We start from the raw sequence: 57,671 nt of genomic DNA on the forward strand, positions 1-57,671 counted from the left end.
CAAGTACAACGAACTGGTGTTCGACGACGCCACCGACCAGGAGCGTATCCGGCTCAACTCCGAAAATGAGAAGAGCCAGCTCAACCTCGGCTACCTGATCCACCAGACCGGCAACACCCGCGGCGCCTTCCGCGGTACCGGGTTCGAACTGCGCACCGACGCCTATGGCGCCATCNNNNCAGCCTCAGCCAGAGTGCCCAGGATCACAACGCCGACGCCCTCGACAGCCGCCAGAACCTCAAGCAGGCGGGTGAAGACGCCGACGACCGCTACGGCAACAGCGAACAGCGCGTCGATTCACAAGGTCAGGCCAAGCAGGACAGCGCCCGTGGCGCCACCGACAGCGGCGGCCGGGGCGAAGCGGCGCGGATGAAAGCCCCCTGGCTGCACATGGCCTCGCCCGCCGGTATCACCCTGAGTACCCCGGAGTCGACCCACCTGGCCCAGGGCAGATCGCTCAGTATCTCCAGCGGCGAAGACGTCAACATCGCCACCGGCAAGAGCCTGGTGGCGTCGATCTCCGAGAAGCTCTCGCTGTTCGTCTACCGCGCCGGCATGAAGCTGTTTGCCGCCCGCGGCAAGGTCGAAGTTCAGGCCCAGAGCGATGCGATGGAGTTGACCGCGCAGAAGGACGTCAAGATCACCTCCACCGAAGGGAGGGTCGAGATCAACGCCGCCAACGGCATCCTGCTGAACAGCGGTGGCGGCTATATCCGCATCGAGGGCGGCAATATCGACGTCCACGGCCCCGGCAAGATCGACATCAAGGGTGCCCAGCACAGCTTCGGCGGGCCGGCGAGCATGGATGCCGCCATGCCCGAGTTGCCGGAGGGGGCCTGTGAGACCCAGTTCGCCGGGGATGACTCGGCGTCTGCCGGTGCCAGTGCGCTATAGCGGGAGAAACCGACATCATGGAGCGTCAGACAACGTCCCCAACGCAGTGTCATCCAGCCGCCCGGGTGGGTGCGCCCAAGCCGTTCGATCTCGACTGGCTACAGCCGGGCAGGCATCGCTATGCACTATTGAACCCGCTACATGTCGCGTCCAGCGATCGCGACGATCTGGATAGCCGGACGTTGCGAACGCCGAGCGTCAAGGTTCGCGATCCGCTGCTGCCCCAGTTGATCTGCCTGGAGGCGCTCTCGCCGACGCAGCGTGAGCATCTGGCCAAGCGGATCGAGCAGTATGCCAAGCGCGGTCGCGCTTTCCTGTCTGCCTTGCTGCAAAGTGAAGCGGACACCGAAGAGGTGATCAGGCACTTCCGTTTCACGCTCGAACAGGCCCGCCCCGGCAGCCGGAGACGCTGGTGGCTGCGTTGCTACGATCCGCGAGTTTTTCGTCACTTGTGCTGGCTGCTCGAGACCACGAGCATGGATCGCCTGCTGGGCCCCATCACCTGCTGGCGTTGGCCGGATCAATACGGCCAGTGGCATGCGCTCGAGCGCCATGAGGCGTCCGATCTTTCGACTCGGGCGCCTTTGCTGTCTGCCTCGCAGTGGTCGTGTATCGACCGCATGGCCTCTCTCAACGCCGTCATCGACCGGCTGGCCATGCTGAAGCCGGAAGCCGTGGCCTCATTCGATGCTTATCGGGCGTTGGACGTCCTGCTCGTCCAGGCGCGGCAAATCGGCCTTGCCGCTGCCGAGGATTGCCAGCTCTACGCCGAGCAAGCTGCACGTTTTCACCCCCATATTCACGATCACCCCGAGATGCGACGGCGACTCGATCAGTCGGTCGAGACGCAGGGTAGCTACATGCGCCGCTGTGAAGACCTTTCAGCTCAGTCGTTACTCGCCATGGCACGGGAACTGGAGACCATTACATGAGTGAAGCATCCGAGGACGTACAGTCGATCGCCAACTGTCGCGTGTGCAAGCGCAGCGGGTTGCCGATTCTGCCGCTGCGATATGCCGTCACGCGAACGGATGGGGGAGATCAGGCCGGGCATCCTCCTGGCCCTGAAATCCATGGCCCATTAATCGATGAAACAGTGAGCGAAATAAACTTGCCGGATGGGCAGCACTATACGATGAGGCTTTTGAGGGAGGGTTACCTTTACGTCTTTAACGAACTTCGAGGGCGATGGACTGGATACTCTGTAACAGAGAAGGGCTATTTGATTGAATATGTTGATCTGTCACACGATGTGGTTTCTTCTCTAGATCCAGATAGCCCTCAGTCAATTGACGGTAGGCTTGAACCGCCTGTCGAGAAACAAGAGTTTACTTGTAATGTTTCTCCCGATCATGCTCATCCCGGAAGATGTGTTATGATTCCGGATGCTGACAAAGCGGGAGATGTTTATTTTGTGTTTTCTGAGGTCGCATGGACCAAACGCGTCTGGAAAAAATATGCTGCTAACGAAGATTCTAGTCGCGACTATATGCGTAAAATATCGCTGGCAGATTGGCGCGAAAAACAAGCTGAGTATGTTGACTCTTTAGATAAGGTCGAAGAATACCTGGCTGAAGCTAAATACCGCTGGGTGCCGCCTAGCCATAGTAATGGTTCCGCGCCATCAGAAGACAATGTGATGAGAAGTACAGCCTTTAATTTTAGTCCTTTTCCTATGGATGGAATGCGCGAACAAATTGAACCGCTCTCCTCCTGGGCAAGACTACAGGCTAAGCCATTAAATATGGATGCAGCAGTCATTGGGTTGGTTGATCCAGTGGCAGTAGCCATGGAAATAAAAGAATTAAGCCGAGAAAGGGTTCTGGAGTGGGCGAACGAGCCGGATAGAAAAAGAAAGCATGAATCGGCTGCAATGATTCAAACTGTGAGGTCTGCAGTTGAAAATGGAGCTGAAGTAGCAACTGCTGAAAGCAGAAGTGCGCTGATGGGAGTCCTTGGAGCCATCATGCCAGCCCATGTTGGAGCTGCATATGGAGGGCAGCCGGGGCTATCTGGCGTTGCGCGAGCCATGGAAGAAGCGAAGAGATTGAGCGAAGATGATATTAATCTCGTTCATAAAAGAGCATGGGAGAAATATAAAGAGAGATATAATTTCTCCGCTCATGAAACTTTTTTGAAGGTCGAGTACCCCACTCAACTTAATGACTTTGAGGAGAAGTTTTCAAGGCCATTAGATCGGGCTTATGTTGGCTGGCTTGAGTCATCCCTCTTAAAAAATGGCTTTAAGTATAATTATGACAAAAAAAGCATTTCCAGTGGCGTTCATTACGTGATGGCGCTATACCTTCTTATTAAGGATGCATCATACAGCAAGATTGTGTTTGGCCACCTTGAGAGATGTTTGGAGGATGATCCCGAGAATGATGATGCTATCCTGAGTCGTGGGTTTTGTTTCAATAATGACTCCTTGGTGGCTAGCTGGAACAGTATTGGTCAATCTACTTATGAGCCACAGGGAGGGTGGGACGGAGTAGCCTCCAATCTTTGGGGTGTGATCAATTCAGCTTTAGGTGATCTTACTGACAGGCAAAGGAAGGACGCCATGAAAACTTTGTCTCACTATACTTATGAGTATAGTGGGGCTTTGATTAAAAAGTTACAGCAAGTGTACGACATGGCATCCGGTGAAATGGTCGGAAGCTCTTCGGAAATTAGGGTGGTGGCAATGATGGGGGGAGTGGCCAAAGCTCATAATGCTAACTACCGTCTAGTAGAGGTTGAAGCCAGAGCCACTGGGCAACAAATAAAGAAAATTACTCAGAACTTGGTTAGAGGAATATCTAGAGAGGCATACTATAGCGGGCCAAGTGAAGTTAGGGCCGTTTTTGATCCCCTTGATGAAAGGTATAAATATAAAGGTCTGCTGCTTGTCGAGTCACAGACTGAAGTCAGCGTGTCGGTAAAGCTGACTGCTGAAGAGTTTGATAGCTATGCCCAGTCAACAATACGCCGCATGACGAGTTTAGAAGCGGGTGGGCATTTTGTGTCTGCTATGTTTGCTATATATTCCTTTGGTAGTGTTTGGGATGAATTTAGCAAAAAAGCAAGTGTGAAAAGTATCACTGGTCTTTCCTCGGGGATAGCCACAATTACTGGCTCATTGATGGAAAGCGCCGGTGCAGCTTTGAGAAATACTGCTTTTGGTTCCGCTGAACTTACAAGAACATTTCAAATATCACAGATTACTGCCTCAACTCGGGCCGCCGGGATCGGTGCAGCCGGAAAGCTGGTCGGTACAATTGGAGCAGTAATATCTGGTGTTCTCATGTTTTGGGATGGGCTGGAAAATAGGAATGTCAGCCCTCTGTACGGATACAGCACAATGGCGCTGGGTGTGTCGATGTTTCTTGTGGGGATTATAACCTTTTTTGCGGGAACTGGGGTTGGTATTATCTTAAGTCTTATTATTTCAGCTATAATGGTTGCTGTTGGCTTCTTGCGTCCTGATGAGGTGGATAAGTGGCTTGATAAGACTATCTTCTTTGGAAGTAATAGGGATGGCAATTTTCCTAGCATTAAAGCCCAAAGGGAATCAATGCTGGCTATGTCGGACGGCAACGAAGAGAATTAACCATGATGCTTGGTTGGACTCGACCTTTTCAAATTAATCGGCGCCTATCTCAAGAAGAGATGCGCTCTCATTTTCTACTGCAGAAGGCTTCTTCTTATCTGCCAGACCCTTATGGTGCGCTTGTTCGCTTTAATTCTGAGTTTTGCGAGATGATAGATTGTAGCGAACGTCAAAGGGGGATGTCAAAAACACTAGTCTGTCTATTGGGGGCCTTCGTGCTTTTTTCTTGCGGTGTCTCTGTCTTTTTTATGCTTCTGTCTGATTATCTGTCACAAGCAATCGACGCCGTGTTTTTACTCGTTTTTACTTTTATCTTCGTCGTTGTCGCGGGTGGAGGAAGTTGGCTTCTCTGGAAAATGTATCTTAGATATGATTTTTTTTCTTGGAGGTATTTTCCTGTCCGATTCAACAGGGTGTCGGGTAAGGTTTTTGTGTTCAGGAGCGAAGAGTTTGGCGGGGTCTTGGCTTTGGATTGGAGAGATGTGTATTGGCATATAGGGACGGATGAAACAGGCAAAATATGCACGCTGAGAGGGCATGTGTTAAATGGCTCTACAGTCGTGGAAACTTTTTCAGTAGGCAATTTTTTTCATCGGGACGAGGTTTATCGCATACTCTCCCTTTGGTGTTTTCTGGAAAAATATATGGAGCATGGTCCTCAAGACGCGGCTCCTGCTGCTGGAGATGAATTTATTTATTACTCGACGAAAGTGAGTTTTAGGAATTGCTTCGTTAGGGTTGTTTCAAACCTCTCTCCTCTCCTGGTGTCACTACGTCACAAGCTTTTTTTTGTTTACTATCCACTTATGTCTTCTTTGGTGCTCACTCAATGGTTGGTGCTAAAATCATGTCGTGAGCCCAAGTGGCCAGAATTTGTTGAGAAGTCATGCGCTCCTCGTGCTAAAAAATCTTTTGCTTGGGTAGAGCCTGAAAGAATTGGCCAGTTCCTAAGTAATGATCTGTTCTATAAACGGCTGCTCGAAAAAGAACAGTTCAACAAGAATTTGTTTGAGAATGGTTCGGGTTTCGTTGGGTTTTAGTTTTTTAGGAGATGTTGTTTTGAAAGGCGATAAAATATTTGTCTTGTGCGGGCTTTTGTTTTTTTTGTCGGGCTGCGAAGGGGATCAGCCTGAGAAAGTGGAAGCCGTCGTAAGTATTCTTGAGTGTGAGCCTGGCAATATCTTCTACAAGTCAGATGATGCAAAGGCTGTTGTTGTTGCAACTGCCCCGGTCATGGGTCCTCCCCCAGAAGGGCATGTGAGCATTGCTTTCAAAAGCAAAGGGAAAGTTTTGAGTACAGGATCAGCCAAATTGCACCAACAGCTGGGATCGATTGGGTCTAGCGATCCTGATTATACTTCTGTGTATGAAGCGGAAGTCGGCTCGGGGGAACGGTTGGAATCCCTAGATGAGTGTGAGGTTGTCAAGTATACGAGTGACTCAGGTAAAGAGGTCAACTTTACTGTCAAACCGTTTTCACAATAAGGAGGTTGTCTGGCAAAGTTCGCAGATGGAGGTATGCTGTCAAGGAGCCCGAGGATGTTGGGTGGTTATAACTTACGGTGGCTTCGATTAAGGCGTGCGAGGTACCTTATCGCTTTGCCTTTAATGATGCTTGCGGCCGCTGGATCGGCCATGTCGTCACCGACAAGGGCTACCTGATCGAATACGTCGACGTCTCCCACGACGAAGTGGTGGCGATCGATCCCGATAGTCCGCAGCCCATCGATGGCCGCTTGCAGCCGCCTGCCGACGAGCAGGAGTTCGCCTGCGCCGCCAACCCCTCGCACGCCTATCCCGGGCGCTACGTGATGATTCCCGGTGCCGACAAGGCCGATAACGTCTATCTCTCCTTTTCCGATGTGGCCTGGACCAAGCGGGTGTGGAAAGAGCACGCAACGAACGCGAACCAGCGGCGTGACAACATGCGTCGTGTCTCGCTCGGGGCATGGCGTGGTGGTAGCGCGGCCTACGCAGAGTCGCTGGAAAAATTGGGGGACATCGTCGCTGAGGCTGGGCGTGTCTGGACACCACCAGATCGGCATGGTGCTTCAAGTACATGGCGTCCTGGTGCCTCGGGAACCTGGGGGCGTCAGGACGGACACGCTTTCGAGTTCAGCCCATTTCCGTTCCATGGCATGAAAGAGCAGGTCGAGGGACTCAAGCGGTGGGCAGACGAGCAGGCCGAACCGATGGATATGACACCCATGCTGGTCGCGCTGGAAGACCCGGTGGGGATTTCGGCAGATCTCGCCAGCCTGACGGGCGTAAGGTTGAAGGAGAAGATGGCCGACCCTGAACAGGCCCGCCCTCTGGCGGTCTCCTCGGCCATCAATAACATCCGCCAAGGCATTCGCGAGGATGCTGAAAATCGCCAGATCTACCGTACCGAGCGTGACGCTTATCAGACGGTCTACGGTGGCCCCGGCGCTGGTGGCCGGGCGTTGGCTGGCCTGCTGATCGATGGCTTTCAGGAGCGCCAGGAGGAGATGCTGGAGCGTTGGCGCAACCCCACACCAGCACAACTGGTCGCCGCCAAGGAGGATGCCTGGAGCGATTATACCGACAAGCTGGATATGTCTCGGCTTCAGTCCTGGGAAGCGGCGTGGCAGAGTGAGATGCGCGACTTCGACAAGAATCGCATTGCGCCCCTGGCGCGTGCTCATGTCAGTTGGATGCAGAGCGATCCACTCCATCGGCAACTGGACGCTGGGCATGATGACCAAGATATCGAATCCGGCGTCGCGTTCGTCAATGCCATGCTTATATGCATTCAGGATACCCAGCAGTATGCGCCCTGCGCGAATCTGTATTATCGCTGGCTCTCCGCATCGAACCTTGACCACCGTAACCTGGCGCTGCGGGCGCTGGGCTACAACCAGAAAATCATATTGGAGCGGTGGGAAGGGCACGTCAGCGGCGGCTTACAGCCTGACTCCCTGCGCGGTCTACCATGGGATGGCTTGATCGGTGGCTATGAAAACGCACTTAAGGCTCTTCAGGACGGTAGCCAGAACGCCGTAGTCCGGCTGACGGCCGCTTTGGGCGGGCCTTTCGCTAAGGTAGCGGCCAAGGCGGTCGATGGTGTCGTCGGCCCTGCGCTAGTCGGTATGGGCGTCATTGCACGTTCGCCTGTCATCCTGGCTGACGTGACGATGAGCAAGAAAGCCGCGATTGCGGAACTGGTCTCTAGAATGGCGGCCATCAACCCTGAGATCGGCAATCTGGAAGACCTGAATCGTGCCATCGACATCCAGATGCGCAAGGCACGCATCTATGGTGTGCCGGTCGAAGGGACCGGAAGATTTCGCTACTTGATCCTGGCCAATCCCAAAGTCATCGAGGATTTTCCCGGCCTGAACGCTCAAGGTGGTGCAAGGCAACTGGCGGAATCGGCAGTCCTGACCCAGGCAGATCGGCGCGCGATGACGCAGCTCAGGTGGCGGCAACTGCTGCCTACCGAGGCTGGGCTTGGCGTGGTCACAGGTATTCTACAGGTTATGGCGCTGTTCAAACTGTCCGATGATCTGGACAGCAGCATGGCCTACGAGCGAGGCGAGAACCGGCGGCGCTTCTGGACGGGGACGGCTGGGTTGGTAGGTACAGTCGCGGAAACGGTCGGTAAATGGTCTGAGAGTGCCACGAAAGCCGGTAGTCGATTGGGACAAGCCATCGAGCGTTATGTCGGACGCTTTATAAGATTCGCTGGCCGGGGGCTAGGTGTCGGGGCTGCTATCGTTATGGCCGCTTGGGATGTCATTCGTGGATGGCAAGAGATCCAAGAGGGTAATGCGTTAGTGGGAGGATTGCTGTTCGTCTCAGCAGGGTTCAGTGTCGCAGCCATGGGTATGTTTGCTGGTTGGTTTGGGGCAACTGTGTTTGGTCTGTCTGCTACGGGTGTTGGAATTGTCCTGGTGGCTTTGATACTTACCATCGCAATAGTGATCGAGTACTTCAAGGACAATAAAATACAAGATTGGCTTGAACGGTGTTACTTTGGGAAGTTTGCTCCATCTGAGCGGTACGCTGAACCACAGCAAGAGGTCGATGAGCTAAAGCTTGCACTGAATAGCATGGGAGGATGATTTTGGACTATACAGGCTTTGGTAAAAGGGGTAGATATCCCAAAGGTTATCGCATAACTGAGAGCGACGTCGGTGTGCGATATAGGCAGCGTGACTCGGTTGATGCACCGGCAATGGATTTCTTGTCGGTTATAAAGATAAATAGCAACTATATTGAACTGGTGGATCGGTGGTATCCCATCAGGGGCTTTTGGGCCTGGCTGTCGGTTGTTCTTGGATTAGGGTCTGTGTTAGCGGGGGGGGCGTTGGTTTATGCTAGCTTTTTTCCGCTGGATGATCCTTTAGTTTCAGGGGCGGGAGAAAAATTTTTCCTAGTTGTTGTGTCTCTAATGTTTTTTTTGCTTGCTTGGTTCGGTGCTTGGTATGCTTTCAAGGAGGAGTGTCTGGGATATACCCATTATCCCATGCGCCTGAATCGTAAGAATCGTCAAGTCTATTTTTTTCGCCAGGATGGCACAGTCTTGACCGTGCCGTGGGAATCATTGTTTCTGACATTGGGTGAATCGAAAAGCCCCTTGGCTGGAACAACTTATGACTTGCGTGCTCATGTGCTCGACGATGATGGCGAAACGGTTCGCGAGTCTTTTTCGCTTGGTTACCCTTCCCCACTAGGTAATGCGCAGTCGATTGATAAATTTTGGGCCTTTCTGCAACCCTATATGGAAGCGGAAGATGGCGTGGAGAGAACCTGGCACCACCTCAAGGAAAATACGGGATATTTGGTGCCAGTCGATAATCGCAGAGAAGGCTGGCGCTGGAGCATTGCCCGTAGTTTTATGCTGGGAGCCCATTGGCCTTACCTTCAGCTTCTGTTTTCGCCCTTCCTTGGACTGAATGCACTAGGCCGTATGTTGGCAATGAGCACCAGCAAAATACCGCAATGGCCGGAAGAGGTGGAACGAGCCAACCCAGAGGAGCCGGACGACCCTTACCGACTGACCTGGCGCGATAATGGCCCGCTGGGCTGGTGGGAGCTTTACTGGCCCCTTCTATGTACCGTTATTGGCGTGGGTGCTTTTATCGGGATTTTAGGCTGGGTGATTTCCGGCCTATGGCGATAATGATTGAACATTATTCGTCAACAGCCGTCGACCAGTGACGAGCTGGCAGTGTGGAAGCTCATAGCAACCTGCTATGGGCTTTGCTGTTGCATTCTAACTGCTGTCCAGTGTCACGAAAATTCGTCTTGCATTTACTAAATGCGGCTTAGCTGAGTGGCAGGTTGCTTCACTGTCAGTGCCCCCACTTTCTGCGTGTTCAGATTTGCCCAATACTGATCGCATAAGGGTGTATGATCATTATTATCCGAAGTCCGAGATGTGAGAGCGTGACTTGGGATGGACAGGTGAACTAGGTGAATTAAGATGGATTATGCTGGGCTGGATTATCGGAATGTTCGCTTCCCTGTTGACCGAGCCTTGACAGAGACTGAACGCGCTTCGCGTTACAATCAAGGGCAGCGAGGAAGGGCTACACCGATGGATTTTCTATCGGTTGCGAAGGTTAATTCAGAATATATGGATCTTGTTGACAGATGGTACCCAATAAAGGGTTTTAATGTGTGGCTGGGAGGGGGCGTCTTACTAACTTCCATAGGCATGCTATTTGCAATATATGGAGGTGTTTTCTTTTCTGGTCGTACTGCCCCAGTGGAAGTGGTGGACTGGATTGGTATTGTTGGGCTGACGCCACTTTTCTGTGCTTGGCATGGGCTGGTTGGTGGCTAATCCGCACCGAATGTGGGCGATACACTCATTACCCGATTCGCCTGAATCGCAAAAGCCGTCAAGTCTATTTTTTTCGCCAAAATGGTACGGTGTTGACAGCGCCATGGGAGTCATTGTTTCTGACATTGGGTGAATCGAAAAGCCCCTTGGCTGGAACGACTTATGACCTGCGTGCTCACGTGCTCGACGATGATGGCGAAACGGTTCGCGAGTCTTTTTCGCTTGGTTACCCTTCCCCACTAGGTAATGCGCAGTCGATTGATAAATTTTGGGCCTTTCTGCAACCCTATATGGAAGCGGAAGATGGTGTGGAGAGAACCTGGCACCACCTCAAGGAAAATACGGGATATTTGGTGCCAGTCGATAATCGCAGGGAAGGCTGGCGCTGGAGCATTGCCCGTAGCTTTATGCTGGGAGCCCACTGGCCTTACCTTCAGCTTCTGTTTTCGCCCTTCCTTGGACTGAATGCACTAGGCCGTATGTTGGCAATGCGCACCAGCAAAATACCGCAATGGCCGGAAGAGGTGGAACGAGCCAACCCAGAGGAGCCGGACGACCCTTACCGACTGACCTGGCGCGATAATGGCCCGCTGGGCTGGTGGGAGCTTTACTGGCCCCTGCTGTGTACTGTGATTGGCGTGGGGGCTTTCGTCGGTGCTCTTGGCTGGATCGTCTCCGGTTTATGGCGCTAGTGGCCAGACTTCTTTGCTAGCAGAACCACTCATTGATTGGTCGTGGTTTGTAGGGTCTAGGGCGCCCTTGTTAGAGGGTTCTGCCTCAGGGGCTATCTTTGATATATCGAGCAGAGCGGCATGGCGGCCAGTGATGGCAACTTCAACGGGCGGGGCAAGATCCCCGCTATCTTATCCTGGGAAGAATGATTGCTGGTTATTCGTGGACGGTCTATCGCAACGAAGCTGCGTTCACCGGCCGGATCTACAACGGCGAGCCGTCCCCCAACTGGCACAGCCATGGCCTGCTCTTCGCGTGCCACGAATGGGTCTTCGATGGCGCCACTCCACCTCTGGCGCCACTCCACCTCTGGCGCGAGTCGTATCTTGAGCGCTAGCGGTGTCCTCAAACGCTCTCCCGCTCCACCAGCCTCACCCCCAGATCCAGGCGCTTCTCCGCCTCCGGGAGTTCGCTGGCGAGACTGGTCAGCAGCAGCCGGGCGGTGTGCTGGCCGATCTCCCGGCGTGGCGGTTCGATGGTGGTGAGCGGGGGTACGGTGCTGGTGGTGAAGTCCAGGTTGCCGAAGCCGGCAAGGGCGATGCGGCCGGGAACGTCCCACGCCTGTCGCTGGCATTCGCACAGCACGCCGAGCGCCACCATGTCGTTGGAACAGGCAATGGCTTCGATCTCCGGATGATCCTGCATCAGCGCGTGAGTCAGCCGTCCGGTCTCCTCGGCGTGGCTGCGTCCGCTCAGCTCCCGCAGTTCGACCGTCCCGCCGGTGGCCTCCACCGTGTCCCGAAAGCCGTGGTAGCGATCCCGCGCACGCACGTCGCGCTGGAAGTTGGTGCTGACGAACGCCATCCGGCGGCGCCCCTGCCGCAGCATGTGCTCGGCCACCAGGCGGCCGCAGGCGTGGTGAGAGAAGCCCACCACCATGTCCAGCCCCGGCTGGCCGTAGTCCCACATCTCGACGATGGGCGTATCGTTGTTGGCCAGCACCGATAGCGACTTGCGGGTGTGCAGGAAGCCGGTCAGCACCAGGCCGGCGGGGTTCCAGCTCAGAATCGAGCGAATCAGCTCCTCCTCCCGCGCATCGTCGAATTCGGTGTTGCCGATCAGCAGTTGATAACCGGCGCTTCGCAGATGGCGCTCGAGGGTTTCCAGCGTCTCCGAGAAGAACGAGTTGGTGATGGTGGGCACCAGCACGCCGATCACGTTGGAGCGCGACGACGCCAGCCCGCCGGCCATGGTGTTGGGCAGATAGCCCAGCCGGTCGATGGCCGCCTGGATCTTCTCGGCGCGCCCAGGGGAGACCTCGTCCGGACGACGCAGATAGAGTGACACCGTGCTCGGCGACACGTTTGCCAGTCTGGCGACTTCTCCCATGGTGACGCGCTGCGAACCGCGTCGTCGTCGTTTGGCCAAGATTCCGTTACCTCGTTCCCGACCCCGCGCTCGGGTCGGATAAGCAGATGAAGTTTTTTTCGTTCCCCTTTGGGTCCCGCGCGCTAGGCACTGTCGGAAAACTGCCTGCGCTCGCCCATACGGCGTTAAAAATCGGCTCAAGATGCTCATTTACACCGCGTAAACTCCGCTCTTTCATCGATTTTTGCCTTGTCTAGCCTTCGCTCGTCGACTTTTCAGACAGCGCCTAGTGTAACGGGTCTGGCGCGGCGCTTCGTGAGGGGAGAAGCACCGCGCTCGGACCGCGACCTGGGTCGGGGTCTACGACGAATGGACGATAACGACGCGTTGTTCGTGTCTATTCGTAGCGCTACGATTTTAGGCCATGTCGAGGAAGAATTCTCCTGAACGGGCTCGAAAGAGGCCAAATATCTGACGACAGCGCTGGTTTCGCTTGTTTCGCAGCGCTACGAAATGGAGCCAACCATGAAGTCACTGCGCTATTCCCTGGCCACCCTGGCCCTGATCGGCACCACCCACGCGGCCGTGGCTGCCGACAACCTGGAGATCATCGTGCCGTTCGCGGCAGGTGGTGCGACCGACATCGTCGCCCGCAGCTTCGAGCCGACTTTCTCGCAACAGCTCGGCGTCACTTCGGTGGTGAGAAACGTCGCCGGAGCCAGTGCCACCGTGGGCACGGCGGAAGTCGCCAACAGTGAAGGCAATCCGAATATCATCGGCTATGAACCGGCCGGCGCGCTGACGATTCAGCCGTCGCTGAAGAAATTGCCCTATGGTCCGGACAGCTTCACCTATATCTGCCGCACCGTGTCCAATCCGATGTTCCTGATGGTCTCGAAGGCTTCCGACATCACCTCGTTCAAGCAACTGGTCGAGGAGTCCCAGGATCAGCCGTTTCTCTACGGCTCCTCCGGTCCGGGAACGCTGCCGCATCTCGCCATGGCGGCGACCGTGGTCAATAGCGACCTGAAAGCCGAGCACATTCCCTACAGTGGCTCGGGGCCGGCGATGAACGCGTTGGCTGGCAACGAGATCCAGATCATGGCGGATACCGAAACCATTCTCGAGAACTATGACCTGCGCCCGCTGGCGGTGTTCGCCGATCATCGCGTCGAGGGCTACGACGACGTGCCGACGGTCGAGGAGCTCGGCTTGCCGGCGCTGGATTTCGCGGTCTGGCAGGGCGTCGTCGCGCCCAAGGGGATCTCTGACGAGCGTGCCCGGCAGTACGCCGAAGCGTGCAAGGCGACGGTCGAATCGGACAAGTTCCAGAGCTTCGCCGACAAGGCCAAGGCGGGGATCGCCTACCTCGGGCCGGATGACTTCAAGGCGTTCGTCCAGAAGCGCTTCGAGGCCAACAAGCAGGTGTTGAAGGATGCGGGCCTGGCGCCGTAATCCGCTCTTTCACTCTCTTTGTTTTCTCGATCTCCCAGGAGCCGCGATTCATGTTCGCTTCCTTGATCCACCCTCGGGTATTGACCGCGCTGGCGCTGTTGCTGGCCGGTAGCGGTCTTTCGGTCACCGCCTGGCAGGGGCCGGCGAGCGCCATGCTGGTGCCCCGTATCGTGCTGACGATCTGGTGTGCGATGGCCTTGGCGGTATTGATCGGCGAGCTGATTCGCCGCGTGCCGGTGAAAAACGTGACGCTGACGCCGCTACCGTTGCTGATGGCGGTGGTACTGATCGCCGCGATTGCCACGGCGAGTCTCGGTTTTCTGCTTCCGGCGCTGCCGCTGGTGGCGTTGACACTATGGCTATTTCGTATCCGACGGCCGCTACCGTTGGTGCTGGGAACGATCGTGATCGGCGGCGGGCTGTGGTTCCTGTTCCATCACGTGCTGATGATCCGGTTGCCGGCACTGCTCACGAATGGAGTGATCTGAGATGGACGTGATTCTGGCGGCGGTCGGCGACGCCTTCACCTGGCAGGCGCTGCTCGCCATCGTGATCGGCACCTGGGCGGGCATCATCATCGGCGGGCTGCCCGGGTTGGGCTCGGTGGTGGGCTTGACGATCTTCCTGCCGTTTACCTTCGGCATGGATGTCATCACCAGCATGGCGCTACTGATCGGTGTCTATTGCGGCTCGGTCTACGGCGGCTCGATCACCGCGATTCTGATCAACACGCCGGGCACGCCGCAGTCGGCTGCCACGGTCTTCGACGGCTATCCGATGACCCAGCAGGGGCGGGTCGACGAAGCGCTGGGCTGGGCGACCTTCGCCTCGTTCTTCGGCGGCGTGCTCTCCTGCGTGTTGCTGATCTTCTGCGCCCCGCAGTTGGCCAAGTTCGCCGTCAACTTCGGTTCGATCGAGGTCTTCGCGCTGGTCTGCCTGGCGATGCTGTGCATCGTCGGGATCTCCCGCGGCAGCCTGCTCAAGGGCCTGGTGTGCGGGATGATGGGTTTCTTCTTCTCGATGGTCGGCAGTGACCCGATCACCGGCGCCGACCGTTTCACCTTCGGTACCTATGCGCTCAGTTCGGGGCTGGACCTGATTCCTGTAGTGGTGGGGGCGTTCGCGCTATCCGAAGTCTTCGTTCGCTTCTCGGCGCGTGACGAGGAAGCGACCACCATCCCCGAGGCACGGCTGCGATTCCCCAGTTTGCGCGAGATCGGCCGACGTCTGGTCGAACTGCTGCGCGGTTCCTTTATCGGCAGTTTCGTCGGTGCCTTGCCGGGCACCGGTGCGGCCGCGGCGGCCTTCATCAGCTATGCGGCGGCGCAGAAACTGTCACCGCGCCGGGCCAATCTGGGCAAGGGCGAGCCGGACGGCATCATCGCCTCGGAATCCTCCAACAACGCGGTGACCGGCAGCGCCTTCATCCCCACTCTGGCACTGGGCATCCCCGGCGACGTGGTCACGGCGATGATGATGGGCGCCATGGTGATTCACGGCATCACGCCGGGTGTACGGCTGATGGCCGATCAGGCGCAGACGGTTTACACGCTGTTCGTGGTGCTGATCATCGTCAATGTCGCCATGCTGATTCTCAGCAAGCCCTCCATCGGTCTGTTCCGCTACCTGTTCAAGTTGCCGCTGGGCTTCGTGATGGGTGGGATCGTGATGTTCAGCTTCATCGGGGCGGTGTCGGTACGTGGCAACCCGCTCGATCTGGTGGTCGCGGCATTGACCGGGATTCTCGCCTACGTGCTGCGTCGCGGTGGCTACCCGCTGGCGCCGCTGGTCATCGGCATGGTGCTGGGGCCGGCGCTGGAGAGTTCGCTACGCCGAGGCCTGCTGATCTCGCGCGGTGATTTCCTCTCGTTCTTCACTCACAGCGGTATCGCCACCACGCTGTTCGTTCTGATCGGCCTGTTCCTGATCTGGACGATCGTGGGTGGCGTGATCGAGTGGCGAGCGAAAGTCATCCGTACTCGCCGCGAGGCCTCCTCCGCTCAACCCGCTTCCGAACAAGGGATCATGCATGATCATCACTGAACTCAAGACCCATGTGCTGGCCGCACCGCTGGAGCAGCCGTTTTCCTTCTCCCAGGGCTGGGTGCATCAGCGCACCGCCATGCTGGTCGAAATTCATACCGAAGAGGGGCTGGTGGGTTGGGGCGAGTGCGTCAACCACGGCCTGCAGCCGCCGCAGGTCGCCCAGGCGATGGTCGAACATGCGCTCAAGCCGCTGGTGATCGGGCGTTCGGTCTTCGAGCGCGAAGTACTGTGGGAGACGATGTACAACCATACCCGTCCCTACGGTCAGAAGGGCGTGGCGCTGTTCGGCATCGCGGCGATCGATATCGCGCTGTGGGATCTGGCCGGCAAGGCGCTGAACCAGCCCATTCACCGGCTGATGGGCGGCGCATTCCGCAACGAGATTCGCCCCTACGCCACCGGCTTCTATCGCCGCGAGGGCGGGAACTATCCCGAGGAAGTGGTCGACGAGGCGCTGCGCCATCAGGCCAACGGCTACCGCGCGATGAAGATCAAGACCGGCTTCGGGATCGAGGCGGACATCCGCGACATGCGCGCGGTGCGCGAGGCGGTGGGCGACGACATCGCGCTGATGATGGATGCCAACTGCGCCTACAGCGTGCCGGCGGCGCGGCGGATCCTGATGGAGCTCGAAGAGACGCGGGTGCATCTGTTCGAGGAGCCGTTGAGCCCGGAAAACCGCCACGGCTATCGCGAGCTCAAGGGCGTTTCGCGCACCTGGATCGCGGCCGGCGAAAACGAGTATTCCAAGATCGGCTATCGCGACTGGATCAGCGAAGGCGCGCTGGACGTAATCCAGCCGGATATCGGCGCCGCCGGCGGGTTGACCGAGTGCCGCAAGATCGCCGCGCTGGCCCAGGCCTTTCATGTGCCGATGATCCCCCATGTCTGGGGCACCGGCGTCGGCCTGGCGGCCGCGGTTCAACTGATCGCCACCTTGCCGCCGCAGCCGCTTTCACTCACGCCCGACGAGCCCATGCTCGAGTACGACCAGTCGGCGCATCCGTTCCGTCAGGAGTTGATTGGCGGCGAGTTCCAGCTCAACCCCAACGGCTGCGTGGAGGTGCTCGACAAGCCGGGGCTGGGGATCGAGATCGATCGGGGAATCATCGATCGATACCGGATTGCCTGAACATCGACCCGCAGCCATTGGAGCCTGACATGAGCGATGCCAAGAAAATTCTGCTGCTGGGCGTGGATGGATTGATCCCCGAGCTGGTCGAGCGTTTCTGCGCCGAGGGCGTATTGCCGAACATCCAGCGCCTGCGCGACGAGGGCGGCTCGACGCGGCTGCTGCCCTATATCTCGACCTGGGGCGACACCAATTTCGTCACCTTCCTCACCGGTCAGGCGCCCGGTACCAGCTGGGTCGGCCAGCGCATGCCGCCTAGCGGCACCGGACACCTGCTGGAACTGATGCGCGACGCCGGCAAGCGCGCCGCGCTGGTTCACTTCCCCGAGAGTCTGGTGCCCGCTGGCGAGCGCGATCTCTGCTTTGCGCCGTTCTACAGCGGCAGCGGCCCCGCGCCGATGGAGTTGGCGCCGGCTTGCCTGCACAGCACCCATCTCGAACAGTGGACCCCGACACCGTCGACCGAAGCCCTGGGCTGGCCGCCGACCGGCACGCTGGCCCATCACCAGAAGCACAATCGCTTCACCATCGAGCGCACGGGTGAGGATTTCATCGCGCTGATTCCGGCCCATCGGGGCGAGCCGGTGCCGGTAACGCTGCGCGCCGATGGCGAACGCCTCCACCTTCAGGTAGCGCAGGGCGAGGCCAGCCTGAGCGAGGGCGAATGGAGCGATTGGCTGCCGCTGGCGGACGAGAACGCCATTGAGGGCAAGCCGGCGGCGGTCCGTTTCAAGCTGCTCGATCTCGACGTTGCCAGCGGCAGGATCGACCTGCTGCAGTCCCAGATCACCGCACCGGAAGGCAGCAGCGGCCGGCCGGGCCTGGCACGCCGCCTGATCGAACGTCACGGCCCGTTCGTCTCCAAGTGGGCGGTCTCCGCCGACCCGGACACCCGCTACTTCGAGACCAGTTTCGAAGAGGGGCGCTATCAGCTCGACTGGCTGGTCAACACAGCGCTGACCCTGCTCAACGACGAAGGCTTCTCGCTCTTTGCCACCGTCTTCCGGCTCAACGACGAGACCCATCACACCTGCCTCGCCCAGTGCGATCCCGAATCCAAGTTCTACACAGCCAGCGATCACCAGCGTTATCTCGAGGTGATTCGGCGCTCGTACCGCATTCTCGACGACGCCGTGGGCCGGGCGCTGGCCGGCTGCGACGACGACACCACGCTGGTGCTCGCCTCCGATCATGGCGACGTGCCCAATAGCCATCTCTGTGATATCCACAGGCGGTTGGCCGAATTCCACCTGTGCACGATCGACGGCGAGGGCAAGCCCGACGTCGCCGCGAGCCAGGCGTGGCTCAAGGACGAGCGCGGCGGGCTGGAGATCTTCGTCAATCGCGACCGGGTAGCCGCTGCCGAGATCGAGCGCGTACAGACGCGAATCCTCAAGGCGCTGACCACCTGGTACGTCGAGACGGAGACCGGCGAGCGCAACGTGGTCGCGCTGGCACTGAAGAAGCAGGACGCCAGTCCGCTCGGTTACTGGGGCGAGCGCATGGGCGACGTGCTGTTCGCCTACGCCCCCGGCTTCGTCTGGGGCACCAACCAGCGCGGCGATACCGTCGCCGAACTCCTCTCGCCGGGCGCCAACCACGGCCCGCAGGTGCCTACCGCCAGCACCGGGTTCGCCTCCAACCACGGCGTGGCGTTTTTCCACGGTGGCGGGGTTCGTCCCGGCATCGAGCTGGCGTTCGATACCGCCCGCGGAATCCAGCGCATGGACAGTGCCGGCGCCACTGTTGCGCGGTTGCTCGGGCTCTCCACCGATTCGTTGGACGGGAAGGTGCTGGAGGGGTTGCTGGAGAAGGCATGCCGATAGGCACTGCCCTCCCTACCGATCCCCAGCGGTTCATGCCGTCAAGTAATCTCCTGGTAGCCGTTCTGCCAGGAAATCCATGAACAGTCTGGCGCGCTGGGAGAGGGCGGTCTGGCGGTAGTAGACGACGCTGAGCCGTTGGGTCTGGAGCTGCGTCTGATTCGGTAGCACATCGACGAGCCGGCCTTGCCGACGCGGCGCGATCGTCATGTAGTCGGCGAGGCAGGCGATGCCCTCGCCTGCGAGGACGAGCTCCAGCAGGGTCGGGCCGCTGGAGGCGGAGAGTGCCGGTTTGACGTGAAGCGGCTGGCCGTATCCGTCGAGCAGCGGCCAGCGGTTGAGGTGATCCAGCTGGCTGAAGCCGAGCAGGCTATGCTGGTCGAGATCGCTGACGCTTTGCGGTGCGCCATGGCGTGTCAGGTATTCCGGACTTGCCAGTAGCCGCAAGGGGCTGCTGCCCAGCGGGCGAGCATGCAGCGAGGAGTCCTCCAGTTCGCCGATACGGATCGCGAGATCCACGCGCTGTTCGAGCAGGTCGATGAAGCGGTCGTGAGTGTCGAGTTCCAGTGTGATACCGGGGTAGCGACGGCGGAATTCGCCAATCACCGGCACGATCACGAGTTGCATGAAGCTCGGCGCGGCGTTGACGCGCAGCCGTCCCTGAGGTTGATCCTGATGCCGGGCAATGGCCTCTTCGGCGCTGTCGACGGCGGCAAGGATCGAGCGCACGTGGCCGAGAAACGTCTCGCCTTCCTCGGTCAACTCCAGTCGGCGGGTCGTCCGGCGCAGAAGCGTCGTGCCCAGTTTGCGCTCGAGCCGATTGAGCGCGCGGCTGACCCCTGACACCGTCATCTCGAGCCGTTCGGCGGCGGCGGTGATGGAGCCGCAGTCGACCACGGCGACGAACGCCAGCTGCTCCTCGAGCGTGCTTTTCATGAGGGTTGCTCCGTGAACAGACTGTTTTGTTGATTTTAAATCAAAAGTGACTTGTCGTTAGCGTGGTTTATCCACCGTCATTTGTCTTCACAATGGCTGCCATCGCACTGCGCCTGGAAGTTCTGGCGCAGCATTCACTATCGTGACGGGAACCCTTCAACGATGAAGATTCTATTGATCAATGGCGGCAAGCCATTTGCCCATTCAGGCGGCGAACTCAACAATACGTTTCATGCGGTGGCCGTCGAGGCGTTGACCGAGCGGGATCACCGGATCCACGAGACCGTGATCGAGCAAGGTTACGACGTCGACGCCGAGGTTCAGAAATTTCTCTGGGCGGATGTGATCGTCTATCAGATGCCCGGCTGGTGGATGGGCACCCCGTGGAGCGTGAAGCGCTATATCGATGAAGTCTTCACCGCCGGTCACGGTTCGCTATACGCCAACGATGGCCGTTCGCGCCACGATCCGAGCAAGCAGTATGGCAGCGGCGGCTTGCTGCAGGGGCGACGCTACATGCTGTCGCTGACCTGGAACGCCCCGCGAGAAGCGTTCGACGAGGCAGACAATTTCTTCGAAGGTCGTGGTGTCGACGGCGTCTATTTTCCGTTCCACAAATCCCAACAGTTCGTCGGTCTGGAGGGCTTGCCGACCTTCATCGCCAACGATGTGATGAAGATGCCGGACGTCGAGCGCCATACCGCAGAATACCGTGAGCATCTGGACCGGGTGTTCGGCCAGGCGGAAACGCCGGTTGCCGAAGCACGGGGTTCGCTGACCGTCTAAAAACATTGTTCGTGACACAAAGGCAGCGCTGGCTGCCTTTATCTGTTTAGAGTCTCGGATCGGGATCGAATGGCAGTGTCTCGGCCATCGCGACGACCTGCTCAAACAGCGGATGTTCAGGATTGAGCATGTAGTTGAGCTCTCGTGGTACCACGATGCTGGGCAGCGCCAGCGCCAGGCTTTGACCGGAGGTCAGCCAGCCGTCGCCCAGCTCGGCCGTCTCCGCCGGCGCCGGCGTCTCTCTCCAGTTTTCCGGTAGATCGTCCATACCGACGCGCAGAATGCTGTCGGCAGGCAGCGTCAGGCGTACCAGCGTATAGGCATTAAGCAGTCGGTAATTTTCCAGATGCACCATGATCTCGAGCAGCGCCAGTGACTCGGAACCCGCAACATACACACAGGCTCTGCCCGGACTGTTCCAGCGCCCCCCGAAGAGTCGTGCGCCTTCGCCATCGAATGCACTGTCCTGATACTTCCGTTTGACCAACCGATAGGCAGTGATCTCGTTCACGCAGAGACCCCGTGCTCCAGTCGGCCGATCAGGTTCAGTACCGTTTGGTATTCGGCCGATGTCGCGCTCATCTCGACGGGTCTGCGTCCGCCCAGCCCGATATTGGGGGCGAGCAGCCAGGCGCGTGCGCCATCGGCATCGCCTTCAAAAAGATCCAATGCCGCCTTGAAGAGCTCGGCAAAGCGATACAGCCGGTCGCTTTCCGCCATCTTGAACCGGCCCGATTTTGCACGGCGGCTCAGCGTGGCGGAAGGGATATCGACGTAGCGTGCCAGGCTCTTCTGCTCTATGCCCGACATCTTGGCCAGCTTGGGGTAGACCCGATACTCCACTCCCTCGTGAAGGAGCTCATGCAGACGGCGCCCGCGAGCGGGCAGGCCGATCTGCTGCCAGAAACCAGCTGCTGACGCTTTCGATGGCCGGTATTGGGTGAAGTGGCTGTTCATGATGAATTCTCATTTGGTGATTTTCGAGTATATCAATTGGTATACTCGGTGTTGTCGCAACCGTCAAGTGACGCACAGGGCATGAAAAAGCATCTATCGAATTGGCACTGCCTTGAGCCCTTGAATCGCCCCGAAGCGGAAACGCTCCGGGGGCTGATCGCCGAGCTCGAACCGATCCTGGGTGATCGCATTACCACTGCGGCGGGGATTCGCGAGCAGCACGGCCACGACGAGTCCTGGCACCATCCGGCCGCGCCGGACGCGGTCTGCTTTCCGCACTCCACCGAGGAAGTCGCCGCCGTGGTCCGCGCTTGCGCGGCGCATCGGGTGCCGGTGATCCCCTATGGCGTCGGCACCTCCATCGAAGGCCAGATCATCGCAGAACATGATGGCATCAGCGTCGATCTTTCCGCCATGAATACGATTCTCGACGTCCGACCGGAAGACATGGATGCCACGGTTCAGCCCGGCGTGACGCGCACGCAGTTGAATACCCATCTGCGCGCGACGGGGCTGTTCTTCTCAGTCGACCCCGGCGCGGACGCCAGCATGGGCGGCATGGCATCGACTCGCGCCAGTGGCACCAACACCGTGCGCTACGGCACCATCCGCGAGAACGTGCTGTCGATGACGGTGGTGATGGCCGACGGCAGCATCGTCAAGACCGGCACACGGGCGCGCTGGCGGCGTTCAACCAGCGCCTGATCGAGCGCGCGCTGGCCGCCGGCGGCACCTGTACCGGCGAACACGGCATCGGCACCGGCAAGCGCGCCTACATGGAAGCCGAGCACGGCGGAGGCTGGGCGGTGATGCGCGCGATCAAGACCGCCCTCGACCCGCTCGGCATCATGAATCCGGGCAAGCTGGTGTGACATGGCCGCTCACCGCCCGTTTCTGTCAGGCGTTGGTGGAACGGGCCTCGGGCTCCAGCACTTGCGTATGCAGCGTCTTGCCGTCGCTGTCCTTGAGCGTGACCGTCAACGTCTCGCTCTCGGCGTCCAGATCGGCCTGACCGAAGAACTGATAGCCCGCCGAGGGCGGCAGGTTCGACTGGCCCTCGGGTGGCGCCTTGAAGAACGTCACTTCCGGGCCGAAGGTCGCGTCCATCTCGCTGGGGCCGAAGGTGCCGGCGTGGAGCGGCCCGCTGACGAACTCCCAGAATGGCTTGAATGCCTTGAAACTGGCGCGCTCCGGCGCGTAGTGATGCGCGGCCGTGTAGTGCACGTCTGCGGTGAACCAGACCACGTTGCTGATATCGTCATCGCGGATCGCCTGTAGCAGCCTGGCGATCTCGAGCTCGCGACCGAGGGGCTGACCGTCGTCGGCGTTGGCGATCGCCTCGAACCGATCGCCATCCGGCACCACCATGCCGATCGGCATGTCCGCGGCAATGATCTTCCAGGTTGCGGTGGAGCCGTTCAGCGCTTGGCGCAGCCAGTGGAACTGGTTTTCGCCCAGGAATGCGGTGGCCGATGATTCCTCGTCTTGCAGATTGGCGCTGTTGGAACCGCGATAGCTGCGCATGTCGAGCATGAACACTTCCATCCCCGGCCCGTAGGAGAAACGCCGATAGATCCGCTGCGGGGCAGAAGCGGGCAGGCGAATCGGCATGTATTCCAGAAAAGCCTGACGCCCCCGAGCGGAGAGCAGCGCGACGTTCTTTTCCGTATAGAGATCGTTGTCGAGGATCTCCTGTGGATACCAGTTATTGGTTGTTTCGTGGTCGTCCCATTGCGCCAGCATCGGCACTTCGGCGGCGAAGCGGCGGAAGTTGGCGTCGAGATGGTTGTAAGAATGCTGACCACGATACTCTGCGAGCGTTTCGGCGACCTTCTGCTTGGCGGGCGTGACGATATTGCGCCAGATGCCGCCATCGGGTAGCGCCACTTCCGCTTCCAATGGTCCGTCCGCGTAGACCGTGTCGCCGGAGTGGATGAAGAAATCCGGCCGGAGCTGGCGCATGGTTTCCCAGGTGCGCATGCCGCCACGGGATTCGTCGATGCCCCAGCCCTGGCCGACGACGTCCCCCGACCACACGAAACGCAGATTGCGGGGGGTGGATGGTGGCAAGCGCAGTTGCCCGACCACCGCCTCGCTCACTGCCCGCGGGTCGCCCAGTGCGGCGAAACGCACCCGATAGTGAACGTTACCCATCCCCTGCAGGCCGGTCGCATCGATCTTGCCGATCAGGTCGGTGCCGGGTAGCACATCTAACCAGGGCAGCTGGCGGGCGCCGCGAAACTCCGGATTGTCCGCCACTTCGACCAGCATCCGCGATGGCATGCTCGCTCTTCCCCACAGCATGGCGCGGTCGGGCATCACGTCGCCGCTCATCACGCCACCTTCGACGGTCGGCCGTCGACCTTCCGCCATGATGATCGCCGGTGCACCCAGCAGCCCGGCGCCGGCCAATCCGAGGCCGATGCCGAGACGGCCGCTGATCGTCAGAAAGTCACGCCTGGAAAAATGCTTTCGATCCGTCGTCATGGTCGGTCCCCGTTCGGTCGCTGTCGATAGTGCCAGTGACGATAGATTAGGGGGCGCTAATGACGAAGATGTGAAGATCCAACGAGCGTATGTGGGCCGGCCGAGGAAGGGAATCGCGCTATGCTGAATCTGCCAGTAACGAGGAGAACCGGCCATGATCAAACGCATTGGCGATACCGACATCCAGCCCCGTCATCGGTTGAGCTGCCACTGTGGGGCAGTGGTACTGGCGCTCGAATTACCCGATGGTGTGGTCGACCCGCATCGCTGCAACTGCTCGATGTGCCGACGCAAAGGGGCAATCACCTCCGGCGTTCCACTGAACGCGCTGCACGTGATCGCCGGTGAAGACGTGCTGCGCTGCTATCAGTTCAATACGATGACCGCGAAACACTATTTCTGTGGCAACTGCGGGATCTACACGCATCATCAGCGCCGCTCGAATCCGGATCAGTACGGCTTCAACGTCGGCTGTCTGGAAGGCGTCAATCCTTACGATCTGGGTGAGGTCGAGGCCACCGACGGCGTGAATCACCCGGCCGATCGGTGACGCCAAGCGCGAAGCCGCCCGCTTGATCATGCAGCGGGCGGCCTCCGGTGGCAGTCACGTTAGCGGCATCGGGTCGGCTCAGGCTTGCCGAGCCGTCCGCGCCGCATGCAGTTTCTTGTAGCTCTCGAGCAGGCGCTGGTGGCGATCCAGGCCTTCCAGTTGCACGTTGGTCGGTGTCAGACCGGCGAAGCGAACCGAGCCCTCTACGGAACCGACGACGGCCGCCATCGTTTCCTCGCCGAACATGCGCTTGAAGTTGTAGAGATAGTCGTCGAGCTCGAGTTCCTCGTCGAGCGCGATCTGCAGCACTGCGACAATGGCCTGGTAGAACAACCCACGTTCGACGGTGTTGTCGTTGAATTGCAGGAACATCTCGACCTGATCCAGTGCGTCCTCGAGTCGGCCGAGCGCCAGGTTGATCAGCAGTTTCAGCTCGAGGATCGTGAGCTGGCCCCAGACCGTATTTTCGTCGAACTCGATGCCGATCAGGGTGATGATCTTCATTTGCTCGTCGAGCTCGCTTTCGTCCAGCCGCTCGAGCAGATCGGTTAGTTGCGGCTCATTCAGCGCGTGCAGGTCGAGGATGTCCTCGCGGAAGGCCAGCGCCATGTTGGTGTTGTCCCACACCAGATCTTCCACCGGGTAGACCTCGGAGTAGCCGGGTACCAGAATGCGGCAGACCGGCGCGCCCAGATCCTCATGGATCGCGACATAAGCCTCCAGACCTTCTTCTTCGAGGATGCCGAACAGGCTGGCGGTCTCTTCATCATTCGAACCCGAGAAGTCCCACTCAACGAACTCCACATCCGCCCGGGCGCTGAAGAAGCGCCAGGAGACCACGCCGGAAGAGTCGATGAAGTGCTCGACGAAGTTGTTCGGCTCGGACACCGCCTGCGAATTGAACGTGGGCGGCGGCAGGTCGTTCATGCCCTCGAAGCTGCGGCCCTGCAGCAGCTCGGTGAGACTGCGTTCGATAGCGACCTGCAGGCTGGGATGCGCGCCGAAGGAGGCGAAGACGCCGCCGGTGCGCGGGTTCATCAGCGTGACGCAGGCGACCGGATAGCGGCCGCCGAGGGAAGCGTCCTTCACCAGCACCGGAAAGCCCTGTGCCTCCAGCGCTTCGATGCCCTCGACGATACCAGGATATTTCGCCAGCACGGCTTTGGGCACGTCCGGCAGCACGAGCTCCTGCTCGATGATCTGCTTCTTCACCGCGCGCTCGAAGATCTCCGACAGGCACTGCACCTGCGCTTCGGCGATGGTGTTGCCCGCGCTCATGCCGTTGCTCAGGTACAGGTTCTCGATCAGGTTGGAGGGAAACCACACCGTCTTGCCATCCGAGTGGCGCTTGAACGGCAGCGAGACGATGCCGCGATCCGTCCGACCGGAGTTGGTATCGAAAAGATGCGAGCCGCGCAGTTCGCCCTCGGGGTCGAAGATCGCCCGACAGTGGTCGTCGAGAATTTCTGCCGGCAGTTCGTCGTTCGGCCCCGGCTGGAACCAGCGCTCAGAGGGATAATGGACAAAAGCGCTGTCCGCGATCTCCGGGCCGAAGAACTGATCGTTGTAGAAGAAGTTGCAGGAAAGGCGCTCGATGAACTCGCCCAGCGCGGAGCAGAGCGCGGCTTCCTTGGTCGCGCCCTTGCCGTTGGTAAAGCACATTGGCGAGGCGGCGTCGCGAATGTGCAGCGACCAGACGTTGGGCACGATGTTGCGCCAGGAGGCGATCTCGATCTTCATGCCGAGATCCGAGAGGATCTTCGTCATGTTGGCGATGGTCTGCTCCAGCGGCAGGTCCTTGCCCTCGATCCAGGTCGATTCGCCTTCGCCGTCTTTGACATGAGTCCCCGACATCAGCAGCGCCTGGGCGTCTTCGTCGATGCTCTTGACCGTCTCGATCTGGAATTCCGGGTTGTTCTGGATCACCCGCTTGACCGAACAGCGCTCGACGGAGCGCAGGATGCCGATGCGATCCTTCTCGGAGATATCGTCCGGCAGCTCGACCTGGATCTTGAAGATCTGGTTGTAGCGGTTTTCCGGGTCGACGATGTTGTTCTGCGAAAGCCGGATGTTCTCGGTCGGGATCTCGCGCGCGTTGCAGTAGACCCGCACGAAATAGGCCGCGCATAGCGCCGAGGACGCCAGGAAGTAGTCGAACGGCCCCGGTGCGGAGCCATCACCCTTGTAGCGGATCGGCTGGTCGGTGATGACGGTGAAGTCATCGAACAGCGCTTCCTGACGCAGGTTGTCGAGATAGTTGACCTTGATTTCCATGGAGAAGGACCGCGTTGGTAAGTGGCTGCGCCTCGACGTCTGGGCCGCGACGGATAGCGGCCATTATCCGGATTTGAACGCGCTGCGTCTTGGGGGTGTTTTGTCGGAGTGGCGTTTCGGCTCGAAGGCGTGCCGTTTCGACCGGATGACAAAAGACCCGACCCCCATCAAATGGGGATCGGGCCTGCTCTGTTGCGGACGAGGCGCGGAACAGCCGCCCTGCCATCTCGCAGGGCGCGACGGTCGCTAGGAGGCGACCTGAAACGCCATGGTGGCCTGAATGGCGCGCTTCCAACCGCCGTACAGCTCGTTGCGTCGATCGTTGCCCATCACAGGCTCAAAGCGACGCTCGACCGCCCATTGCTCGGCGATCTGCTCGCGTGACTCCCAGAAACCGAGCGCGAGACCGGCCAGGTAAGCGGCGCCCAGCGCCGTCGTTTCGTTGATTTCGCTACGCAACACGTCGACGTTGAGAATGTCCGCCTGGAACTGGGCCAGGAAGTTGTTGGCGATGGCGCCACCGTCGGCACGCAATTCGGTCAGGTCAATTCCCGAATCGGACTGCATCGCCTCGAGGACGTCCGCGGTCTGATAGGCCATGGACTCGATGGCGGCGCGAATGAACTGCTCCTTGCTGGTACCCCGCGACAAGCCGAACATCGCACCACGCACGTTCGAATTCCAGTAGGGCGCCCCGAGGCCGGTGAAGGCCGGTACCAGATAGACGCCGTCGTTGCTTCCGGCGCGTTCGGCATAGGCTTCGGAGTCAGAGGCCTTGCCCAGCATGCGCAGCCCATCGCGCAGCCACTGCACCACGGAGCCGGCGACGAAGATGGCCCCCTCCAGGGCGTATTCGACCTCGCCGTCGATCTCCCAGGCGATGGTCGTCAACAGGCCGTTGTCCGACTTCGTGGCCTCGGTGCCGGTGTTCATCAGCGTGAAGCAGCCGGTGCCGTAGGTGTTCTTGGCCATACCGGGCTTGAAGCAGGCCTGACCGAACAGGGCGGCCTGCTGATCGCCGGCGATACCCGCGATCGGCAGCTTTGTGCCGAAGAAGAACTTCGGCAGCACGTGCCCGTAGATTTCGCTGGAAGACTTGACCGCCGGCAGCATCGACTCCGGCACGCCGAGCATCTCGAGCAGTTCCGGATCCCATTTGCGATCGCGGATGTTGAACATCAGTGTGCGCGAGGCGTTGGTCACGTCGGTGACGTGCTCGGCGCCGCCGGTGAGGTTCCAGATCAGCCAGGAGTCCATGGTGCCGAACAGCAGATCGCCTTTTTCGGCCTTCTCCTTGACGCCATCGACGTTGTCGAAGATCCACTTGATCTTGGTGCCCGAGAAATAGGCGTCGATCACCAGGCCGGTCTTGTCGCGGACCATGTCGGCGTGACCCGCTTCGCGCAGCTCGTCACAGATCTCGGCGGAGTGCCGCGACTGCCAGACGATCGCGTTGTAGACCGGCTGGCCGGTGTGCTTGTCCCAGATGACGGTCGTTTCACGCTGATTGGTGATACCGATGCCGGCGATCTCCTCGACATCCACCTGGGTGTTGTTGATCACTTCGGTCAACGTGGTCAGCACGCTGGTCATGATGTCGCGGGGATTGTGCTCGACCCAGCCCGGCCGCGGGAAAATCTGCTCGAACTCTCGCTGGGCCACGCCAGCGATCTTGCCGTCGTGATCGAACAGCATGGCGCGCGAGCTGGTGGTGCCTTGGTCGATGGCCAGAACGTACTTTTTCTTGTCACTCATGAGAAATCTATCCTTCTGAATGTGGAGTCGTGAATGAGGAGTCGACGTGTCTCTGAATAGTCCGTTACGGCTCAGTAGATCGTTGCCGCAAGCGCGGCGAGGCTGCTGCCAATGATCGGGCCAACGAAGGGAACCCATGCGTAGCCCCAGTCGTTGGAGCCCTTGTTCCTGATCGGCAGCATCGCATGGGCAAGCCGTGGCCCCATGTCGCGCGCCGGGTTGATCGCATAGCCAGTAGGCCCGCCAAGCGATGCGCCGATCGCCACCACCAGCAATGCGACGGCCAGCGGACCGAGCCCGTTGGGTGTATGACCGAACATGATGATGACGAACACCAGCACGAATGTCCCGATCGCCTCGGTGACGCAGTTCCAGAAACGCGACCGGATCGTCGGTATGGTCGAGAATGTCGCCAATATCGTAGTGGCATCCTCTGTGTCGTCGTATTGCTTCTTGTAGGCAAGGTAGCAGAGCACCGCGCCCAGCCACGCACCGCTGAATTCGCCAGCGAAGTAGGCCAGCGTATTGTCCAGGGTAATAGGAATACCCTTTGCGTACTCTGTCGCCGGGCCCAGCCATAGCGCGAGCGTAATGGTCGGATTGAGATGAGCACCGGTATCGAATGCAATCCATACGCCGCAATAGACCGCGAGCCCCCAACCGAAGAAGATCAGCAACGGGCCGCCATTGTGACCGCCGGTCTTCTTGAGCAGCACGTTGGCCACCACGCCGCAGCCAAGAAGCGTCATGCAGGCCGTGCCGGCGATTTCATGAACCAGTATCGTTTCTATAACACCCATTAAAACCTTGCCTTAGTTGACGTGATGGCCGGGTGAGGCCTGGTGTGCATGCGCCACAATGGCGATGCGGCTAACTGCCGAGTCCCGGGCTTCCTTGTGCCCTGTGGTGCCACCTGAAACGTGGGTTGCCGAAATCACCGGAGGGACGCTGACATTTCCATTGGCGTTGCAAACGATTGCGCCAGATGATCGCCGAGCCGACGCTTTTCGCTGTCGTCGAGGCGCAGACCGAGCTTCGATCGTCGCCAGAGGATGTCCTCTGCGGTACGTGCCCATTCGTGCTCGCGCAGATAATCGACTTCTGCGGCATAAAGGTCGGCGCCGAAGTGCTCGCCGAGATCGGTAAGGCTCCGTGCGTCGCCGACGATCGTCATCGCCCGCGTGCCGTAATTGAAGACCCATCGGGTTGCCAGGCTGGGTGGAATGAAGGCGTGGCTGGCCCGCAACGATGCCACCAGATCATCGGGGTTGGGGTTCTCACCGCCGGGCAGCGGATGGTCGTTGCCGGTCCAGGCGTTCTGTCGATTACCCAGTTCGGGGGCCAGCTTGTCGACGGCATCCTCGGCCAGGCGCCGATAGGTCGTCAGCTTGCCGCCGAAGACGTTGAGCAGCGGGGCGCCGCCGGCGGTGTCGAGCTGAATGCGATAATCGCGGGTGATTTCACTGGCGTTATCCTCGCGGTCATCGAGCAGGGGCCGCACGCCGGAATAGCTCCAGACGACGTCATCAGGACCGATCGAACGCTCGAAATAGCGATTGGCGGATTCGCACAGATAGCGGACCTCGTCTTCCTCGATGGTCACCTTGCCCGGTGCGCCCTCATGCTCGACGTCGGTCGTCCCGATCAGCGTGAAATCGCGCTCGTAGGGAATGGCGAACACGATGCGGCCATCGGGCTGTTGGAAGATATAGGCATGGTCGTGGTCGAACAGCTGGTTCACCACGATATGGCTGCCCTTGATCAGGCGCAGCGAATACGGATGCTTCTGCGAAGCGACCTCGTCGAGGAAACGCACTGCCCAGGGCCCGGCCGCATTGGCCAGCCCGCGCGCGCGAACCTCGCTCGTCTCGCCGTCCATCGTCTTGAGGGTGACCTGCCAACCGTCGGCGTTGCGCACCGCCGTTTCCGCGCTGGTACGCGTCATGATGCGCGCGCCACGGCTGGCCGCATCCATGCAGTTCAACACCACCAGTCGGGCATCCTGAACCCAGGCATCCGAGTAGGCGAACCCCTTCTGAAACTCTGACTTCAGTGGCATCCCGGCTGGATGATCGGCGAACGTGACGCCATGCGAACCCGCGAGCGTCTGTCGTCCACCGAGGTGGTCATACAGGAAAAGGCCGGTTCGGATCATCCATGCCGGACGCAGATGCTTCTGGTGAGGCAGGATGAAACGCATCGGCCAGATAATGTGCGGCGCCGCCTTGAGGAGTACTTCACGCTCTGAAAGGGCCTTGGCCACGAGTTTGAATTCGTACTGCTCCAGGTAACGCAGGCCACCGTGAATCAGCTTGGTCGAGGCCGACGAGGTCTGGCTGGCAAGGTCATCCGCTTCGACGAGTAGTACCGACAGGCCGCGGCCTGCGGCATCACGAGCGATACCCGCACCGTTGATGCCGCCACCGATGACAATCAGATCGTAGCTTTCGTTAACCATGTTCGGATTTGCTCGCCAATGTTCGATTGAGATCATTGTGGCGCGAAATCGAACATTTTGAAGTAGGCAAAAAGTATTAGAAGCCTTCGTATTTTAAGGCCGGGCCGGTCTGCTACATGGCGAGAAAATCTCCTGAAAAGCCACCGGGGAGGTTTCTACCGAGTCCCCGACGAACTTTTCACCTGTGGAAAATGCAACAATATTTACGATTTGTATCATGGTGTTGCATCCGGAAGGAGAGTGACCGGCGGTCTGAAGACGCCGGTATACGGCACCATAGCAACTTTTTTTGCGCCTATTTCGTCGCAGTGACGAGCCAGTGGAGAGTGCTGAAGTTATTTTCGCTAGTGAACATTTGGGTTTGCTTGTCGTCGGGCTCGATTTTCATTTCGATATCCGACAAGCGTTAGTTATTCAGGCGACGCCTTCGGCTTTGCCATCTGCCTGACTCTCCTGCCGGCAGGGATTGCTTCTGTTTTCCTCGGCGCAGCAGCCGCTATCAGCGGGTCGCTTCCGTACAGCATATAANNTTATATGCTGTACGGCGTTATTCTCTCTTGAAGCTAAAAGAGGGTCGGGCGTGATCACAAGCTTCAAGGAGAAACAGGCCGAGACCATCGCTGCAGGTAAAGTCTCTCGGAAGCTACCGCAGGATATGCAACGCTCTGCCTTGAAGAAATTGCGCCAATTGGATGCTGCCGCCGACCTCGATGACCTGCGCATTCCTCCGGGAAACCGGCTGGAAGCATTACATGGCGACCGAGAAGGGCAGTACAGTATTCGCATCAATGACCAGTGGCGGATCTGCTTTCGGTTCGAGGGCGGTAACGCCCACGATGTCGAGATCGTCGATTACCACTGAGGGAGGCAAATCATGACTGAAGAACGACTTCCCAATATTCATCCCGGCGAGATTCTGCTGGAAGAATTTATCGAGGCCATGGGCCTCACCAAGAATGCCTTGGCGACCTCTATTGGCGTGCCGGCCACGCGTATCGGTGAAATCACGCGAGGCACGCGATCAATCACGGCGGATACGGATCTGCGTCTGTCGATCTACTTCGGTACTAGCCAAGGTTATTGGCTGCGGCTGCAGAATGCCTATGATCTGGAAGAGGCTAGACGCCACGGTCACTACGACGAAATTCGCCCTCGCGTGGCGTGATCAAGCCAAGGTATCAAGAAGGCGGCATTGATGTCGTCCCGGACTAAAGCGTTGTATCCGCTTTTTACCCCACCTACTGCAATGATTATTAGCGTTCGCCTTGATGTATGTCGGCTTACGTCAGCTTCTGCAACTCCGCATACAACGACGCCGGAATCGTCACGCCATTGGCGAGACTGCGCTCCCGTGCTTCATAACGGCGCTGTGACGGTAGCCTGGCGCCCTGGCCGAGGATGCGTTCGAACAGCACTTCCGCGTGGGCGAGATGCGCGTCGGCACGCTCGCCCAGGAAGGTGGCAGGGGAGAGGGCGAGAATGATCTCGCCGTGGTAGGGCTTGCCGGTCCCGGCATCGTTGGCGGGTTGGGTTTCGTGGCTGAGCACGTCACCGATCAACGGGCCGGCGAGCAGTTCGATCATGGTCGACAGTGCCGAGCCCTTGTGACCACCGAAGGCGAGCATGGCGCCACCGAGCGCGGCTGCCGGATCGGTGGTCGCGTGGCCATTGTCATCCAGCGCCCAGTTTTCGGGGATCGAGTCGCCGGCGCGCCTGTGCAGTTCGATCTCGCCACGGGCGACGACACTGGTGGCGAAGTCGAAGGTATACGGGTGCCTGCCCGGTCTCGGCCAGGAAAACGCGATGGGGTTGGTCCCCAGCAGCGGGCGATTGCCGCCCGCGGGGGCGACGAAGGCGTGGGTCGGGTTCATCGCCAGGCCGACCAGGCCCATCTCAGCGAGCGCTTCGACCTCGGGCCAGAGTGCGGAAAAGTGGAAGCAGTTGTTGATCGCAAGCGCGGCGATCCCGTTGCGTTCGGCTTTTTCCTTGAGCTGCGACTTGCCCCGCTCGAAAGAGAGCAGCGAGTTACCCCGATGGGCATCGATCCTCACGATGCCGGGCGCCTGGTCGATGACCTCCGGCTCGGCTTGGGTATCGACGCCACCCTTCATGGCCGTCTCCACGCAGCCGATGAGGCGATACAGGCCGTGGGAATGGCATTCGTCACGCTGGGCGGCGACGACACTTCGGGTGATGGCCTCGGCATGGGCGAGACTGAACCCTGCCTTTTTCAGAATGCGTAGACTCAAGGCTTCGGCGTCTTGAAGGGGGAGGATGCGGTCTTTTTCCATGATCGGGCTCTGGCGGGTACGTATGGCAAGGGCATGCAAAGACACCAGGTGATCGGCCCCGAATGATCTTTGTCATACAAAGTAAGATCCAGCATAAACGTCTAGCTGGCCGTCGCCTGTTAGACGAAAGTTGTAGTTTTCGCACGGCATCATGCGTCTGCCGCCATGGTGGTAATCTCTTCCGATATCCGGATACTCATAACGCTGAGTTTTGGTTTTGAATAATAAACAGGAATACAGAATTATGAGAAAAATCTTCTCCCCGTTCGCCGTGATGGCGCTCTTCACGCTGGCGGTTACCGCACAGGCCTACGCCGCCCCGGCCCACGCGCAGGAAAAGTCGCTGGTCATCGGCACCAACAACTGGGCGGAAAACATCGCCGTCGCCAATCTGTGGAAGCTGGTGCTGGACGACCATGGCTACGACGTCGAGCTATCGGATATCGGCAAGAGCGCGCTGTTCGCAGGGATGGCCGCCAACGATATCGACCTCTCGCTGGAGTTGTGGCTGCCCTACACCGACAAGGCGTTCCTCGCGCCCTACAAGGACACGCTCGAGGTCCACGAAGCCTGGTACGACAAGACCGGACTGGGCCTGGTGGTACCGAGCTACGTCGATATCGATACCATCCCGGAGCTGGCGAAGCGCGCCAACGAGTTCGCGTATCAGGGCAGTCCAACGATCCTGGGCATCGATCCGGGCTCCGCTATCGCCGGAATGACCGACGACGCCATCGAGACTTACGATCTGCCGCTCGACCAGGTGAACAGCTCCGAGCCGGCGATGATGTCCGCGCTCGATAGAGCGTACAAGAATGGAAAGCCGATCGTGGTGACGCTATGGAATCCGCACTGGGCATTTGCCGACTATGATCTGAAATATCTCGAGGATCCGGACAAGGTCTACGGCGATGGCGATACCATCTACTGGTTCTCTCGTCAGGGCTTTTCCAAGGACGATCCGTGGCTGACGGCGGTGCTCGACGCCTGGCACATGAGCGATGAAAGCCTTGGCAAACTGATGTCGGAGATCGAGTCCCAGGACGATCCGGTGGCGGGTGCGCGGGCCTGGCTCGGGGAAAATCGGGATCAGGTCGATGGCTGGCTGGCTGCAGGCGAGCGGATTCAACAGTAGCGATATCGGCGGCCTTGCGTGGCGGGCCGGGCCTCTTGGCGGTCTTCTAGACTGAACGATCATTCAGTGCAACTACCCGTTCTCACGCTATCGGCCAATTGATTAAACGCTACTTCACGCTCTAGTCTGTGCCGACTGCTGGCCGCCTGACCGGCCGGTAATACAATGACAATCGGCCCCGAGCCGACACCACAATAACAGCGTGCTGCTGTGCAGGAGATTGATAATGAAGAAGACGCTGCTTGCGGCTGGCATCGCCGCCATGATGCTGGGCGCGACCCCGGTCATGGCCAAGACGCTGGTCTACTGCTCCGAAGGTTCTCCGGAAGGCTTCGATCCCTCGCTCTACACGGCGGGCACGACCTTCGACGCGTCCAGCAAGACGATCTACAACCGTCTGGTTCAGTTCAAGCCGGGCACCACCGAAGTCGAGCCGGCCCTCGCCAAGAGCTGGGAAGTCTCGGATGACGGCCTGGAAGTGACATTCCACCTGCGCGATGACGTCAAGTTCCAGACCACCGACTTCTTCACGCCGAGCCGACTGCTCAACGCCGACGACGTCATCTGGACGTTCGAGCGTCAGATGGACAAGGAAAACCCGTACTACAAGCTCGCCAACGGCAGCTTCGAATATTTCAACTCGATGTCGATGGGCGAGTTGATCAAGTCGATCGACAAGGTCGACGACCACACCGTGAAGTTCGTGCTCACCCAGCCCAATGCGCCGTTCGTGGCCAACCTGGCGATGGATTTCGCGTCGATCCACTCCAAGGAATACGAGCAGCAGCTGCTCGACGAGGGCAAGCCGGAACTGGCCAACCAGCAGCCGGTCGGCACCGGTCCGTTCCAGTTCGTCAACTATCGTGAAGATGCGGCCATTCGCTATCAGGCGAACCCGGACTATTTCCGCGGCAAGCAGCCGATCGACAATCTGGTCTTTGCGATCACCTCCGATGCTCAGGTGCGCTATCAGAAGCTGATGGCGGGCGAGTGTCAGGTGATGCCGTTCCCGAATCCGTCCGATGTCGAAGCGATGCAGCAGAACGGCGACATCAACGTGCTCGAGGAAGCCGGTCTGAACGTGGCCTATCTGGCCTACAACACCCAGCAGGCGCCGTTCGACAAGCCCGAAGTGCGCAAGGCACTCAACATGGCGATCAACAAGCAGGCGATCATCGATGCGGTGTTCCAGGGTGCCGGCCAGGTGGCCAAGAACCCGATTCCACCGTCCATGTGGGGCTACAACGACGCCATCCAGGACGATCGGTACGATCCCGAGAAGGCCAAGCAGATGTTGGAGGATGCTGGCGTCGAGAACCTGAAGATGAACATCTGGGCAATGCCGGTACAGCGTCCTTACATGCCCAACGCGCGGCGTACCGCCGAGCTGATGCAGTCGGATCTGTCCAAGGTTGGCGTCGATGCAGAGATCGTTACCTACGAGTGGGGCGAGTACCTGAAGCGCTCTTCGGATACCAAGCGTGACGGTGCGGTCATCCTCGGCTGGACCGGCGACAACGGCGATCCGGACAACTTCATGGGCGTGCTGCTCGGTTGTGACGGCGTCGGTGGTGCCAACCGTTCACAGTGGTGCTACAAGCCGTTCGACGATCTGATCCAGAAAGCACGCACCCTGGATAGCCAGGAAGATCGCGCCAAGCTTTACGAGCAGGCGCAGGAGATCTTCAAGGAGCAGGCACCGTGGGACACCCTGGCCCACTCCACGGTCTTCATGCCGCTGCGCAAGGAAGTGACCGGCTACAAGATCGATCCGCTCGGCGGCCACAGCTTCGAAGGCGTCGACATCGAGTGATTCTCTCCTAGCGGAGACGCGGGGCGGCCCTGACAGCCGCCCCGCGTCTTGACGCGTGACTAGCAGTACTCCAAACATGTTCAAATTCTTTCTGGTCAAACTGGCGCAGCTGGTGCCGACGTTCATTGGCGTCACCATCGTTGCGTTCTCTTTCATTCGCCTGCTGCCGGGCGATCCGATTCTGCTGATGGCGGGAGAGCGCGGCATATCCGCCGAGCGCTACGCCGAGCTCAAATCCCAGCTGGGCTTCGATCGTTCGCTGATCGTTCAGTATTTCGATTTCCTCAAGGGGTTGCTGCATGGCGACCTCGGCAATTCGCTGGTGACCCACGCCCCGGTGATGGACGAGTTCATGAGCCGCTTTCCGGCGACGCTCGAACTCTCGCTGTTCGCGCTGGCGTTCGCCGTGATCATCGGCCTGCCGGCCGGGGTACTGGCCGCGGTCAAACGCGGCAAGACGCTCGATCACACCGTCATGGGCATCAGCCTGACGGGCTATTCGATGCCGATCTTCTGGTGGGGCCTGCTGCTGATCATGCTGTTCTCCAGCACGCTGGGCTGGACCCCGGTCTCCGGGCGCATCTCTTACATGTACTTCATCGAGCCGGTGACCGGCTTCATGACCATCGACAGCCTGATCGCCGGCGACTGGGGCGCGTTTCTCTCCTCGCTCCACTATCTGATCCTGCCGTCGATCGTGCTGGGGACGATCCCGCTGGCGGTCATCGCTCGCCAGACCCGCTCTTCGATGCTCGAGGTGCTGGGCGAGGACTACGTGCGTACCGCGCGAGCCAAGGGGTTGTCGAACTTCCGCGTGATCATGGTGCACACCTTGCGCAATGCGCTGATTTCCGTGGTGACGGTGATCGGTCTTCAGGTCGGCCTGCTGCTGGCGGGGGCCATTCTGACCGAGACGATCTTCTCGTGGCCGGGCATCGGCAAATGGATGATCGATGCGATCTCGCGACGCGACTACCCCTCGGTGCAGGGTGGTCTGGTGCTGATCGCGTTCATCGTGATGATCGTCAATCTGCTGGTTGATCTCGCCTATGGCGTCATCAACCCACGCATTCGCCACTGAGGGGTCCAAAATGGCTGCACTCGACAATACGGCGTTGGCCTCAGTCTCAGAATGCTCATTTACAACTCGTAAACTCCGCGTCTTCGACCGAGCCCGCCTTGTCTTGTCTTCGTTCGCGCATTCTGGAGTCATTTCGGGAGCCAAGACATGTCCCAACTGATACTTTCGAAAAAAAGCTCTCAGCCCGCGCCCGGTACCTTTCGCTACCAGCTGGCGTCTTTCTGGAGCGACTTCAGTGCCAGCCGCGGCGCGCTGGTCGGCCTGATCTTCATCGTCTTCATTCTGCTGGTCGCGCTGTTCGCGCCATGGGTCGCGCCACACGATCCGGCGATGCAGGATCGCTCGGCGCTGCTGGTGCCGCCGGTGTGGCATGCCGAGGGCAGCTGGAACTACCTGCTCGGCACAGACGCCGTGGGCCGCGACGTGCTTTCGCGACTGATCTACGGCGCGCGTTATTCGCTCTCGATCAGCGCCATGGTGGTCGTGATCTCGATGGGCGTGGGTATCTTCCTCGGCCTGTTGGCCGGGTACTTCCGGGGCTGGGTCGAGACCGTCATCACCCGCGTGATGGATGTGGTGCTGGCGTTCCCCAGCCTGCTGCTGGCGTTGGGTCTGGTCGCCATCCTGAGCCCGGGTCTGACCAGCGCGATGATCGCCATCGCGATGGTCCAGCTGCCCTATTTCGTACGTCTGACGCGAGCCGCGGTGATCGGCGAGAAGAGTCGCGAATATGTCATCGCCAGCCGGCTCTCCGGTGCCGGGCACCTGCGGTTGATGTTCAACACGCTGCTGCCCAACTGCATGGCGCCGCTGATCGTGCAGGCGACGCTCTCGTTCTCCACCGCGATTCTCGATATCGCGGCACTGGGCTTTCTCGGCATGGGCGTACAGCCGCCGACGCCGGAGTGGGGCGCGATGCTGGCCAATGCGCGCGAGTTCATGGGCAGCGCCTACTGGGCGGTCACGTTCCCGGGGCTGATCATTCTGCTCACGGTGTTGATGATCAATCTGATGGGTGACGGCCTGCGCGATGCGCTGGATCCCAAGATGAAACGCTCTTAACGCCGGAGGTTCTGACTTATGGCATTACTCGATATTGAAGGCCTCAGCGTTCGCTTCAAGACCAGTAGCGGCCTGTTTGCCGCTGTGGAAAACGTCGACATCAACGTCGACCGCGGCGAAGTGTGGTCGATCGTGGGCGAGTCCGGGTCCGGCAAGTCCGTTTCGATGCTCGCCACCATGGGCCTGTTGCCGTGGACGGCGCAGGTCACCGCCGACAAGATGGCCTTCGACGGCCAGGATCTGCAGCAGCTGAGCTCGCGCCAGCGTCGCCGCATCGTCGGCGGCGAGATGTCGATGATCTTTCAGGAGCCGATGAGCAGTCTCAACCCCTGCTTCACCGTCGGCACCCAGATCGACGAGATGATCAAGCAGCACCTGGGCGGCTCACGCAAGGAGCGCCACGAGCGGGCGCTGGATCTGCTGGCGCAGGTCGGTATCCCCGATCCGGCGCGTCGGATCAAGGCTTACCCGCATCAGCTCTCCGGCGGCATGAGCCAGCGCGTGATGATCGCCATGGCGATCTCCTGCAACCCGCGGCTGCTGATCGCCGACGAGCCAACCACGGCACTCGACGTCACCATCCAGGCGCAGATTCTCGAGCTGCTGCTCAAGCTGCAGGAAGATACCGGCATGGCGCTGATTCTGATCACCCACGACATGGGTGTGGTCGCGGAGACCGCCAAGCACGTAGTGGTGCAGTACGCCGGCCGCCAGGTCGAGAAGCAGGACGTGAAGTCGCTGTTCGCCCATCCGCGTCATCCGTATACCGAGGCGCTGCTGTCGGCGCTGCCGGAGCGTGCCGGCGATCAGGACCGACTGCCGACCATTCCCGGTGTCGTTCCCGGGCAGCACGATCGCCCCAGCGGTTGTCTGTTCAATCCGCGCTGCCAGTATGCGACCGAACACTGCCGCGAGGTCGAGCCGGTCGCCGCGCCGGACGATCCGGCCAGTACGCTGTGCCATTATCCGCTCGATCACCCGGCAGCCGGCACGCCGCCCTCGGCGACGCCGCAGGATCCGCTGGCCTCGAATCCGTCTTCCCACAATCCGTCGCGACCGGAGGTGCGCCCATGAGCCGCGATGCCGTATTGAGCGCCGTCAATCTCACCCGTCACTATCAGATCAAGGGTAGCCCGTTCTCCAAGCCGGCGACGGTCAAGGCGCTGAACGAGGCCACCTTCGAGCTCTATCCCGGCCAGACGCTGGCGGTGGTCGGCGAGTCCGGTTGCGGCAAGTCGACGCTGGCTCGTGTACTGACGATGATCGAGCCGCCTACCAGCGGCCAGCTGACCATCAGCGGGCACCAGGTGTCGCTCAAGGAGGGGCAACGCCCGCCGGCCGCGCTGCGTCGCGAGGTGCAGATCATCTTCCAGAACCCGTATGGTTCGCTCAACCCGCGCAAGACCGTGGCGACCATGCTGGAAGAGCCGCTCAAGCTCAACCGCAAGGAGATGAGCGCGGCCGAGCGCCGCCAGGCGGCGCTGGAGATGATCGCCAAGGTCGGGCTGCGCCCCGAACATGCCGATCGCTATCCGCACATGTTCTCCGGCGGCCAGCGGCAGCGCATCGCCATTGCGCGGGCGCTGATGCTCAACCCCAAGATCCTGGTGCTGGACGAGCCGGTCTCGGCGCTGGACCTGTCGATTCAGGCCCAGGTCCTCAACCTGCTGGCAGATCTGCAGGAGGAGTTCGGCCTGGCCTACGTGTTCATCTCGCATGATCTGTCGGTGGTGCGACGCATCGCCGATGACGTGATCGTGATGTACTTCGGCCAGCCGGTGGAGACCGGGCCAGCGGAGGAGGTGTTCACCACCCCGCGCCATCCCTATACCCAGGCGTTGTTCTCGGCCACGCCGGTGGCGGACCCCAACCGCCGCCGCGAGCGCGTCCATCTCAAGGGCGAGCCGCCATCGCCGCTGGCGCCGCCGCCGGGCTGCCCGTTCGCACCACGCTGCCATCTGGCGACCGAGGAGTGTACCCAGCTCGATCCGCCGCTGGATCCCGTCAATGAGCGGGTCGCGGTAGCCTGTATCCATGTCGATCAGGCCGCCGCCAGATACGCCGTGGCGGGCTGACGCGACGCGGGATGCGAGAGCGTGGATCTGCGCCGGTCGGTGAGCGAAAAGATCAAATGGCGAAGAGGGATGGCAGCGGCGTCAGCCTTGCCGCATGGTCGAGGCGGCGATCCTGGTCGTCGAACAGGTGCAGCGGGCCGTCGACGGCCAGCCGGATCGCGCCCTGCTGTCGAATGCCGGATGCGGCGAGCGCCGTCATCGGCAGCCGGGCTGTCAGCGGCTCGTGATGTTCCGGCAGCCGGCAGTGAACCAGGGCATCCACGCCCAGCGGTTCGATCATCTCCACCGTGCCTGCCAGCTCTCCCTGCGGGTCGAGTCTCAAGTGCTCCGGGCGCAGGCCGAGCGTGGCCGCCCGCGCGGTCGCCTCAGGGTCGCCGGAGAGCTGGAGCCTTGCACACAGGTGGGCACCGTCGCGAGCCCGTTTGACGGGTATCAGGTTCATCGCCGGCGAGCCGATGAAGCGGGCCACGAAGCAGCTGGCGGGGGCCTCGAACAGGCTCATCGGTGTACCGATCTGCTCGATGCGGCCTTCGCGCATCACCACCAGGCGATCGGCCAGCGTCATCGCCTCCACCTGGTCGTGAGTGACATAGAGCATGCTCGCGCCCAGCCGCTGCTGCAGGCGTCGGATCTCCTGACGCATCTGCACCCGCAGCGCGGCGTCGAGGTTGGAGAGCGGCTCGTCGAACAAAAACAGGGCTGGCTCGCGCACGATGGCGCGCCCCATCGCGACGCGCTGGCGCTGTCCACCGGAGAGGTGGCGGGGACGACGCTCGAGCAGGGCATCGATACCCAGCAGTGTCGCTGCCTCGTGCACCCGACGTTCGATCTCCGCGCGGGGGCGCCGCTGCAGCTTGAGCGCGTAGGCCATGTTGTCGAACACGCTCATGTGCGGATAGAGCGCGTAGTTCTGGAACACCATCGCGACCCCGCGCCGGGCCGGCTCCAGGGCATTGGCGACGGTCCCGTCGATGATCAACTGGCCACCACTGATGGCTTCGAGACCCGCCACCATGCGCAGTAGCGTGGACTTCCCGCAGCCCGACGGGCCCACCACGACCATTAGCTCGCCCGCCTCCAGGGTCAGGTCCAGCGCCTCGACGGCTCGATGGTCGCCCGGGTAGGTCTTGGACAACTGGCGGCAGGTCAATGTGGCCATGGTGGCTCTCCACGGTTGGAAATCATTTCTCGGTATCGGTCAGGCCGCGCACGAAGAAGCGCTGCATGGCAATGATGACCGCCACCGGCGGCAGCACGGTCATCACTGCCATGGCGGTGGCCAGTTGCCAGGGCGGCAGGGTGTCGGTGGACTGGACGAGATTCTTCAGACTGATCACGGCGGTGGCGTGTTCCGGCGAGTTGGCCGCCAGCAGCGGCCACAGGTACTGGTTCCAGCCGTAGAGGAACATGATCACGAACAGCGCCGCCAGGTTGGTCTTCGACAGCGGCAGCACGAAGTCCTTCAGGAAGCGCAGCGGCCCGGCGCCGTCGAGCCGGGCGGCCTCGAACAGCTCCTGGGGCAGGCTCATGAAGCTCTGGCGGAGCAGAAAGGTGGCGGTGGCGGAGGCGATCAGCGGCAGGATCATGCCGGCATAGGTATCGATCAATCCGAAGCGCGCCACCACGCCATAGGTCGGCACGATACGCACCTCCACCGGCAGCATCAGGGTGACGAAAATCAGCCAGAAGCAGAGCGTGCGGCAGGGAAAACGGAAGAAAACGATGGCATAGGCGGCCAGTAGCGAGATGGCGATCTTGCCGATCGCAATGCCGAGCGCCATCACCAGTGAGTTGGCGAGCAGCCGCAGGGCGCTGACACCGAGCCCCGCGATCGGCTGTGACAGCAATTGCCAGTAGTTGGCCAGCCCCTCGCCGCCGAACCACAGCGGGGCGATGCCGCTCTGCAGCGCTCCGGCGCTGTGGGTGGAGGCGGTGAGCGCCAGCCACAGCGGCAGTCCGAACACGATCACGCCGAGGATCAGCAGCAGATGGGTCAGCCGGTCGAGGAGGGGGCGATCGTAGCGCATCAATACTGCACCCGGCGTTCGAGGTAACGGAACTGGACGAAGGTGAGTGCGCCGACCAGCACCATCAACAGCACCGACTGTGCACTCGAGCTGCCGAGGTCGCGCGCCACGAATCCATCCTCGTAGAGTTTGTAGACCAGCGTGCGGGTGGCGCCGCCCGGGCCACCGAGGGTGGTGTTGTCGATGGTGGCGAAGGTCTCGAACAGCACGTAGACGCTGTTCATGACCAGCAGGAAGAAGGCGGTCGGCGAGAGCAGCGGCAGCGTGATGCCAATGAAGCGGCGGAAGGGACCGGCGCCGTCGATGGCCGCGGCCTCCAGCAACGAGGTCGGGATCATCTGCAGGCCGGCGAGAAAGAACACGAAGTTGTAACTCATCTGCTGCCAGATCGAGGCGATCACCACCAGCGCCAGCGCCTGCCCGGGATGCAACTGCGCGTCCCAGTGCACGCCGAAGCCGGCCAGGACGTGGGTCAGCACGCCGAGCACCGGGTCGAACATGAACAGCCACAAAAGCCCTGCCACCGCCGGTGCCACCGCATAGGGCCAGGTGAGCAGGACGCGATAGAGCCTGGCGCCATGGAACACGCGATCGGCGAGTACCGCCAGCAGCAGCGCCAGCAGCATGGCGCCGCCGGCCACCAGTACGCTGAAAAGCACCGTCACGCCCATGGCTTGCCAGTATCCCGACGAGGCCATGACCCGCTGGAAGTTCGCCAGGCCCACGAATCGTTCGCCGAGCCCGAAGGCATCCTGGACATAGAATGCCTGGCGCAGAGAGTCCGCGGCCGGCCAGAAAAAGAAGACGGCCACGATGGCGAGCTGGGGCGCCAGCAGCAGCCAGGGTGTGAAACGATAGCGCTCGAAGGTGGTCATCGGTGATTCGGCGGGCGGCTTGCGCCATCCGCCGCTAGCGGAGAGAAAACGAGAATCGGCGCCAACGTCAGCGCGCCACGCTCTGCTGGAACTGCGCCAGCTCCTGGTTGCCACGCCGGGCGGCCTCGTGCAGCGCTGCGGCGGCCGGCTCGTCACCGTTGAAGGCTTTCTCCAGCTGCTCGGCGATGATGTTGCGGATCTGCGGCATGTTGCCGAGGCGCACGCCACGGCCGTTGTCATTCGGCGTCCCGCGGGTCAGCTGGTCGATCGCCACGCTGGCCCCCGGGTTGTCCGCGTAAAAGCCCTGGGATTTCAGGCGCTGGTAGGCGGCGGTGGTGATCGGCACGTAGCCCGTGAAGCTTGCCCAGTCGGCCTGAATGGCGGGAGACGAGAGGAAGTTCAGAAACCTGGCCACGCCGCGGTAGACCGCCTCCGACTGGCCCCGCATGACCCACAGCGAGGCGCCGCCGATGATCGAGTTCCTGGGCTGGTTCACCGCCTTGGCGTCATAGGGCAGCGGGGCGATGCCGAAGGTGAACTTGCCCTCGGCGGCCTCCTGGATGCCGGCCCGCGAGGCGGAGGAGGTGGTCAGCATGGCGCAGCGGCCCGACTGGAAGCGCTTGGTGCCGCTGTCGGCGCGGCCGCCATATTCGAAGGCGTGGCTCTTCTGCCACTCGGCCAGGTCCTGAATGTGGGCCACGGTCGCCTCCTGCTTGTCGAACACCAGGCGAGCGTCGGTGCCATCGAAGCCGTTGGCATGGGTGGCGAAGGGCAGGTCATCGATGGCGCTGAAGTTCTCGAGTTGCGTCCAGCTTGGCCAGGCGGTGGTCAGCCCGCATTCTGAGGCGCCGCTTTCGACCAGCTTGTGGGCGTCCTTGCCGACCTCGGCCCAGGTCTTGGGCGGTGTCTCGATGCCGGCCTTGGCGAAGGCGTCCTTGTTGTAATAGAGCACCGGGGTGGAGGAGTTGAACGGCATCGACAGCATTTGCCCGTCGCTCGAGGTGTAGTAGCTCTTGACCGCGGGCAGGAAGGCGTCGGGGTCGAATGGCGTGTCGGTTTCCTCCATCAATTGATGGATCGGATAGATAGCGCCCGCCGCGTTCATCATCGTCGCGGTGCCCACCTCGAAGACCTGCGTGATGGCCGGGGCCTGATTGGCGCGGAATGCAGCGATGGTCGCGGTGAGATTGTCGCTGTAGCTGCCTTTATAAACGGGCTTGACCACATACTCGTCCTGCGAGGCGTTGAACTCGTCGGCGATCTCGTTGACCTTCTCGCCGAGCACGCCCTCCATGGCATGCCACCAGGTGATGGTGGTCGCCGCCTGGGCCGAGGAGGAGAATGAGAGGGTCGCCAGAGCGGCGCAGCAGAACAGGTGATGAAATCGCACGGCAATGTCTCCGGGCAAGTCGAGCGGGGGGAGCGGGGTACTGGTGGTGTACCTTAAAAGAGAAAGATGTCAGTCCGATGGCCGTGCTGTGACGGTGCTGCATCCCTGCGCAGGGCCGAGGCGGGCATCCACCTGCCCCTGCGACCTTTTGCGCCCTTTCCCACGGCGCTGAATTGGCTACGCTGAGCGAGAGCCCGGTGTCTTGCCCGTCTGGCGAAACACCGGCGTCTACCGCGACCGACGTTGCGCGGTCTTCGAGTGACCCGCGAATCGATCGCCAACCAGGGGGAGCGACCATGTCTCAACGGATTCTGGTACCGATCGACGGTTCCACCAGTGCGCGCAAGGCGCTGGAGCACGCATGTCTCATCCAGTGCGCGACCCAGGCCCGGATTCACCTGCTGCATGTTCCCGAGGTACCGGTCGCCAAGGATGCGTTGGGCGCCATGGTCGGTGCGTCGCCGGCCGACTACACGCCGGAGAAGGGGCGTCTGACAGGCGAGCGCCTGCTCGCGGAAGCCTGGCTGGCCGTCGGTGGCGGCTCCGACGAAGTGACCTATCACGTCGAGGAAGGGCGACCGGCGCACGTCATCGTGCAGCTGGCGACCGATCTTGGCGTCGACATGATCGTCATGGGCAGTCGCGGCCAGAGCAATCTCAAGAGCCTGGTGGTGGGCAGCGTGTCGCACAAGGTATCGCACGTTGCCCCTTGTCCGGTGATCACGCTGCATGTTCCTGACTAGGCACTGTCTGAAAAGTACTGCGCTCGTCCACTTTTCAGACAGCACCTAAGGGGCGTGCACGAGCTACCGCTCTCTGGTGACGAGGTCGGACGACGCCGGCGGTTCGAACACCGTCCGGCTTTCGTCGATCACGGCTTCGAAGGTGCGCAGGCGTTTGGCGATCGAGAGAAGCTCGATGATCGTCGACCATGAATTGACCAGGTACTGGAACGATTCTCGGACCTGACCGAAGACATTGAGGATTTGCTGCAGCAACCCCAGTGTCAGCTTGCCGGCGACGATCGATGGCGTCAGCACCGCGAACGCGAAGATCGTGTCCGCCTGCAGATAGAAGATCCGCGCGATATTGAAGTAGGCGTAATGCCAGTAGAGCCGGAAGTAGTTGTGGCGCACGCGCGAGAAAAGCGTGCTCACGGCGACCGGCCCGGCGCGCGATGCGTGGTCCTCGCCGTAGACCAGCTCCTTGCGATAGGCCGCCTCCACTCGCTGGTTGTTGAATTCGAGCCCCGGCAGCTTGATCCCTACCAGGGCGAGAAGCAGAGTGCCGAACACCGACCACACGATCGCTGCCCACACCAGCGCGTCGGACACATGGCCGATGAAGGGCAACTCGGTGATGTTCTTCGACATCGTCACCAGCAATGGCAGGAAAGCGATCAGCGTCAGCACGGCCTTGAGCAGATTGACGCCGAGGCCTTCCAGCGTGGTGGAAAAGCGCATGGTGTCTTCCTGCACGCGCTGAGCCGCGCCTTCCACTGACCGCAGCCGTGACCAATGGCTCATGTAGTAGTCGTTCATCGCTGTGCGCCAGCGAAAGATGTAGTGGCTGACGAAGAATAGATTGAACACACCGACCGTCACCGCGACGAAGGCGATACCGGCGAAAGTGAGCATCTCTTGGTAGAGATCCAGGGCGGTCACGTCGCTGCCACCGGCGAGCGCTTGCTGCACCATGTCCCAGAACGGGCCATACCAGGCGTTGACCGCGACGCTGGTCTGCACGGAAAAATAGGTCAGGAAGATGATCAGCGCGCCGCCCAGAATGGACCAGCGCTGCCAGCGGTGGGGTTCGACACGCCCCCACACGGCGGCGAACAGCCCGGTGCAAGAGATGTAATAGAGGTAGAACCACAGAAACGATGGCGACCAGAAGCGGGAGACACCGACCGGCAGGGCGACATCCCCGGCCAGCGGCGGCAAGCCGATGAATTCGCCCCAGGTGCTGGCAGTGGTTCCCCATAGGGTGATGGCGAGAAGCGCCCAGATCAGGGCGCTGGAAAAAAAGAGTGGTGGTCTGGGAAAGAACGATCGGAACACGGTGGCGCCCCCGCAGCTGAGATGGGTGCCGGGGCGCTGGCGTTAATGACGGTTTGCATGACGACAGACATGACTAGCATGCTTATCACGGCGCCGCCCTGGCCATTCATCGACCTCGGAACGACCGTTACGTTCCCTTACGTTGGCGCCGAGCGCTCGCAATCGTTGTTGTGACCCAGCCAGCCTTTCGGGACGAGCCCCGGCTCAGGTGATATCGACCTGATAGCGGAAGGTATCGGCAGGGCCGCGTGAGCGCCGATATTCCAGCGGCGTGCGATCGTAGCCGAACGCGAGTCGTTCGATCATGACCACCGGCTGCTCGGTGTCGATCTCCAGAATGTCGGCCAGCTTCTGATCGGCGGTCTCGACGGTGAGCGTCTCCCGAGCCGAGCCGATCAACTGCCCACACTGTGCCTCGTAGAACGGATAGAGCAGATTGCCGAAATCGTCGGTATCGATCTGCATCAAGGCCTCGAAACAGGAAGCCGGTAGCCAGATGTCTTCATGCAGGAGGGTCACCCCGTCGATCTGGCGAATCCTTTCCAGCCGAATGACCTTTTCCAAGGGGGCGAGTTCCAGCGCATCCGCGACGTATCGAGCGGGGGATTCCAGCTGACGGTCGAGGATACGGCTAATGGGGATCCGGCGATCGCCGCGGGCATCCACCTGGCGGAAGAAGCGAAACAGCGACCCTTCGAAATTGGGTCGCAGGATAAAAGTGCCGCGCCCCTGACTGCGCTTCATCAGCCCGTCCTGCACCAGCGTGTCCACAGCCTTTCTCAGCGTTCCGACGGCGACCCCGTAGTGCTTGGTCAGCTCGGCTTCCGTCGGTATCGCGCCACCAGGTGTCCATTCTCCAGCGGAGATCTTGGACAGCATATCGTCACGTAGCCGCTGATAGAGCGGCAGACGTTCGTCTGTCATGGAGCTTGTCCCCTTCATGAATGTACCCCTCGTGTTGTTTCAAACGAATGTATCATCTTTGTTGTCACCTTTAGTCGTAAGCCCATAAAAATACGACTAAATAGAGGTATGCTTGGGCTAGATGAATTCAACTATATGAATAGATCTATACCTGGGCCGAACATTTCGTTCGCCGTCACGTGCTTATGCCATCCATCAAGGGCCATTCATGACGCAACTCGCTACCGTCACGCTGACCGGGGTCGATTCCCATGCGCATATCTTCCATCAGGGCCTGAGACTGGCCGACAGCCGCCGCTACAGCCCGGACTACGACGCGACCGTCGAGCAGTATCTCGGCCATCTCGACGATTGTGGTCTTTCCCATGGCGTGCTGGTGCAGCCGAGCTTTCTGGGCACCGATAACAGTCACATGGTCGCGGCGCTACGCCGTTTCCCGCATCGCCTGCGCGGCACAGCGGTGGTGGAACGGGACGCGGCCGACGAATCGCTCGACGAACTGGCCGAGGCCGGCGTCGTCGGCATTCGACTCAATCTGATCGGCCAGCCGTTGGAAGATTATCGTAGTGCGCCGTGGCGCACGCTATTCGCCAAAGTGGCGCAGCGAGGCTGGTCGGTGGAGATTCAGCGCGGCATGGAAGATCTCGACGTGGTCGTACCGCAGATCCTGAAGTCGGGTGTCGCGGTGGTGATCGATCATTTCGGTTTGCCCAATGGCGAGATCGATCCGGTCAATTCGCACCATCAGGCGCTGTTGTCGCTGCTTTCAAGCGAAAACATCTGGGTCAAACTGTCAGCGACCTATCGTAGCCGCTCGAATCTGGATCAGGCGCGCTGCTCCATCGATCGCTTGCGTGATGCCTACGGTCATAGCGAGCGATTGCTGTGGGGCAGCGACTGGCCTCACACGAGGTTCGAGTCCCAGACCGATTACGAGGCGCAGTTCGCCCTGATGCAGACACTGCTGCCGAATGCGGCTGAACGTCAGCGGATTCTGGCCGATAACCCGGCCACGCTGTTCAAGATCGGACCTGCGAACTGAAGGCCGACGGACGACACGACAAGCACGCATGAAGAGTGCATGACAAGTACGCAAGGGGAACAGAATTATGATGAGTCTTCTGGTGGTGGGAGCGATCGTCGTTTCCATCGTTTTGGGTTATCGCACCAAAATCAATATCGGGCTGTTCGCGATCGCCTTCGCGTATCTGATCGGTTGCTTCGGGCTGGGCTTGAGCCCCAAGGAAGTGATCGCCATGTGGCCGCTGAAGATATTTTTCATCATCTTCTCGGTCTGTCTCTTCTACAGTTTCGCCATCGTCAACGGCACGCTGGAGAAGCTGGCCGAGCATCTGATGTACCGCTGCCGCCATTTTCCACATCTGCTGCCATTCGCCATCTTCCTGGCGGCGGTGGTGATCTCCGCACTCGGTGCCGGCTATTACACGGTGCTGGCCTTCATGGCGCCGATCACGCTGCTGCTGTGCAGCCGCACCGGGCTGAACCTGATCGTCGGCGCCATGGCGGTCAACTATGGTGCATTGGCAGGCGCCAACTTCGTTTCCAGTCAGAGCGGCATCATCTTCCGCACGCTGATGACCAATTCGGGCATCTCCGACAATCAGGCCTTCATCAACAGTTTCGGCATCTTCGCCAGCACCATGATCGTACCGATCGTGGTGCTGGCCGGTCTGATTCTGTTCAGCCGCAAGCGAGGCACGGCGATGGTATCGATGGCGCATGTCGATCGCCCGAGCCCGCTGAGTGCTGACCAGCGTTCCACCCTGATTCTGACCCTGGTGATGATGGCGACCGTGCTGCTGCCGCCGATCGCCAGTCTGATTCTGCCCGACAATACCGCTGTAGCATTCGTCAATTCCAAGGTGGATATCGGCCTGATCGCCAGCGTGTTCTCGGTCATCGCGCTACTGATGAAACTGGGCGACGAGCGCAAGGCGATCGCTTCGCTGCCGTGGGGCACGATCATCATGATCTGCGGCGTCGGTATGCTGATCTCGGTGGCGATCAAGGCGGGCACCATCGATCTGCTCGGCTCCTGGATCGGTACCAACATCCCGCCGGTGCTGATCCCCGTCGCGTTCGGCGTCGTTGCTGCGTTCATGTCGCTGTTCGCCAGTACCCTGGGCGTGGTCACGCCGGCACTGTTCCCGCTGGTGCCGTCGCTGGCCGGCACGCTGTCGATCGATCCGATGATCATCTTCATCGCCATCGTGGTCGGCGCGCAGGCCACCTCGATCTCGCCGTTCTCCTCCGGTGGCAGCCTGATTCTCGGCTCCTGCCCGACGGACGAAGCGCGTTCGGGGCTTCTGCCCAAGCTGCTGTTCCGCGCCGCGCCGCTGGGTTTCATTGCCGCACTGGTGTTCAACCTGCTGCTGACGTTCGTGTTCTGAACGGGGTGGGTGACAAATGGTCATCGTCGTCGTAGCGTGACCCTCACCGCATGACCCGGAGCGGCGCCTTTATCGGAAAGGGCGCCGCTTCTTCGTTGTGCTTTCGAAACCGTCCTGCGAGGAGTGTCGTCGTGATCCTGTTCGAGAAACACTACCCCGCGACGCTCGATCTGCTCGTCGCCGAATCCACCGGACGAAGACTGGAAACCTGGACGTTCGATGACCAGTCCACGCGGCGGGCGGCCGAGGCCACGCTGGCGCGTCGAGGCATCACGGCGCGCTGTCGTTCGGCCTACAAGCCTTTGGTCTGCGCTTTTCGCGAGGAGATCGCGACCCAAGGTCTGGTCAGCGTCGAGATCGTCTATCCGATTCATCCGGCCGCCCAACCGGCACGCTTTCTGCTCGAGAGCTACCCGCTGTCGGCACTCTATCCGGCGGTCGATTTTCGGTTCGAGGCCGGCGAGATCAGCGAAGCAGTCCCGACTTACCGCCTGCGACTGCGCTACGCCGACGGTCGCGATGAAACGCTGGACGTGCTGGCACCCAACCGATCCCACCGCGATTTCGCCGACGAGGAGGCGCTGTCACCCTGCGGCTGGCAGATCGTCGAGGGTGCCGCGAGCAAGCTGACGACCGTTTACGAGCAGCTGTTCATGGAGGCGACAAGTGCGATCAGGGACGGCGAGTGGGGCGACGAGCCCTGTTTCGAAGCGCCCTATTTCGAAGCGCCCTATTTCGAAGAGCCCTATTTCGAAGAACTCAACATCACCGCGACGCTACCGATCGCCGATGAGCCTCTCGGCTACGCCGACGAGGTGATGTCGCTGCGGGAGGCGCTGCACGAGGATTTCTATTTCTCGCTGCTGGAACTATTCCAGCGTCGTTCCGGACGGCCGTTGGGCGATCGTCATCTGCAGCCGGGCCAGATCGTGCCGGAGATCCGGTTCGGTATGGAGTATTCGGTCAAGGTGGAAACGCGGGGCTATGACCGTGAGTCGATCACGACTCACCACGAGCCGCTGGATGCCGTCACCCGGCCGTTGTCGACACGTCAGATAGGCGAGGAGCTGGCCAGGCTCGGCGGTATCGCGTTTCACGCGATCTCCGTGGCGGGGCGTCGCCTCGAGGGGCGTTACTTCGCGGGCCCGGATCGGGCCATGATCATCTCGGCGGGCCAGCACGCCAACGAGACCAGCTCGCCGGCCGGCACGCTGCAGGCGGCGCAGCTGCTGGCATCCCGCGACGGGGCTCACTTCACGTTATGCCCGCTGGAGAACCCGGACGGCTATGCGCTGCATCAGCGTCTGATCGCCGATAACCCCCGGCATATGCATCATGCCGCGCGCTACACGGCGCTCGGTGATGATCTGGAATACCGTGAAGACGATCGCCATGAGACGGCCATTCGGCTCGAGGCGGAACGGCTCAGCGAGGCAAGGCTGCATCTCAACCTGCATGGCTATCCGGCGCATGAATGGACGCGGCCGCTGTCGGGGTACATTCCACGTGGGTTCGAAATGTGGACGTTGCCCAAGGGATTCTTTCTGATCCTGCGCCATGCGCCTGGCTGGGCCGAGGCGTCACGCTGGCTGATCGAGCGGGTAACGCTGAGCCTTGATGAGGTGTCTGGCTTGCGCGCGTTCAATGATCGCCAGATCGCCCTGTTCGAAAGATATGCCGGCGAAACCGGCTTCGAGATGATCAACGGTTTCCCGTGTCTGATAATGGAGGACGACCGCCATCGCGTGCCGATGACATTGATCACCGAATACCCGGACGAGATGGTCTACGCTGCCGACTTCCAGGCTGGCGTCGCGGCACAGCGGGCCACGGTACTGGCGGCCTACGACGCGCTGCAGGCGCTACCCGATGAGCGCCTGGCTTCCTGACCGGCGGTCGGTCGTGGTCACACGCCAAGCGCCGGCGGCAGGATCGCCAGATCGCCACCGACCGTTTCGAAGGCGCGCGCCAGTTGTAGTACGCCCCAGTCGTCGCGGGGCTTGCCGATCAGCTGGAAACCCATGGGCAGGCCGGCATCACTCGATCTGGTTGGCAGGCTGATCGCCGGGGCGCCGAGCATCGAGGCGGGAATCACCACTTCCATCCAGCGGTGGTAGCTATCCATCGTTCGCCCGGCGATCTCGTGAGGCCAATGTGTCTCCACATCGAAGGGGAAGACCTGGGCGCTGGGCATGGCCAGATAGTCGAAGCGTTCGAACAGGGCGCTCCAGGCGCGGTAGGCGTCGCCACGCTGTACGTTGGCAACGTGGATGGCCTGCGCCGAGAGTCGCAGACCGCGTTCGATCTCCCACCTGGCTTCCGGTTTCAACAGGGCGCGGCTGGCGGGGTCGGCGTAGTGCGCGCCGAGGTTACCGGCGACGGCCCAGTGGCGCAGCGTCGTCCAGCTGTCCCACAGCGTCTCGGGATCGAAGGGCAGATCGACGGTTTCCACTTCGCAACCGAGGTCGGTAAAGCGCGCCAGCGCCGTTTCGCACAGCGGAAGAATGCCCGTCTCCATCGCCAGGTAGCCGCGCCAGTCGCCCATCCAGCCAATCTTCAATCCACCAACGTCGCGTTCAAGAGCAGTCGCAATATCGCCGCCTGCGGGGACCAGCGGCTCTCCCAGCGAAAGCGGAACGCGCGAATCGAAACCGGACTGCGTCTCGAGGAGTCGCGCCACGTCTTCGACGGTTCGCCCCATCGGACCGTTGGTGGCAAGCTGCTGACCGAACGGGTCGGCGGCGAGACCGGGCACGCGCCCGAACGAAGGACGAAAGCCGATCACGTGATTGAAGGCGGCAGGGTTTCGCAACGAGCCCATCATGTCGCTGCCATCGGCGACCGGCAGCATCCGCATCGCGAGTGCCGCCGCCGCGCCACCGCTGGACCCGCCGGCGGTGCGCGAAGGATCGAAGGCGTTACGGGTGGCGCCGAATACCGGGTTGTAGGACTGCGAGCCGAGGCCGAATTCCGGTGTGTTGGTCTTGCCGATGATGATGGCGCCGGCCGCACGCATGCGCTCGGCCATCAGGCTGTCCTGGCCGGTAATCTGACCGACGAGCAACGGTGAGCCTTGGGTGGTCGGCAGGCCTTTGGCGTCGGAGAGATCCTTGATGGCCTGGGGGAAGCCGTGCATCCACCGCGAGACTGCCTGACGGCGAGTTCGCGATCGGCGATCTCGGCCTCGGCGAGCAGCGGAGCGCGTTCGCGACGGGAGACGATGGCGTTGACCACAGGGTTCACGACGTCGATATGCTCGAGGTAGGCGGTCATGACCTCGCGGCACGAGACCGATCGGTCGTGAATGCGCTGCGATAGCGTGGTCGCCTCCCAGCTAACGATCTCGTTCAGTGGCGGTCGGACTGGCATGCGGTCGGAAGCGTTGGACATCGGCAGGATTCCGGCAAAAGTGGGTATCGGCAGCATACCGCAGTGGCGTGGCCGGCACGCCACTGCAGCTTTCTGGCTCGTGCCCGTTCGACTCATCTGGTCCGATTCAGCCCTGATAAAACAGCTCGGCGTAGGCGCTGAGCGCCGGTGCGCCGCCGAGGTGGGCGTAGAGCACCTTCGAACCCGCCGGGAACTCGCCCAGGCGTACCTTCTCGATCATGCCGTGCATCGATTTCCCCTCGTAGACCGGGTCGGTGAGCACGCCTTCGAGCCGACCGCAGAGCCGAATCGCTGCCATCGTGCCGTCATTGGGCAGGCCGTATTCCGGATAGCCGAAGCGGGTATCGAGCATCACGTCGTCGGCGGTGATCGGTTGGCCGAGCTCGACCAGCTCGGCGGTGTTCTGGGCGATGCGCAGTATCTGGGCGTGGGTCTGCTCCGGCTTGGCCGAGGCGTCGATACCGATCACCTGACGGGCGCGGCCGTCTGCGGCAAAGCCCACCACCATTCCGGCCTGGGTGCTGCCGGTGACCGAACAGACGACGATGTAATCGAAGCGGAAACCCAGCTCGCGCTCCTGCTGACGGACTTCCTCGGCGAAGCCGACGAAACCCAGCCCTCCGTAGGGGTGCTCGGAGCATCCGGCAGGAATCGGATACGGTTTGCCGCCTTTCGCGCGTACGCTTTCCATGGCGCGTTCCCAGCTCTCGCGGATGCCGATATCGAAGCCGGCGGGATCGAGACGGACATCGGCACCCATGATGCGTGACAGCTCGATATTGCCGACCTTGTCGTAACTGGCATCGTGATAGTTGACCCAGTTCTCCTGCACCAGCACGCACTCGAGACCCAGATGTGCGGCGACCGCGGCGACCTGGCGGGTCTGATTGGATTGAATACCGCCGATCGAAACCAGCGTGTCGTAGCCGCCTTCGAGCACCTCGGGGATCAGATACTCGAGCTTGCGCGTCTTGTTGCCCCCGAAGGCAAGCCCGCTGTTGCAGTCTTCACGCTTGGCATAGAGTTCGACGTCGCCACCGAGATGCTGGCTCAGACGCTTCAGCGGCGTAATGGGGGAGGGACCGAAGGTCAACGGGTAACGAGAAAACTTGTCGAGTTTCATGGCGGGACCGGTTGTTGTTGTGAAGTGGACCCGGTCTATCCTAGAGCGAAACGGTAAAGTTGGGGTTGCAAAATCAGGATCGTATTCGGAAATTAAAATCGGATTGTTCTATTTTATAGACTTTTTATTTTATGATTTATCGATACAAGGCAATTAAATTAAGCGAAGCAGGTGCAAGATCATGTCGGAAGTCGGTTACCACACGGGGTCGTCGCTGGATCGCATCGATCGTCAGATTCTCGAGCAGCTTCAGCGCGATGCCTCGATCTCCAATGTCGCCCTGGCCGAGCGCGTCAGCCTGAGCCCGCCGGCGTGCCTGCGCCGTGTGGAACGGCTCAAGCAGACAGGGGTGATCAAGGGCGTGGTTGCGCTGCTGGACGCCGAGCGACTCAATGTCGGAATGGTAGTGTTGATCGGTGTCGTGCTGGATCGCTCGACGCCGCAGTCGTTTGCCGATTTCGAAGCGGCCGCCCAGCATATCTCCGGCTGCATGGAGTGCCATGTGGTCACCGGCGAGTTCGACTATTTCCTGCTGATCCGTACCCGCGACAACCAGAGCTTCAACCGGCTGCATGCCGAGCAGCTGATCTATTTGCCCGGGGTGCGCCAGATCCGCTCGTTCATGGGGTTGCGCGAAGTGCTATCGACAACGCAGTTACCTTTCGGTCGCTGAAGCGTCGGTGAGCGTGCCGGATCGGGGAATTCATCTAAGGTCTAACGGCAATCTAGTATGATGTATGACAACATGCCCACAGAATATCACTCTTTCGTTTTCTGCCCTTGGCGGGGCGCAGCGGCCAAGTGATGGAATGCTGGTTTACGTTAACCCACGATGAGGGGAATCAAGGTGAATTTTTCCAAAGAAGCGGTTGTTGCCTCGATCACCGATGGTCTGCTGTCTTTCCCGGTGACCGATTTCGATGCCGACGGCAAGTTCGACGTCGAGAGCTATCGCCGCCGTCTGCTGTGGCTCAAGGAGTATGAGGTTTCCGCCCTTTTCGTGGCAGGCGGTACCGGTGAATTCTTCAACATGACGATCGAAGAGTATCGCGAGATCGTCAAAGTCGCCGTGGAGACCATCGGCGGGCATGTGCCGATCATCGCCAGCGCCGGTCAGAGCGCCGAACTTGCCAAGGCCCATGCCAAGGCCGCGCAGGAAGCGGGCGCCGACGGCATTCTGCTGATGCCGCCGTATCTGACAGAATGCCCGCAGTCCGGCATCGTCGAGTACGCCGCCAGCGTCTGCGATTCCACCGATCTCAGCGTGATCTACTACAACCGCGCCAATGGCTATCTCACCGTCGATGGCGTTCAGGCGCTGGCGGATCGTTGTCCGAACCTGGTCGGCCTGAAGGATGGCAAGGGCGACATGCAGGCGCTCAACATCATCATCAAGACGCTGGGCGATCGCCTCGCGTACGTGGGTGGCGTGCCCACGGCCGAAATCATCGCCGAAGCCTATCTGGCCATCGGCGTCAGCACCTACTCTTCCGCGGTTTTCAATTTCGTGCCGGAGATGGCGGTGAAGTTCTATCAGGAACTGCGCAAGGGCAACCGCGAGTTCGTTCGTCAGGCGACACGCGAGTTCTTCATCCCGTTCGTCACCATGCGCGATACCCAGAAAGGCTATGCCGTCAGCCTGATCAAGGCCGGTGCCGATCTGGTCGGTTATCCGGGTGGCGACGTGCGTGCGCCGCTGACCATGCCCAACGAGAAAGAGCGGGCCACGCTCAAGCAGTTGATCGAAAAAGCCCGCGCGCTCTGATCGAGGTTCGGGATCATCGGGGCGACACGATGTCGCCCCGCGATTTTTATTGTGAACCGCTTCCGCTGCGAACGACTTTCAATGTGGATCAATGGTTCGGTGGTGCTTCACTGGCAGTGAGCCCACGCCGTGCCGTCCGATAGCTGGAGAACCCCCCTTATGTCGAGCCACGCTACGCCCACTATCAGGGATATGAAGGTCATTCCGGTTGCCGGCCGGGACAGTATGCTGCTCAACATCGGTGGGGCGCACTCTCCCTATTTCACTCGCAATCTGGTCATTCTCGAGGATAGCGCTGGTCATGTGGGTGTTGGCGAGGCACCGGGCGGCGAGACGATCCAGCAGTCGCTGGAACAGGCGCGCCCGCTGGTCGTGGGTCAGCCCATCGGTAAGCTGAGGTCGATGGTGGCATCGTTGCATTCCGCCGGTCGCGGTGCCGATTTCGAGGACTTCGGCAAGGGCTCCTGGACCTTCGAGCTGCGGGTCAATGCGGTCGCGGCGCTCGAGGCGGCACTGCTCGATCTGTTCGGCAAGTTCCTCGACGTGCCCGTTGCCGAACTGCTGGGCGACGGCAAGCAGCGCGATAGTGTCGAGGTGCTGGGCTATCTGTTCTTCATCGGCGATGGTCACGCCACGCCGCTTGGCTATCGTCGCCAAACCGAGGGTGCCAGTCACGACTGGTACCGTCTGCGCGACGAGGCGGCGATGACGCCACAGCGAATCGTCGAGCTGGCCGAAGCGGTACACGATCGCTACGGGTTCAGGGATTTCAAGCTCAAGGGCGGCGCCCTGCCGGGCGAGCAGGAGATCGAAGCCGTTACTGCGCTGCACAAGGCTTTCCCAGAGGCACGTACGACCATCGATCCCAACGGCGCCTGGTCGCTCGACGAGGCGATTCGGCTATGCCGGAATCTGCACGACGTCATCGCCTACGCCGAGGATCCCTGCGGCGCCGAGCAGGGGTTCTCGGGTCGCGAGATTCTGGCCGAGTTTCGCCATGCCACCGGGCTGCCGGTAGCCACTAATATGGTGGCGACCAACTGGCGCGAAATGGCCCATGCGCTGATGCTGCGCTCGGTCGACATTCCGCTGGCCGATCCGCACTTCTGGACGCTGTCCGGCGCGGTGCGAGTGTCCCAGCTGTGTCAGGATCACGGCATGACCTGGGGCTCACACTCCAACAATCATTTCGATATCTCGCTTTCGATGTTTGCCCAGGTCGGTGCCGCCGCCGTCGGTCGCACTACTGCGC

General features: G+C 60.6%; 51 protein-coding genes (1 of these 51 running past the window's edge). 33 read left to right on the forward strand and 18 right to left on the reverse strand.

The genetic code is table 11. The features are described from left to right. The 9 genes from DOM36_RS20450 to DOM36_RS09615 all read left to right on the forward strand — a co-directional run. Window positions 1-373, forward strand: a 373-nt coding sequence (locus DOM36_RS20450) for a type VI secretion system Vgr family protein (protein ID WP_232823787.1), incomplete at its 5' end; no start/stop codon positions are given. Next, on the forward strand, window positions 370-894 hold the full coding sequence (locus DOM36_RS20455) for a DUF2345 domain-containing protein (protein WP_232823788.1): 525 nt from the start codon (window positions 370-372) through the stop codon (window positions 892-894). The genes DOM36_RS20450 and DOM36_RS20455, both read left to right, overlap by 4 nt. 17 nt (window positions 895-911) lie before the next feature. Then, window positions 912-1,826, forward strand: a complete 915-nt coding sequence (locus tag DOM36_RS09595) for a DUF4123 domain-containing protein (protein WP_110642952.1) — start codon at window positions 912-914, stop codon at window positions 1,824-1,826. Further along, window positions 1,823-4,486: a T6SS effector BTH_I2691 family protein gene (locus DOM36_RS20065; protein ID WP_157958611.1), complete on the forward strand. Its 2,664-nt coding sequence runs from the start codon at window positions 1,823-1,825 to the stop codon at window positions 4,484-4,486. Before DOM36_RS09595 ends, DOM36_RS20065 begins: the two co-directional genes overlap by 4 nt. A gap of 2 nt (window positions 4,487-4,488) precedes the next feature. Continuing rightward, window positions 4,489-5,526: a DUF6708 domain-containing protein gene (locus tag DOM36_RS20070; RefSeq protein WP_157958612.1), complete on the forward strand. Its 1,038-nt coding sequence runs from the start codon at window positions 4,489-4,491 to the stop codon at window positions 5,524-5,526. 19 nt (window positions 5,527-5,545) lie between these two features. Beyond that, entirely contained in the window at window positions 5,546-5,971 is a 426-nt protein-coding gene (locus DOM36_RS20075) for a hypothetical protein (RefSeq protein WP_157957544.1), read from the forward strand. Between the two features lie 77 nt (window positions 5,972-6,048). Further along, complete coding sequence (locus tag DOM36_RS09605) at window positions 6,049-8,571, forward strand: T6SS effector BTH_I2691 family protein (protein WP_110642956.1); 2,523 nt, start codon at window positions 6,049-6,051, stop codon at window positions 8,569-8,571. A gap of 2 nt (window positions 8,572-8,573) precedes the next feature. Continuing rightward, window positions 8,574-9,632, forward strand: coding sequence for a DUF6708 domain-containing protein (locus DOM36_RS09610; RefSeq protein ID WP_157958613.1), 1,059 nt, complete (start codon window positions 8,574-8,576; stop codon window positions 9,630-9,632). 500 nt (window positions 9,633-10,132) lie between these two features. Continuing rightward, window positions 10,133-10,990 carry a DUF6708 domain-containing protein gene (locus DOM36_RS09615; protein ID WP_348626398.1) on the forward strand — a complete coding sequence of 286 codons (858 nt, stop codon included), beginning with the start codon at window positions 10,133-10,135 and terminating at the stop codon, window positions 10,988-10,990. A 385-nt stretch (window positions 10,991-11,375) separates the two neighbouring features. Here the strand turns inward: DOM36_RS09615 and DOM36_RS09625 are convergent, their stop codons facing one another. Beyond that, complete coding sequence (locus DOM36_RS09625; protein ID WP_198651253.1) at window positions 11,376-12,398, reverse strand: LacI family DNA-binding transcriptional regulator; 1,023 nt, start codon at window positions 12,396-12,398, stop codon at window positions 11,376-11,378. A gap of 465 nt (window positions 12,399-12,863) precedes the next feature. On the opposite strand from DOM36_RS09625, the gene DOM36_RS09630 reads away from it, so the two are divergent. From DOM36_RS09630 to DOM36_RS09650, 5 genes are read left to right on the forward strand one after another with little or no spacing between them, the layout of a single operon-like run. Then, window positions 12,864-13,793 (forward strand): tripartite tricarboxylate transporter substrate binding protein, encoded by a 930-nt coding sequence (locus DOM36_RS09630; RefSeq protein ID WP_157958616.1) that lies wholly within the window; start codon window positions 12,864-12,866, stop codon window positions 13,791-13,793. Window positions 13,794-13,843: 50 nt separating this feature from the next. Further along, window positions 13,844-14,281 carry a tripartite tricarboxylate transporter TctB family protein gene (locus DOM36_RS09635; RefSeq protein ID WP_075571051.1) on the forward strand — a complete coding sequence of 146 codons (438 nt, stop codon included), beginning with the start codon at window positions 13,844-13,846 and terminating at the stop codon, window positions 14,279-14,281. Window position 14,282: 1 nt separating this feature from the next. After that, window positions 14,283-15,836, forward strand: coding sequence for a tripartite tricarboxylate transporter permease (locus DOM36_RS09640; RefSeq protein ID WP_110642968.1), 1,554 nt, complete (start codon window positions 14,283-14,285; stop codon window positions 15,834-15,836). After that, window positions 15,823-16,971, forward strand: a complete 1,149-nt coding sequence (locus DOM36_RS09645; RefSeq protein WP_110642970.1) for a mandelate racemase/muconate lactonizing enzyme family protein — start codon at window positions 15,823-15,825, stop codon at window positions 16,969-16,971. The genes DOM36_RS09640 and DOM36_RS09645 overlap by 14 nt, the downstream gene beginning before the upstream one ends. Window positions 16,972-17,000: 29 nt before the next feature. Continuing rightward, window positions 17,001-18,797, forward strand: coding sequence for an alkaline phosphatase family protein (locus tag DOM36_RS09650; RefSeq protein WP_110642971.1), 1,797 nt, complete (start codon window positions 17,001-17,003; stop codon window positions 18,795-18,797). 30 nt (window positions 18,798-18,827) lie between these two features. On the opposite strand, the gene DOM36_RS09655 is transcribed toward DOM36_RS09650, so the two are convergent. Further along, window positions 18,828-19,730 (reverse strand): LysR family transcriptional regulator, encoded by a 903-nt coding sequence (locus tag DOM36_RS09655; protein ID WP_110642972.1) that lies wholly within the window; start codon window positions 19,728-19,730, stop codon window positions 18,828-18,830. 162 nt (window positions 19,731-19,892) lie between these two features. On the opposite strand from DOM36_RS09655, the gene DOM36_RS09660 reads away from it, so the two are divergent. Beyond that, complete coding sequence (locus tag DOM36_RS09660) at window positions 19,893-20,516, forward strand: NAD(P)H-dependent oxidoreductase (protein WP_110642973.1); 624 nt, start codon at window positions 19,893-19,895, stop codon at window positions 20,514-20,516. A 46-nt stretch (window positions 20,517-20,562) separates the two neighbouring features. On the opposite strand, the gene DOM36_RS09665 is transcribed toward DOM36_RS09660, so the two are convergent. Both DOM36_RS09665 and DOM36_RS09670 read right to left on the reverse strand, forming a co-directional pair. Beyond that, window positions 20,563-21,027: an RES family NAD+ phosphorylase gene (locus DOM36_RS09665; protein WP_110642974.1), complete on the reverse strand. Its 465-nt coding sequence runs from the start codon at window positions 21,025-21,027 to the stop codon at window positions 20,563-20,565. Beyond that, window positions 21,024-21,473, reverse strand: a complete 450-nt coding sequence (locus tag DOM36_RS09670; protein ID WP_075571058.1) for an antitoxin Xre/MbcA/ParS toxin-binding domain-containing protein — start codon at window positions 21,471-21,473, stop codon at window positions 21,024-21,026. Before DOM36_RS09670 ends, DOM36_RS09665 begins: the two co-directional genes overlap by 4 nt. Before the next feature lie 81 nt (window positions 21,474-21,554). Between DOM36_RS09670 and DOM36_RS09675 the strand changes: the two genes are divergently transcribed. Both DOM36_RS09675 and DOM36_RS20460 read left to right on the forward strand, forming a co-directional pair. Further along, window positions 21,555-22,178: an FAD-binding protein gene (locus DOM36_RS09675; protein WP_198651254.1), complete on the forward strand. Its 624-nt coding sequence runs from the start codon at window positions 21,555-21,557 to the stop codon at window positions 22,176-22,178. An 11-nt stretch (window positions 22,179-22,189) separates the two neighbouring features. Then, window positions 22,190-22,345: an FAD-linked oxidase C-terminal domain-containing protein gene (locus tag DOM36_RS20460; RefSeq protein WP_232823791.1), complete on the forward strand. Its 156-nt coding sequence runs from the start codon at window positions 22,190-22,192 to the stop codon at window positions 22,343-22,345. 25 nt (window positions 22,346-22,370) lie between these two features. On the opposite strand, the gene DOM36_RS09680 is transcribed toward DOM36_RS20460, so the two are convergent. Then, window positions 22,371-23,960 (reverse strand): alkaline phosphatase D family protein, encoded by a 1,590-nt coding sequence (locus DOM36_RS09680; RefSeq protein WP_110642975.1) that lies wholly within the window; start codon window positions 23,958-23,960, stop codon window positions 22,371-22,373. Window positions 23,961-24,114: 154 nt separating this feature from the next. On the opposite strand from DOM36_RS09680, the gene DOM36_RS09685 reads away from it, so the two are divergent. Further along, a complete protein-coding gene (locus DOM36_RS09685; RefSeq protein ID WP_110642976.1) occupies window positions 24,115-24,510 on the forward strand; it encodes a GFA family protein in 396 nt (131 codons plus the stop codon). A gap of 78 nt (window positions 24,511-24,588) precedes the next feature. Here DOM36_RS09685 and DOM36_RS09690 read toward each other — a convergent pair whose 3' ends face one another. The 4 genes from DOM36_RS09690 to glpD form a co-directional block, all read right to left on the reverse strand. Next, a complete protein-coding gene (locus DOM36_RS09690; RefSeq protein ID WP_110642977.1) occupies window positions 24,589-26,784 on the reverse strand; it encodes an OsmC domain/YcaO domain-containing protein in 2,196 nt (731 codons plus the stop codon). A 246-nt stretch (window positions 26,785-27,030) separates the two neighbouring features. Then, window positions 27,031-28,539 carry a glycerol kinase GlpK gene (gene glpK / locus DOM36_RS09700; protein WP_075571063.1) on the reverse strand — a complete coding sequence of 503 codons (1,509 nt, stop codon included), beginning with the start codon at window positions 28,537-28,539 and terminating at the stop codon, window positions 27,031-27,033. 71 nt (window positions 28,540-28,610) lie between these two features. Beyond that, window positions 28,611-29,339, reverse strand: a complete 729-nt coding sequence (locus DOM36_RS09705; RefSeq protein ID WP_198651256.1) for an MIP/aquaporin family protein — start codon at window positions 29,337-29,339, stop codon at window positions 28,611-28,613. A gap of 134 nt (window positions 29,340-29,473) precedes the next feature. Further along, window positions 29,474-30,997, reverse strand: a complete 1,524-nt coding sequence (gene glpD / locus DOM36_RS09710) for a glycerol-3-phosphate dehydrogenase (protein ID WP_110642979.1) — start codon at window positions 30,995-30,997, stop codon at window positions 29,474-29,476. Between the two features lie 580 nt (window positions 30,998-31,577). On the opposite strand from glpD, the gene DOM36_RS09715 reads away from it, so the two are divergent. Both DOM36_RS09715 and DOM36_RS09720 read left to right on the forward strand, forming a co-directional pair. After that, a complete protein-coding gene (locus tag DOM36_RS09715) occupies window positions 31,578-31,859 on the forward strand; it encodes a type II toxin-antitoxin system RelE/ParE family toxin (RefSeq protein WP_110642980.1) in 282 nt (93 codons plus the stop codon). A gap of 12 nt (window positions 31,860-31,871) precedes the next feature. Further along, window positions 31,872-32,162 carry a HigA family addiction module antitoxin gene (locus DOM36_RS09720; RefSeq protein ID WP_075571066.1) on the forward strand — a complete coding sequence of 97 codons (291 nt, stop codon included), beginning with the start codon at window positions 31,872-31,874 and terminating at the stop codon, window positions 32,160-32,162. Between the two features lie 115 nt (window positions 32,163-32,277). On the opposite strand, the gene DOM36_RS09725 is transcribed toward DOM36_RS09720, so the two are convergent. Beyond that, complete coding sequence (locus DOM36_RS09725) at window positions 32,278-33,288, reverse strand: Ldh family oxidoreductase (RefSeq protein WP_110642981.1); 1,011 nt, start codon at window positions 33,286-33,288, stop codon at window positions 32,278-32,280. A 244-nt stretch (window positions 33,289-33,532) separates the two neighbouring features. Between DOM36_RS09725 and DOM36_RS09730 the strand changes: the two genes are divergently transcribed. From DOM36_RS09730 to DOM36_RS09755, 6 genes are all read left to right on the forward strand, one after another. Beyond that, on the forward strand, window positions 33,533-34,423 hold the full coding sequence (locus DOM36_RS09730; RefSeq protein ID WP_232823789.1) for a glycine betaine ABC transporter substrate-binding protein: 891 nt from the start codon (window positions 33,533-33,535) through the stop codon (window positions 34,421-34,423). Between the two features lie 226 nt (window positions 34,424-34,649). Next, complete coding sequence (locus DOM36_RS09735; protein WP_110642982.1) at window positions 34,650-36,236, forward strand: ABC transporter substrate-binding protein; 1,587 nt, start codon at window positions 34,650-34,652, stop codon at window positions 36,234-36,236. 76 nt (window positions 36,237-36,312) lie between these two features. Next, the gene (locus tag DOM36_RS09740) at window positions 36,313-37,317 is read left to right on the forward strand and encodes an ABC transporter permease subunit (protein ID WP_110642983.1); all 1,005 of its coding nucleotides are present in this window, start codon (window positions 36,313-36,315) and stop codon (window positions 37,315-37,317) included. A 147-nt stretch (window positions 37,318-37,464) separates the two neighbouring features. Continuing rightward, window positions 37,465-38,379 carry an ABC transporter permease subunit gene (locus DOM36_RS09745; RefSeq protein ID WP_110642984.1) on the forward strand — a complete coding sequence of 305 codons (915 nt, stop codon included), beginning with the start codon at window positions 37,465-37,467 and terminating at the stop codon, window positions 38,377-38,379. A gap of 18 nt (window positions 38,380-38,397) precedes the next feature. Continuing rightward, window positions 38,398-39,453 carry an ABC transporter ATP-binding protein gene (locus tag DOM36_RS09750; RefSeq protein ID WP_110642985.1) on the forward strand — a complete coding sequence of 352 codons (1,056 nt, stop codon included), beginning with the start codon at window positions 38,398-38,400 and terminating at the stop codon, window positions 39,451-39,453. After that, a complete protein-coding gene (locus DOM36_RS09755) occupies window positions 39,450-40,454 on the forward strand; it encodes a dipeptide ABC transporter ATP-binding protein (protein ID WP_110642986.1) in 1,005 nt (334 codons plus the stop codon). The genes DOM36_RS09750 and DOM36_RS09755 overlap by 4 nt, the downstream gene beginning before the upstream one ends. Before the next feature lie 52 nt (window positions 40,455-40,506). On the opposite strand, the gene ugpC is transcribed toward DOM36_RS09755, so the two are convergent. The 4 genes from ugpC to ugpB form a co-directional block, all read right to left on the reverse strand. After that, the gene (ugpC, locus tag DOM36_RS09760; RefSeq protein ID WP_075571073.1) at window positions 40,507-41,613 is read right to left on the reverse strand and encodes a sn-glycerol-3-phosphate ABC transporter ATP-binding protein UgpC; all 1,107 of its coding nucleotides are present in this window, start codon (window positions 41,611-41,613) and stop codon (window positions 40,507-40,509) included. A gap of 22 nt (window positions 41,614-41,635) precedes the next feature. Beyond that, complete coding sequence (gene ugpE / locus DOM36_RS09765; protein WP_075571074.1) at window positions 41,636-42,481, reverse strand: sn-glycerol-3-phosphate ABC transporter permease UgpE; 846 nt, start codon at window positions 42,479-42,481, stop codon at window positions 41,636-41,638. Beyond that, entirely contained in the window at window positions 42,481-43,356 is an 876-nt protein-coding gene (gene ugpA, locus DOM36_RS09770; RefSeq protein WP_110642987.1) for a sn-glycerol-3-phosphate ABC transporter permease UgpA, read from the reverse strand. Before ugpA ends, ugpE begins: the two co-directional genes overlap by 1 nt. A 67-nt stretch (window positions 43,357-43,423) precedes the next feature. Further along, entirely contained in the window at window positions 43,424-44,746 is a 1,323-nt protein-coding gene (gene ugpB, locus DOM36_RS09775) for a sn-glycerol-3-phosphate ABC transporter substrate-binding protein UgpB (RefSeq protein WP_232823790.1), read from the reverse strand. Window positions 44,747-45,042: 296 nt separating this feature from the next. Here ugpB and DOM36_RS09780 point away from each other — a divergent pair, with 296 nt between their 5' ends. After that, entirely contained in the window at window positions 45,043-45,489 is a 447-nt protein-coding gene (locus DOM36_RS09780; RefSeq protein WP_110642988.1) for a universal stress protein, read from the forward strand. 63 nt (window positions 45,490-45,552) lie between these two features. Here the strand turns inward: DOM36_RS09780 and sbmA are convergent, their stop codons facing one another. Together sbmA and DOM36_RS09790 are read right to left on the reverse strand one after the other, a co-directional pair. After that, window positions 45,553-46,806, reverse strand: a complete 1,254-nt coding sequence (gene sbmA / locus DOM36_RS09785; protein ID WP_110642989.1) for a peptide antibiotic transporter SbmA — start codon at window positions 46,804-46,806, stop codon at window positions 45,553-45,555. A gap of 204 nt (window positions 46,807-47,010) precedes the next feature. Next, window positions 47,011-47,730: a GntR family transcriptional regulator gene (locus DOM36_RS09790; RefSeq protein ID WP_110642990.1), complete on the reverse strand. Its 720-nt coding sequence runs from the start codon at window positions 47,728-47,730 to the stop codon at window positions 47,011-47,013. Window positions 47,731-47,938: 208 nt separating this feature from the next. Here DOM36_RS09790 and DOM36_RS09795 point away from each other — a divergent pair, with 208 nt between their 5' ends. The 3 genes from DOM36_RS09795 (at window position 47,939) to DOM36_RS09805 (ending at window position 52,030) form a co-directional block, all read left to right on the forward strand. Beyond that, entirely contained in the window at window positions 47,939-48,772 is an 834-nt protein-coding gene (locus tag DOM36_RS09795) for an amidohydrolase family protein (RefSeq protein WP_110642991.1), read from the forward strand. Window positions 48,773-48,839: 67 nt separating this feature from the next. Beyond that, window positions 48,840-50,141, forward strand: a complete 1,302-nt coding sequence (locus DOM36_RS09800) for an SLC13 family permease (RefSeq protein WP_075571080.1) — start codon at window positions 48,840-48,842, stop codon at window positions 50,139-50,141. A 131-nt stretch (window positions 50,142-50,272) separates the two neighbouring features. After that, complete coding sequence (locus DOM36_RS09805; RefSeq protein WP_110642992.1) at window positions 50,273-52,030, forward strand: peptidase M14; 1,758 nt, start codon at window positions 50,273-50,275, stop codon at window positions 52,028-52,030. A 17-nt stretch (window positions 52,031-52,047) separates the two neighbouring features. Here DOM36_RS09805 and DOM36_RS09810 read toward each other — a convergent pair whose 3' ends face one another. Beyond that, a complete protein-coding gene (locus DOM36_RS09810; RefSeq protein ID WP_280952798.1) occupies window positions 52,048-53,427 on the reverse strand; it encodes an amidase in 1,380 nt (459 codons plus the stop codon). Window positions 53,428-53,637: 210 nt separating this feature from the next. Then, window positions 53,638-54,654 carry a 1-aminocyclopropane-1-carboxylate deaminase gene (locus DOM36_RS09815; RefSeq protein ID WP_110642993.1) on the reverse strand — a complete coding sequence of 339 codons (1,017 nt, stop codon included), beginning with the start codon at window positions 54,652-54,654 and terminating at the stop codon, window positions 53,638-53,640. A gap of 181 nt (window positions 54,655-54,835) precedes the next feature. Between DOM36_RS09815 and DOM36_RS09820 the strand changes: the two genes are divergently transcribed. The 3 genes from DOM36_RS09820 to DOM36_RS09830 form a co-directional block, all read left to right on the forward strand. Then, window positions 54,836-55,327, forward strand: coding sequence for a winged helix-turn-helix transcriptional regulator (locus DOM36_RS09820; protein WP_075571084.1), 492 nt, complete (start codon window positions 54,836-54,838; stop codon window positions 55,325-55,327). A gap of 174 nt (window positions 55,328-55,501) precedes the next feature. Continuing rightward, a complete protein-coding gene (gene kdgD, locus DOM36_RS09825) occupies window positions 55,502-56,419 on the forward strand; it encodes a 5-dehydro-4-deoxyglucarate dehydratase (RefSeq protein ID WP_110643007.1) in 918 nt (305 codons plus the stop codon). Window positions 56,420-56,611: 192 nt separating this feature from the next. Then, on the forward strand, window positions 56,612-57,671 hold the 5' portion of the coding sequence (locus DOM36_RS09830; RefSeq protein WP_245392792.1) for a glucarate dehydratase family protein. Its footprint extends 248 nt past the window's final position; only the first 1,060 of its 1,308 coding nucleotides appear in the window; the start codon lies at window positions 56,612-56,614; its stop codon lies beyond the right edge, outside the window.

The sequence above is a fragment of the Salinicola sp. CPA57 genome (assembly GCF_003206035.1).
Classification (GTDB): domain Bacteria; phylum Pseudomonadota; class Gammaproteobacteria; order Pseudomonadales; family Halomonadaceae; genus Salinicola; species Salinicola socius.

Bases quoted from the DNA above. Each gene is read 5' to 3' on its own strand.
- DOM36_RS09730 (WP_232823789.1), top strand. From the start codon at position 33,533: ATGAGAAAAATCTTCTCCCCGTTCGCCGTGATGGCGCTCTTCACGCTG.
- DOM36_RS09755 (WP_110642986.1), top strand. From the start codon at position 39,450: ATGAGCCGCGATGCCGTATTGAGCGCCGTCAATCTCACCCGTCACTAT.
- DOM36_RS09815 (WP_110642993.1), bottom strand. From the start codon at position 54,654: ATGAAACTCGACAAGTTTTCTCGTTACCCGTTGACCTTCGGTCCCTCC.
- ugpC (WP_075571073.1), bottom strand. From the start codon at position 41,613: ATGGCCACATTGACCTGCCGCCAGTTGTCCAAGACCTACCCGGGCGAC.
- DOM36_RS09675 (WP_198651254.1), top strand. From the start codon at position 21,555: ATGAAAAAGCATCTATCGAATTGGCACTGCCTTGAGCCCTTGAATCGC.
- DOM36_RS09720 (WP_075571066.1), top strand. From the start codon at position 31,872: ATGACTGAAGAACGACTTCCCAATATTCATCCCGGCGAGATTCTGCTG.
- DOM36_RS09820 (WP_075571084.1), top strand. From the start codon at position 54,836: ATGTCGGAAGTCGGTTACCACACGGGGTCGTCGCTGGATCGCATCGAT.
- glpD (WP_110642979.1), bottom strand. From the start codon at position 30,997: ATGGTTAACGAAAGCTACGATCTGATTGTCATCGGTGGCGGCATCAAC.
- DOM36_RS09650 (WP_110642971.1), top strand. From the start codon at position 17,001: ATGAGCGATGCCAAGAAAATTCTGCTGCTGGGCGTGGATGGATTGATC.
- DOM36_RS09740 (WP_110642983.1), top strand. From the start codon at position 36,313: ATGTTCAAATTCTTTCTGGTCAAACTGGCGCAGCTGGTGCCGACGTTC.
- DOM36_RS09685 (WP_110642976.1), top strand. From the start codon at position 24,115: ATGATCAAACGCATTGGCGATACCGACATCCAGCCCCGTCATCGGTTG.
- DOM36_RS09735 (WP_110642982.1), top strand. From the start codon at position 34,650: ATGAAGAAGACGCTGCTTGCGGCTGGCATCGCCGCCATGATGCTGGGC.
- ugpE (WP_075571074.1), bottom strand. From the start codon at position 42,481: ATGCGCTACGATCGCCCCCTCCTCGACCGGCTGACCCATCTGCTGCTG.
- DOM36_RS09645 (WP_110642970.1), top strand. From the start codon at position 15,823: ATGATCATCACTGAACTCAAGACCCATGTGCTGGCCGCACCGCTGGAG.
- ugpA (WP_110642987.1), bottom strand. From the start codon at position 43,356: ATGACCACCTTCGAGCGCTATCGTTTCACACCCTGGCTGCTGCTGGCG.
- DOM36_RS09635 (WP_075571051.1), top strand. From the start codon at position 13,844: ATGTTCGCTTCCTTGATCCACCCTCGGGTATTGACCGCGCTGGCGCTG.
- DOM36_RS09655 (WP_110642972.1), bottom strand. From the start codon at position 19,730: ATGAAAAGCACGCTCGAGGAGCAGCTGGCGTTCGTCGCCGTGGTCGAC.
- DOM36_RS09725 (WP_110642981.1), bottom strand. From the start codon at position 33,288: ATGGAAAAAGACCGCATCCTCCCCCTTCAAGACGCCGAAGCCTTGAGT.
- DOM36_RS09640 (WP_110642968.1), top strand. From the start codon at position 14,283: ATGGACGTGATTCTGGCGGCGGTCGGCGACGCCTTCACCTGGCAGGCG.
- DOM36_RS09745 (WP_110642984.1), top strand. From the start codon at position 37,465: ATGTCCCAACTGATACTTTCGAAAAAAAGCTCTCAGCCCGCGCCCGGT.
- DOM36_RS09705 (WP_198651256.1), bottom strand. From the start codon at position 29,339: ATGGGTGTTATAGAAACGATACTGGTTCATGAAATCGCCGGCACGGCC.
- DOM36_RS09790 (WP_110642990.1), bottom strand. From the start codon at position 47,730: ATGACAGACGAACGTCTGCCGCTCTATCAGCGGCTACGTGACGATATG.
- DOM36_RS09660 (WP_110642973.1), top strand. From the start codon at position 19,893: ATGAAGATTCTATTGATCAATGGCGGCAAGCCATTTGCCCATTCAGGC.
- DOM36_RS20065 (WP_157958611.1), top strand. From the start codon at position 1,823: ATGAGTGAAGCATCCGAGGACGTACAGTCGATCGCCAACTGTCGCGTG.
- DOM36_RS09750 (WP_110642985.1), top strand. From the start codon at position 38,398: ATGGCATTACTCGATATTGAAGGCCTCAGCGTTCGCTTCAAGACCAGT.
- DOM36_RS09780 (WP_110642988.1), top strand. From the start codon at position 45,043: ATGTCTCAACGGATTCTGGTACCGATCGACGGTTCCACCAGTGCGCGC.
- DOM36_RS09595 (WP_110642952.1), top strand. From the start codon at position 912: ATGGAGCGTCAGACAACGTCCCCAACGCAGTGTCATCCAGCCGCCCGG.
- DOM36_RS09680 (WP_110642975.1), bottom strand. From the start codon at position 23,960: ATGACGACGGATCGAAAGCATTTTTCCAGGCGTGACTTTCTGACGATC.
- DOM36_RS09670 (WP_075571058.1), bottom strand. From the start codon at position 21,473: ATGAACAGCCACTTCACCCAATACCGGCCATCGAAAGCGTCAGCAGCT.
- DOM36_RS09630 (WP_157958616.1), top strand. From the start codon at position 12,864: ATGAAGTCACTGCGCTATTCCCTGGCCACCCTGGCCCTGATCGGCACC.
- DOM36_RS09800 (WP_075571080.1), top strand. From the start codon at position 48,840: ATGATGAGTCTTCTGGTGGTGGGAGCGATCGTCGTTTCCATCGTTTTG.
- glpK (WP_075571063.1), bottom strand. From the start codon at position 28,539: ATGAGTGACAAGAAAAAGTACGTTCTGGCCATCGACCAAGGCACCACC.
- DOM36_RS20070 (WP_157958612.1), top strand. From the start codon at position 4,489: ATGATGCTTGGTTGGACTCGACCTTTTCAAATTAATCGGCGCCTATCT.
- DOM36_RS09795 (WP_110642991.1), top strand. From the start codon at position 47,939: ATGACGCAACTCGCTACCGTCACGCTGACCGGGGTCGATTCCCATGCG.
- DOM36_RS09690 (WP_110642977.1), bottom strand. From the start codon at position 26,784: ATGGAAATCAAGGTCAACTATCTCGACAACCTGCGTCAGGAAGCGCTG.
- DOM36_RS20455 (WP_232823788.1), top strand. From the start codon at position 370: ATGAAAGCCCCCTGGCTGCACATGGCCTCGCCCGCCGGTATCACCCTG.